We start from the raw sequence: 56,558 nt of genomic DNA, 5'->3' as shown, positions 1-56,558 counted from the left end.
CGGCGGCGTTTTTTACTGTCGTGGCCGATATCACCCGCAGTGCCGAGTACGCCAGCCAAGTGGCCCGCCCTGTATTGGCCGAGCGGGTGTGGGACATGCTGGAGGCCGCGAGCGAAAGCCAGGACATCCGTGAGGCGTTGTTTACCGCCGCCGATGATCGGGTGACCTGTGGGGACGGCACGTCGGTCGAGTTCATGAACCTTGAGAGTGAGTTGATGGGGGCGAAGGCTCTTGCGCTGGCGGGCACGGAAAATGCCGAGGGGGCATTGATTGGCACGGCCAGAAAGCTGTTTCGTTTAATGCTGGTAGACGCCATTGCGCTCGAGGATGTTGCGGCGAGAGGGCCAGGGTTCACCGAGCAGGTTGAAGTTGTCCTGGCTTATCGGACACGGCTTGCAGACCGACTGGCGTTGCCGGTCAAATCCCGCGAGATGTTGTTTCCCCAACAGGCTGATGTGTCCGAGACAGCGCTCAATGCGGCGTACGATCAGGTGCTCAGGGACGAACGCAAGCCTGCTGATGAGGAAGCCTTTTTTGTCGGGCGCCCATTCTGGGAGAAACACCTTCGTGCACGCTACCTTCAGGCGCTCAACGCGCTGATGGCACCAGAGCTTGAGCCGATCAATGAGAAAGTTGATGCATTGTTCGAACTCTCAGAGCTGGAACGCCACCAGGACGCAAGCCCTGAGTGGCAGACCACCCACGACGAGGCGGCCGACCGTCTGGCGGGCTTATTGGGCAAGCGCAGGGATGAAATCCTGGTGAATGGCTCGATGCAAAGTGCGTTTTACCAGCGAGAGCTCGATCAGTTGGGGGCCGAACGGCATGCACTGGAGCAGAGATCCCTGAAAGTGCTGACGCGCAGGGTGCTGAACAATTTCGCAGCAACAGACGGAACATCGCTCTAAAACGGTGAGTGCAGACAGCACAAAGGGGACCCGAGGGTCCCCTTTAATTTGTCGTTGCGTGCTCTTTTTTTATTATTGAGGGGCGGTCTATTGTTGTTTTTGGCAACCGTTACCCTTTACCGCTGTTTTTGGCGACTCCCATCCGGGGTCAAGAGCAAACGTATTTTTTTGAGCGCTGATCTGCTTCTTCGTTAACGATCCAACCAGTGGGTAGCTACCTGAGGTAGTTTTATTTTTCTCTAACCGGTTGCGGGTTTCGGCACGCCGTACCCTGCGAAGCACATCTTCTCCAAAAAAATCTGTTAGCTGCGTCTCTGCCGTGTTGTTTTTGTTATGTCAGAGTCGTTTCGTCTTATTTTTATTAGGTTTGGCGCTTTTTATTCTTGTTATGCCATAGAGATAGCAGAAGCCGTGCCAACTTTTAAAAGTCCTTTAAAATCAATGGTTTGATTTTTATGTAGGATTCGGCCTGCAGAAAATACGACAAAATATGTTCCCGTGTTACTCGATGTGTAGACGTGCGGTAACACATTGTCACGGCTAAGCGACTCAACCGGCGTTACGCGCCTTGGCTACGCGTGACCCTGTCGGCCGGCCCAGCACCTTGCTGATTTGCTGGCCCGCGCCAATCAATGCCTCCAGGTCGATACCCGTCTCGATACCCAGGCCGTTGAGCAGGTACAGCACATCTTCAGTCGCGACGTTACCGCTGGCGCCCTTGGCGTAAGGGCAGCCGCCGAGGCCCGCGATAGAGCTGTCGAACGCCGTGATTCCTTCCAGCAGGCTGGCGTAGATGTTTGCGATGGCCTGGCCATAGGTGTCATGGAAGTGCCCGGCCAATTTCTCCCGAGGCACCTGCGCGCCGACCACCTCGAACAGCCGCCGCGTGGCGCCCGCCGTGCCGGTGCCGATGGTGTCACCGAGGGATACCTCGTAGCAGCCCATGGCGTACAACTCCCGCGCGACTGTTGCCACTTGTTCCGGCGCGATCTGACCTTCGTACGGGCAACCCAACACGCACGACACATACCCCCGCACGCTGATACCGTGCTGCTTGGCCGCCGCCATGATCGGTGCGAATCGCTCCAGGCTTTCGCTGATGGAGCAGTTGATGTTGCGCTGGGAAAACGCCTCGGACGCGGCCGCAAACACCGCCACTTCCTTCACGCCAGCCGCCAGCGCGTCCTCAAAACCACGCAGGTTCGGCGCCAGCGCGCCATAGGTCACGCCGGGTTTGCGCTGGATCTGCGCAAACACCTCGGCGGAGCCGGCCATCTGTGGCACCCACTTGGGTGACACAAAACTGCCGACTTCGATATAGCTCAAGCCCGCCGCGCTGAGGGCGTCCACCAACCGGACCTTGTCCGCCACGCTGATGGGCTGGGCTTCGTTCTGCAAACCGTCGCGCGGGCCGACTTCCACCAGGCGCACGTGTGTGGGGAGGGACATGGCAGTTACCTTCTGATCAATGGCCAACCTGGCGCAGGGTGTGGGCCAGGGCCTGGGTGCAGCGCTCTTCGGCGGTGTCCAGTTCCAGCTTCATCTGTTCGATATCCAGCAGTTGCTGTTCCAGCTGCTCACGGCGCTCGGCGATTTTTGCCAGCATGCTGTTGAGTTGCACGTGGTTGCCGCTGGTGGGGTCGTAGAGTTCGATGAGTTCGCGGCATTCGGCCAGGGAGAAACCGATACGCTTGCCCCGCAAGATCAGCTTGAGGCTGACCTTGTCCCGCGCCGAGTAGATGCGCTCCTGGCCCCGACGTTCCGGGGCCAGCAGGCCTTGTTCTTCGTAGAAGCGAATGGCACGGGTGGTGATGTCGAGCTCGCGGGCGAGGTCGGAGATGCTGTAGGTGGTGCTCATGGATGTGCCCGAGAAAATGTCTTGGGCGCTAAGCTAATGGCTGGTTGACGTTAACGTCAAGGTTCGGTTTTTTTTGTGGTGAGCGGGCTTGCCCCGCGCTGGGTGGCGAAGCCGCCCTAAACCCAGGCACCTCGGTCTTCCTGAAACACTGCGGCGTCCTTGTTGGGGCGGCTTCGCCACCCAGCGCGGGGCAAGCCCGCTCACCACACAACAAGCCCCTTCACCAAAATAAGTTCATTCACCACGGATCAAGCCTGTTTACCGTCCAGTTTCTTCTCGTGGGCCGTCACTTGCTGGCACAACTCGATCATCTGCTCGCGCATCCAGCGGTTCGCCGGGTCCTGGTCGGTGCTTTCGTGCCAGTACAGGTGGGTTTCCACCGGTGGCACGTCGTTGACCGGCAGGTTGAACCAATGCAATTCGTGGCGGCGGGCGAAGCGCTCGGGCACGGTCATGACCATGTCGGTCTGCTGCAAAACCTGCGACGCCATCAAATAATGCTGGGAACGCAGGGCGATCTTGCGCTGCAGGCCCATTTTGCCCAGCGCCAGGTCCACATGGCCCAGGCCGTTACGGCGGCTGGAGATATGGATGTGGGTCAGCCCCAGGTAATCCTCCAGGCTCAGCTTGTCCTTGCCTGCCAGCGGATGGCCTTTGCGCATGGCGCACACGTAGCGGTCTTCCATCAGTTTAACGTGGCGTACCTGCGGGTCGGTGTTGAGCGGCGCGTCCACGGCAAAGTCCAGGCGCCCGGCAGCCAGTTCCTTGGTGGTTTCGCGGCGTTTGGACAGGAAACTTTCGATCACCACCGTGGGCGCCAGGCGGCGCAGGCGCTGGAACAGCAGCGGCAGGATCACCGCTTCGGTGAGGTCGGTCATGCTGATGCGGTAAGTCTTGGCCGCCTGCTGCGGATTGAAGATGCGGCTTTCCTGTACCGACACCCGCAGCAACGACAACGCATTGCGCACCGGCCCGATAATGTTCTGCGCCATGGGCGTGGGCACCATGCCTTGGGCGGTGCGCACGAACAGTGGGTCGTTGAAGGTTTCCCGAAGACGTGCCAGAGCGTTGGACACCGCCGGCTGGGTGATGCCGACAATCTGCCCGGCGCGGGTCAGGTTGGCTTCGGTGTAGATCGCGTCAAAGACGATAAACAGGTTGAGGTCGACCTTGCTCAGATTCATTTCGTAGCGCTCTTATTGTTAGGTGGCCATACGTCGATCATATATCGGTGATGAATGTTAATACACGCCGAGAATAGGCTAGGTAAATTATCAACGCTGTTCTAGCATCGATTGCATGACCTAAACAACCTCTCAGAGAAGGGAGCTGCTCATGGATTTCGCCTATTCGCCCAAGGTTCAGGAACTGCGTGAACGCGTCACTGCGTTCATGGACGCTTACGTTTACCCGGCCGAGCCGGTGTTCGAACGCCAGGTCAGCGAAGGCGACCGCTGGCAGCCCACCGCAATCATGGAAGAGCTGAAGGCCAAGGCTAAAGCCGAAGGCCTGTGGAACTTGTTCCTGCCGGAATCCGAGCTGGGCGCCGGCCTGACCAACCTTGAATACGCGCCGCTGGCTGAAATCATGGGCCGTTCGCTGTTGGGCCCGGAGCCGTTCAACTGCTCCGCCCCCGATACCGGCAACATGGAAGTGCTGGTGCGCTACGCCAACGAAGAACAGAAACAACGCTGGTTGCAGCCACTGCTGCGCGGCGAGATCCGCTCCGCGTTCGCCATGACCGAGCCGGATGTGGCGTCCTCGGATGCCACCAACATGGCCGCCCGCGCCGAGCGCCAGGGCGACGAGTGGGTGATCAATGGCAAGAAATGGTGGACCTCCGGCGCCTGCGACCCGCGCTGCAAGATCCTGATCTTCATGGGCCTGAGCAACCCGGACGCACCGCGCCACCAGCAGCACTCGATGATCCTGGTGCCGGTGGATACCCCCGGTGTGAAAATCGTGCGCCCACTGCCGGTGTTCGGCTATGACGATGCGCCCCACGGCCATGCCGAAGTGCTGTTCGACAATGTGCGCGTACCCTACGAAAACGTGTTGCTGGGTGAGGGCCGTGGCTTTGAAATCGCCCAGGGCCGCCTTGGCCCAGGCCGTATCCACCACTGCATGCGTTCCATCGGCATGGCCGAGCGCGCGCTGGAATTGATGTGCAAGCGTTCCATCAGCCGGACTGCGTTCGGTAAGCCATTGGCGCGCCTGGGCGGCAATATCGACAAGATCGCTGACTCACGCATGGAAATCGACATGGCGCGCCTGCTGACCTTGAAGGCGGCGTACATGATGGACACCGTGGGTAACAAAGTCGCGAAAAGCGAAATCGCCCAGATCAAGGTGGTCGCGCCGAATGTGGCCTTGAAGGTGATCGACCGTGCGATCCAGATCCATGGCGGTGCCGGTGTCTCCAATGACTTCCCGCTGGCCTATATGTACGCCATGCAACGTACCTTGCGCCTGGCCGATGGTCCGGATGAAGTGCACCGGGCGGCGATCGGCAAGTTCGAGATTGGCAAATATGTGCCTAAAGAGCTGATGCGCAGCGGGCAATAAACAGCAATAGGCGGGGAGGTTGGGTATTCAATACACCCAAACCTCCACCCGCCGATTCTTGATCCGCCCTTCATCCGCCGTATTCGCCGCCACCGGCATCTGCGCGCCAAACCCGCGGATATCGCGCAATACCACACCGTTCTTGACCAATTCCCGGCGCACCGCCATTGCCCGCAACTTTGACAGCAACGCTGCCCGCTGCGGATCGTTCTTGGCATCGCCAAAGCCCACCAGCGTCACCTGCTTGTCCAGCTTGTTGTGGCTTTTGAGGTACGCCACCACCCGCTGCAAATCCTGGCGGGCCTTGTTGTCCAGGCTGGCGCTGCCTTCCTCGAAACGAAAATTCACCGTCAGGCGTTGGGCATCTCGCGCAATCGCTTGATAGTCATCAGGCATCGACGTACGTGGCTCCACGGCCATCGCCTGCACCTGCTGGGCGATAAAGCCATTGGCGGCCACGATTGCCTGGCCTTTGCTGCTCTGGCTGAAGTCCACCAACGCCTTGGCCCAGGGATTGCGACTCGATGGCGGCCAGTAAAAGAACAGCCGACGTGACAGTGGATAATCCTCGGTCGCAATCAGGCTGTTCAACGGCAACATGGGTTGCGAGTCGCCATCCACAATGGCCACCGCCTTGGCCTGGCGGACGTAGGGCAGGCCGATAAAGCCAATGCCTTGGGGATCCTGGCTGACCGCGTCGGACAATTGCTCGCTGGACTCGAAACGCTTGGCGCCCGGCGCGAGCGGTTTGCCACGCAGGCGCAGTACCAGTTCCTTGAAGGTGTCGTAGGTGCCGGATTGGTCATCTCGCGCATACAGATGAATCGGCCCGCCGACGCCTCCGAGCGCCTCCCAGGTTGCGACCTCGCCATTGAAGATCTGCGCCAGTTGCTCGGTATTCAGGGTGTTCAGCGGGTTTAGCGGGTGGAGGATGATGGCCAGGCCATCGATGGCGATCACCTGTTCGGCTTCAGGGCTTTTCAGGTCGCCCAAGGGCTCGAGGTCAACCAGTTCGCTGTCTTTGATCGGGCGCGATGAAGCCGCCAAGTCCGCGGTGGATTTTTTTAGCGCCGTGAAGCCGGTACTTGATCCGTGAGCGGCGACTTCGATGATCACCGTCTTGCCTTGGCGCGTCTTGCCGATCACGCGCTGTTCATTGGCACCCTCGGCCGGTTCGCTGTGCACCGCCTGCAACCCCTGATGCTCCATCAAGCCCTTGACCAATGCCGGGCCAAGCGCTGCGCCAATGGTATTGGAGCCTTGGATGCGCAAGGCAGGACCTTGATCAGGAACGGGGAGGGGAGCGGCCACAGCGACGAGGGGAAACAGCACCAGCAGGAACAGAACGCGCAGCCTCATGCCGGCACCTTCTCAAGCCAAAGGGAGTGCTGCGAGAATAAGTCAGGCAGGTTGCATAAATATGACGGGGCCGAGGGTTCGGCCCCATCAGGGGATCAGCTCAGTTCCAGCCAGATCGGCGCATGGTCCGACGGCTTTTCCAGGCCGCGCAATTCGTAGTCCACCCCGGCATCCTTGACCCGCGACAGCAGGCCATTGGAGGCCAGGATCACGTCGATGCGCAGGCCGCGCTTGGGTTCATCCTCAAAGCCACGGCTGCGGTAGTCGAACCAGCTGAAGCGGTCTGCAACCTCTGGGTTGAGGTGACGGAAGCTGTCCACCAGGCCCCAGTTCTTCAGGCGCGCCATCCACTCGCGCTCTTCCGGCAGGAAGCTGCACTTGCCGGTCTTGAGCCAGCGCTTGGCGTTGTCGGCACCGATGCCGATGTCGATGTCTTCCGGGGAAATGTTGATGTCGCCCATCACCACCAGCGCCTGGTCATTGCTGAACTGGCTTTCCAACAACTGTTGCAGATCTTCGTAGAAGCGCTGCTTGGCCGGGAACTTGGTGGGGTGGTCGCGGCTTTCGCCCTGGGGGAAGTAACCGTTCATGATGGTGACCGGTTGGCCGTTCTCATCGGCGAAGGTGCCCCAGATAAACCGGCGCTGGGCGTCTTCTTCGTCGCTGGCGAAGCCTTTGTGCAGGCTCAACGCCGGCTGGCGCGAGAGCAGGGCCACACCGTAGTGACCTTTTTGACCGTGGTAGTACACGTGATAGCCAAGGGCCTGTACTTCGGCCAGTGGAAACTGGTCATCGTGGACCTTGGTTTCCTGCAGGCCGATCACGTCGGGCTGGTGCTTTTCAATCAGCGCCGCCAGCTGATGAGGGCGGGCGCGCAGCCCGTTGATATTGAAGGAGACGATTTTCATGGTCGGCAGTCCAGTCCTGGCAAAAGGGCGATGCTAGCGGACAAGTCGGACGGGGGCCAGCGTGGCGGTAGGGCAGTTGCACTGCTAATGTCTGGGAACGACTGGTGCTGTGTAGGTTCGTACCCATAAGAACGTGGCCTTTTGAGCCGCGCCCAGGGAGATTGACGGTATGCCGGACACTTCAACTGCAACTGCTGAAATTCGCCTGCTCAACAGCGGCTATTCCCGCGAAGCCCGTTCCTTGCTGTACCAGGCTTATCGGCATGAGCCGACGTTCGCCTACATCTTCGAAGCCGAGCGTCCTGGCTATGAACAGCGGGTACGCGCCACCGTGCGTGAGCTGGTCAAGCAGCACTTCTTTCAGAAACTGCCGGCCATTGGTCTGTTCGTCAACGACCGGCTGATCGGCATCGCTTTGATCGCACCACCGCAGCGGCGCCTGGGGATTACCGAAAGCTGGGCCTGGCAACTGCGCATGTGGTTGAGCACGGGCGTGCGCGGGACGCGACGTTACCTCGACTATCACCACGCTGTGCTGGCGTGCCTGCCCAGTGAGTCCGTGCATGTGCTGCCGTTGCTGGGCATTCACCCGCAATTCCAGGGCAAACACTACGGCGAGCAGTTGCTGGAGGCCGTGCACAACTGGTGCGCCGAAGACCCGCATTCGTCTGGCGTGGTGCTGGACACTGGCAACTCACGTTACCTTGAGTTCTACAAGCGTCAGGGCTACCAGGAGATCGGTGAAGTCGCTGTAGGCCCCATCCTGGAGCACGTGTTTTTCCACCCCAATCCCCAGTCGTTACATGCTGCAACGGCTTAGTACAGAATTATTCAGACATTTCCGAGTTCAAAGAGGCTCCCCAGGTCGTGTAGCATCCGCGCCTATGAAGTTTCCAGGAAGATTTACCAGCGGCTTGATTCTGCTGTTCACAAGCTGCGGCGCCTTGGCGCAAAGCGAACTGGACGTGCGGATCAAACCCTCAAACGACGCGTTGAAAGCCAACATCGAAGGCTATATCGGCGGGGTGGGCGATCGTGATGAAGAAGCCTTGCTGCGGTTCAGCCGTGGCGCCGAGGAGCAGGCGCGCAAAGCCGCCCAGGCCCTAGGCTTCTATCAGCCACAGATCGAAAGTGACGTGAAGGGCGGCAAGAACCCGCGCCTGATCCTCACCATCAACCCCGGCGAACCGGTGCATTTGCGTAACGTGACCATTCGGGTCGACGGCCAGGCCGCCGACCTCAAGGCCTTTCGCGTGCCCGTCAGCAACGACCTCAAATCCGGCGCCGTGCTCAATCACGGCCATTACGAAGACGCCAAGCGTCTGATCCAGAACCAGGCCTCACGCTACGGTTTTTTCAGTGGGCGCTTCACCAGCCAGAAACTCGCGGTCGACCCGCAAGCTGGCGTCGCCGATATCGAACTCATCTACGACAGCGGCCCGCGCTACACCCTTGGCAAAGTCAGCTTTGCTGGCGATACGCCATTTGACGAAGACCTGCTGCAACGCATGGTGCCGTTCAAAAGCGGCACGCCTTATGACTCCGAACTGATCGCCGAACTCAACCAGAACCTGCAAGCCAGTGGTTTCTTCGAAGGTGTGCGCGTGGACGCAGCTCCCGCCGCCTCAACCAATGACATCATCCCGGTGGCCGTGCGCCTGGAGACCCGCAAGCCGCGCACCATGGGGTTGGGCCTGGGGTTTTCAACCGACGTCGGCCCGCGCGGCAAAGCCAACTGGACCCGTCACTGGGTCAACCCCCAGGGCCACAGTTATGGCTGGGAAGCCGAGCTGTCGGCGCCCCGGCAGAACGTCGGCCTGTGGTACGACATCCCGCTCGACCCACCGCTCACCGATAAGCTGCGTTTTGCGGGTGGCTACCAGAACGAAGAAATCGCCAACACTGATACGGTCAGTAAGTTGCTGACCCTCGGCCCTGAATGGCACAGCAAGTTGCCCAGCGGCTGGACCCGGGTGATTTCGCTCAAGTACCAGCGCGAAGAATACCGTCTGGGCAATGACTCCGGCCTGAGTAACCTGGTGATGCCGGGCGTCAGCTATTCCTACCTGCGCAGCGACAACCGCATCGACCCGCACAACGGCTACCGCCTGCAATTCGACACCAAGGTCGCCAAAGAAGGCCTGGGTTCCGATACCAACCTGCTTTATGGCACGGCCATGGTCAAAGGCCTGACCACCCTGTGGGACAACCACCGCTTTCTCGCCCGTGCGCAGGTGGGCGGCAGTGCCACCAACGGTTACAAGTCGGTGCCGCCGTCGCTGCGCTTCTTTGCCGGTGGTGACCAGAGTGTGCGGGGCTACGAGTACCAGACGCTGTCGCCCGAGAACGACCGCGGTGATCGCATTGGTGGCCGTTACATGGTGGCCCTGAGCGCTGAGTATCAATACTCCATCGCCGAGAAATGGCGGATCGCAACTTTTATCGACCAGGGCAACTCATTCAATACCCTGGAAATGCCCAGCCTCAAAACCGGCGTCGGTGTGGGTCTCCGCTGGGTTTCGCCGGTCGGCCCGATCCGCCTCGACCTGGCCCATGCCCTCGAAGATCCGGGCGGCATTCGATTGCACTTTTCCATGGGGCCTGAGCTGTGATGCGTGGTGTGAAAATAGCGGGGCTGGCTGTGGTGGCCATCCTTGCCGTGCTGTTGTTGGCAGTGTGGACGGTGCTCGGCACCCAGGCGGGCAGCCGCTGGGCGTTGGGCCGTGTACCGGGGTTGACGGTCGAAAATTTCCAGGGGCATCTGGGTGGCCGATGGAGCGCCGACCATTTGCTGTGGCAGCAGGACAGCAGCCGCGTCGAACTCAAGGCCCCCACTTTTGATTGGTCGCCGGCGTGCCTGTTGCGCATGACGCTGTGCATCAATCACCTGGACGTGGAACAGGTCAGCCTGCAATTTCCACCGAGCACCGAAGAAAGCAGCGGTCCGATCCAACTGCCGGATTTGAAACTGCCGGTAGCCATCCAGTTGGGCGACGTTCGCGTTGGCAGCCTTCTGTTTAATGGCAGCGAAGAACTCAAGGGGCTGCAACTCGCGGCGCATTGGACGGCGGCCGGCATGCAGATCGACTCGGTACACCTGCAACGGGATGACCTGGTGCTGGACCTCGCCGGCCTGCTGCAACCCATCGGCGACTGGCCATTGAGTGCCACCGGTAACCTGAGCCTGCCCTACGCACCGGGCGGCGCAGCGTGGAAGGTGGCGCTCAAGGTTGAAGGCGACCTGCTCAAGACCCTCAAGCTCGACGCCGACAGCAGCGGTTACCTGCCAGCCAAGCTCACGGGCGAACTGCAACCGCTGGCGGAAAACCTTCCGGCCCAGGTGCACATCACCGCCGACGGTTTCAAACCGAGCGCCGATCTGCCCGACACCCTGCAACTCAATCAACTTGACCTCACCGCCAAAGGCGACTTGAGCCGCGGCTACCAACTGCTGGGCAAGGCCGTGCTGCCTGCGGAAAAAGGCCCGGTGGACTTGCTGCTGCAAGGCCGGGTCGACGCCAAGGGCGCGCAGATCGCCGGTCTGGACCTGAATGCCGGTGACAAACAGAGCCTCAAGCTGACGGCCCAATTGGATTGGCAACAGGGCTTCAGCGCCGACGCCAAGATCGACTGGCTGGACTTCCCCTGGCACCGCCTCTACCCGGTGATCGACGAGCCACAAGTCGCGCTGCGTACTTTCAATGGTGAGATTTCCTACAAGGACGGCAACTACCTGGGCAACCTCAAGGCCGACCTCGACGGCCCGGCGGGCAAGTTCAATGTGGTCACGCCGTTCAGTGGCGACCTCAAGCAAATTTTCCTGCCTGAGCTGAAACTGACTGCTGGCCAGGGCAAGGCCGAAGGCCACCTGAACCTGCAATTCGCCGAGGGCATTGCCTGGGACACCGCGCTGGACCTGTCGGCACTGAACCCGGCGTACTGGGTCGCAGAACTGCCGGGCACCCTGGCCGGGCCGCTACGCAGCAAGGGCGAGTTCAAGAACGCGCAACTCAAGCTGAACGCCGACCTCGACCTCAAGGGTCGCCTGCGCGGGCAAACCGCTGTGTTGGCGGCCAAGGCGGAAGGCGCGGGCGAGCAGTGGACCCTGGCCAACCTGGATATCCGCCTGGGTGACAACCGCATCAACGGCAGCGGCAGCCTGCAACAGCGCCTGGCCGGGCAGATCGATATCAAGTTGGCGCGCCTGGCCCAGCTCTGGCCGCAATTGCGCGGGCAGGTCAACGGTCGACTCGACGTGGCCGGCAGCCTCAACGCCCCCCAGGGCAAGCTCGCTCTCAAGGGCCAGCAACTGGCATTTGCCGATAACCGCCTGCAAAACCTCACCCTCGACGCCAACCTCGACAGTGCCCAGCTTGCCAGGATCGACCTGAAAGGCGGCGGCATCCAATCCGGCGACACTCAGGTGGGCACCCTGACCGCCAGCGCCCAGGGCGATATCAAGAACCAGAAAGTCCAACTGGACCTGGTCGGGCCGCTGGTCAAGCTCGCCCTCGCGTTGGATGGCAACCTCGACAAAGGCAACTGGCGTGGGCGCCTGGCCAGCGGCGATGTCCAAGCCGGCGGCCAGGACTGGAAGCTGCAAGCCCCGGCGAAAATCGAACGCATGGCCGATGGCAAGCTGACATTTGCTGCGCACTGCTGGGTGTCCGGCCCGGCCAGCCTGTGCGGCGAAGACCAGCGCCTAATGCCCGAACCGAAGCTGCGTTACCACCTCAAGCAATTTCCCATCGACAGCCTGGCGGCGTTCCTGCCCAAGGATTTCGCCTGGCAGGGCAAGCTCAACGCCGACCTGCAACTGGACCTGCCCGACAGCGGCCCTAAAGGCGTGGTCGCGGTGGATGCCAGCGGCGGCACCTTGCGCGTCAAGGACAAGGACCAGTGGCTGGACTTCCCCTACGACACGCTCAAGCTGGAAACCACCCTCAATCCCAAGCGCATCGACACCCAGCTGAATTTCCGTGGCGGCAAGCTTGGCGAATTGATGGTGCAGGCGCAGATCAACCCGTTGCCGAAGAACAAGCCGATCACTGGCAACTTCAGCCTGGTCGGTCTCGATCTCGCGGTGGCGCGGCCGTTTGTGCCGATGGTGGAAACCCTCAGCGGCAAGCTCAATGGCAATGGGCGTATCTCCGGTGGCCTGTTGGCGCCCCAGGTCAACGGCAACGTGAACCTGGTGGGCGGCGAGATTTCCGGTCCGGAGCTGCCCATCAGCCTGGAAGGTTTAAACGTGCAGGCGCTGATTGCCGGTGAAAGCGTGCAGCTCAACGGTGGCTGGCGCAGTGGCAAGGCGGGGCAGGGCAGCCTCAAGGGCCAGATCGACTGGGGCCAGGCGCTGGTGGTGGACCTCAGCCTGCAAGGCTCGCAACTGCCGGTCACGGTGGAACCCTACGCCGTGCTGGAAGTGGCGCCCGACCTGAAAATCAGCCTGAAGAACGACAAGCTTGCCATCGCTGGCAAAGTGCACATCCCACGCGGCGATATCACCGTACGCGAACTGCCGCCGTCCACCGTCAAGGTCTCGGATGACACGGTGATCATCGGCAGCCAGACCGAAGAGGGCAAGCCGCCGATGGCGATGGCGATGGACATCGACGTGGTGGTGGGTGAAGACAAGCTCAACTTCTCAGGCTTCGGCCTCACCGCCAAGGTGCAGGGCCAGGTGCATATTGGTGACAACATGGACACCCGTGGCGAGCTGTGGCTCAACGATGGGCGTTACCGCGCCTACGGCCAGAAGCTGGACGTTCGTCGTGCGCGGTTGCTGTTTGCCGGGCCGTTGGACCAGCCGTACCTGGACATTGAAGCGATCCGCAAGACCGACGATGTGATCGCCGGTATCCGCCTGAGCGGCAGCGCCGAACAGCCCACTACGCAGATCTTCTCCGAACCGGCGATGAGCCAGGAACAGGCACTGTCCTACCTGGTGCTGGGGCGTCCGCTGAGCACCACCGGTGAAGACAACAACATGCTGGCCCAGGCGGCGTTGGGCCTGGGGTTGATGGGCAGTGCTGGGGTAACGTCGGACCTGGCGAAGAACCTGGGCATCCAGGACTTCGAACTCGACACCCAGGGCAGCGGCAACAACACCGCCGTGGTGGCCAGCGGCAAGATCACCGAGAAACTCAGCCTGCGGTATGGGGTGGGGGTATTCGAACCGGCCAGTACGATCGCCTTGCGCTATTTGTTGAGCAAGAAGGTGTATCTGGAAGTGGCCAGTGGTGTGGCCAGTTCCCTGGATATCTTCTACAAACGCGATTTCTAAACCTTACTCGGTAAAAAATGTGGGAGCGGGCTTGCTCCCACATTTATTTGGATTTCAGCCCGCCTGTCGCGCAATTACCAAGCAAGCTAATAATTCCATTTGACATTCGCTGCCTAAGCAGTAACATCTTGTCATACATTCGCTGCCTAGGCAGTAATAAGGTGACTTCCGATGCCCCACTTCACCCCTGACAGTTTTCGCAACTGCCATCTTGGCCTGCTTCTAGGCCGGGCGGCGCTGCTCAAGGACCGCATTATCGACACCCATATGGAGCCGCACGGTGTAACCGCCGCGCAGTTCAAGGTGTTGATCATCATTGCCCAGTTCGACGTCGATACCCCGGCGGAGCTGTGCCGCAACCTGTCCCTGGACAGCGGTTCCATGACCCGCATGCTCGACCGACTTGAACAGAAGGGCCTGCTGGCACGCCAGCGTTCCGAGCAGGACCGGCGCCAGGTGCGGCTGGTGCTCACCGAAGACGGCCAGCGCCTGGCGGACATGCTGCCGCACATCGGCGCGCAGTCGATGAACGAACTGGCCGGCGCCCTGGAGCCCGGCGAGTTGCAAACCCTGGAACGGATCCTCAAGAAAATTCTGGTAGCTGCCGGTGACGCGATCGTCATCCAGCGGGTAGGTAATGAATGAACAGACGCGCACTTAGCCTGGTGCTGGTGGCCATGAGCATGGCCGGTTGCGCCAACTACAGCGGCCTCGACACCCAAGGCCAACGCCTCGACGCCGCTAGCCTGCAAACCGGCAAGACGTTGAGCGGCGTGACCCTGTCGAGCGCGGCCTGGCCCAGCGCCGATTGGTGGAAAAGCCTGGGCGACCCACAGCTCGACGGCCTGATCCAGGAAGCCCTGCAAAACAGCCCTGACATGCAAGTCGCCAGCGCGCGTGCCCATCAGGCTGAAGCCGCTGCCTATGCCGCCAACGCCGAGCGCATGCCGACCCTGGATGCCAGCGCCGGTGTGACACGCTCGCGCCTGGCCAAAGACCAGGACCCACGGGGCGAAGGCGATGCCTATTCCACCGTGCGCAACATCGGCGCCAGCTTCAACTACAACTTCGACCTCTGGGGCGGCCAGCGGGCCGCCTGGGAAGCGGCGTTGGGCGAGGCGCGTGCCGCCCAGGTCGATCAACAGGCCGCGCGCCTGACCCTGGCCGCCAACGTGGCCAAGGCCTACAGCGACCTGGGCCAGGCCCATATCGTGCGGGACTTGGCCAACGACGACCTCAAGCGCACCCGGCAGATGCTCGACCTGGGCCAGCGCCGCCTGAACTCGGGCATCGACAGCCACTACCAGTACCAGCAGACCGAAAGCCTGGAAGCCAGCTCCCAGTCGCAACTGATCGACGCGGAAAAACAGCTGCAAAGTGCCAAGATCGCCCTGGCGGTGTTGCTCGGCAAAGGCCCGGACCGTGGCAGTGAACTGGCTCGGCCCAACGTGCTGAAACCCAGCGCTGTCGCCGTGCCCTCGGTGTTGCCCGCCGAGTTGCTGGGCCGTCGCCCAGACCTGATCGCCGCGCGCTGGCGCGTCGAAGCGGCCGGCAAGAATATCGACGCGAGCAAGACCCGCTTCTACCCCAACCTCAACCTGAGCGCGAGCGCCGGGGCCGAGTCGTTGCTGGGGGATGCGATGTTCGGTTCGGCCAGCCGCTTCTTCAACATTGCGCCGACGATCTCGCTGCCGATCTTTGACGGCGGCCGCCTGCGCGCCGACCTCGATGCCCGCGACGCCGACTACGACCTGGCCGTGGCGCAGTACAACAAGACCCTGGTGCAAGCCCTGGGCGATATCGGCAACACCCTTTCACAACTGCGCGACACCGGCCGGCAGATCCAGGCCCAGCAACATGCCGCGGACATTGCCCAGCAGTCCTACGACACCGGTGTGCAGCGCTACAGCTCCGGCATCGGCAACTACCTGGATGTGCTCAGCATCGAGCAGCAATTGCTGCAGGCCCAGCGTCAGCTGGCGACGCTGAATGCCGCGCAGATCGATCTGTCGATTCAATTGATGCAGGCCCTGGGTGGCGGATACGACGCCAGGAACATGGCCGCGACCACCCCCGCCCGCTCGGAATAATTTGAGGTATTTGTCATGGCCACTGCCGAAAACACCCACGCAACTGAACAACCCCAGGACAACAACCCCCGCAAACGCAAAGTGATGCTGATCGGCCTGGCGCTGATCGTCGTCCTGGCGGTGGTGGGCGTGTGGGGCTGGTATGAACTCTACGGCCGCTTCAACGAGAGCACCGACGACGCCTACGTGAATGGCAACGTGGTGGAGATCACCCCGTTGGTCACCGGCACTGTGGTCAGCATCGGCGCCGATGATGGCGACCTGGTCCACGAAGGCCAGGTGCTGGTCAACTTCGATCCGAACGACGCCGCCGTCGGCCTGCAAAGTGCCCAGGCCAACCTGGCCCGTACCGTGCGCCAGGTGCGCGGCCTGTACAGCAACGTCGACGGCATGAAGGCCCAGGTCAACGCACAGAAAGCCGACGTGCAAACCGCCCTGGACAACTTCAACCGCCGTAAAACCCTGGCCCAGGGCGGGGCGATTTCCCAGGAAGAACTGTCCCACGCCCGTGACAGCCTGACCGCCGCTAAAAACGCGCTGACCAACCTTGAGCAGCAACTGAAAACCACCAACGCATTAGTGGATGACACCGTGATCTCGTCCCATCCGGACGTGCAGGCCGCCGCCGCGCAATTGCGCCAGGCCTACCTGACCAATGCGCGCAGCACCTTGATTGCACCGGTCACCGGCTACGTGGCCAAGCGCACCGTGCAACTGGGCCAGCGTGTGCAACCGGGCACCGCGTTGATGGCGGTGATCCCGCTGAACCAGCTGTGGATCGACGCCAACTTCAAGGAAACCCAGCTGCGCGACATGCGTATCGGCCAGCCAGTAGACATCGAGTCGGACATCTACGGCAGCGACGTGAAATTCAGCGGCACCATCGACAGCCTCGGTGCGGGCACGGGCAGTGCGTTCGCGCTGCTGCCGGCGCAGAACGCCACCGGTAACTGGATCAAGATCGTGCAACGGGTGCCGGTGCGCATCCATATCAACGCCGATGAGCTGGCCAAGCACCCGCTGCGCGTGGGCTTGAGCACCCTGGTCAACGTCGATTTGCACGACCAGAGCGGCCCGGTCCTGGCGCAACAGGCACCGCAGAAAGCCTCGTTTACCACCAATGTGTATGACCGCCAACTCGCTGAAGCCGACGCCATGATCACCCAATTGATCCATGACAACAGCCTCGCCGCGCCCAAGGCTGTGCAACGCTGATGAGCAATAACGCCTCCTTCACGCCACCCAGCCTGTTGATGGCCACTATTGGCCTGTCGCTGGCGACCTTTATGCAGGTGCTCGACACCACCATCGCCAACGTGGCGTTGCCGACCATTTCCGGCAACCTCGGCGTGAGTTCTGAGCAGGGCACCTGGGTCATCACCTCGTTCGCGGTGAGCAATGCGATTGCCTTGCCGCTGACTGGCTGGCTGAGCCGCCGCTTTGGCGAGGTGAAGCTGTTCCTGTGGGCGACCATCCTGTTTGTGCTGGCGTCGTTCCTCTGCGGTATTTCCACCTCGATGCCCGAGCTGATCGGCTTTCGGGTGCTGCAAGGCTTAGTCGCCGGGCCGTTGTACCCGATGACCCAGACCCTGCTGATCGCGGTCTATCCCCCAGCGAGGCGTGGCATGGCCCTGGCGTTGCTCGCGATGGTCACGGTGGTGGCACCGATTGCCGGACCGATCCTCGGCGGCTGGATTACGGACAGCTACAGCTGGCCGTGGATCTTCTTCATCAACGTACCGATCGGCATTTTTGCGGTGATGGTGGTGCGTTCCCAACTGAAGAAACGCCCCGTGGTCACCAGCCATCAACCGATGGACTACGTGGGGCTGTTGAGCCTCATCGTCGGCGTCGGCGCCTTGCAGATCATCCTCGACAAAGGCAATGACCTGGACTGGTTCGAATCCAACTTCATCATCATTGGTGCAGCGATTTCGGTGATTGCCCTGGCGGTGTTCATCATCTGGGAACTCACCGACAAACACCCGGTGGTCAACCTGAAGCTGTTCGCCTACCGTAACTTCCGCATCGGCACCATTGTGCTGATCTTGGGTTACGCAGGCTTCTTCGGTATCAACCTGATCCTGCCGCAATGGCTGCAGACCCAGATGGGCTACACCGCCACTTGGGCTGGCTTGGCGGTAGCGCCGATCGGGATTCTGCCGGTGTTGATGTCGCCGTTCGTGGGCAAGTACGCGCACAAGTTCGACCTGCGCCTGCTGGCGGGCCTGGCGTTCCTGGCGATTGGCCTGAGCTGCTTCATGCGCGCCGGCTTCACCAATGAAGTGGACTTCCAGCACATCGCCCTGGTGCAGCTGTTCATGGGCATCGGCGTGGCGCTGTTCTTCATGCCGACCCTGAGCATCCTGATGTCCGACCTGCCGCCGCACCAGATTGCCGATGGCGCTGGCCTGGCCACCTTCCTGCGGACGTTGGGCGGTAGTTTTGCGGCGTCGCTGACCACTTGGATCTGGATCCGTCGGGCGGACCAGCACCATGCGTACATGAGCGAAAACATGACCACCTACGACTCCGCCACCCGCGATGCCTTGCAGGCACTGGGCGGGGCAGGGCACAAGGCGTATGCGCAGCTGGATCAGATTCTCACCAGCCAGGCGTACATGATGTCCACCGTGGACTACTTCACGTTGCTGGGGTGGATGTTCATGGGGTTGATGTTGCTGGTGTGGTTGGCGAAGCCGCCGTTTACCGCGAAGGCGGGGCCGGCAGCTTCTGGCCACTAAGGGATGTACTCGATCCATGTGGGAGCTGGCTTGCCTGCGATGCAGGCACCTCGGTGCTTTTGTTACACCGAGGTGCCTGCATCGCGGGCAAGCCCGGCTCCCACAGGCAGCGCCAACTGCGGGTTTACAAAATCAAACGCCGCCAACTGAAACCCTTGCTCATCCACCTGCAATGCCCACCCTTGCTTGTCCCAATCCCCCAGCACAATGCGCTTGGCCGCCTGGTCACCAATCTGCAACTTATGAATGGCGGGGCGGTGGGTGTGGCCGTGGACCAGGGTGCGCACGCCGAACTGCTGCATCACCCGTGGCACTTCCTCGGGGGTGACATCAACAATGTCGTTAGCCTTCATGCGCGTTTGCGCCCGGCTTTCGCTGCGCAGCTTGCGCGCCAACTTGTGGCGGGTGCTCAAAGGAAGATGACGCAGGATAAACAGCACAATGGGGTTGCGCAGGATGCGTCGCAGCTTCATATAGCCGACGTCGCGGGTACAGAGGCTGTCGCCGTGCATCAACAGCACGGGCTCGCCATGGAGCTGCACGACACTCGGGTCCTTGAGCAAGGTGGCACCTGCTGCTTTGCAGAACGCCTTGCCGATCAGGAAATCGCGGTTGCCGTGCATGATGAAAATCGGGGTGCCGCTGTCGCTCAGCTCACGCAGAGCCTCGCAGATGGAGCGCTGGAAGGGCGTCATCCCATCGTCGCCAATCCAGGCTTCAAAGAAGTCCCCCAGAATGTACAACGCCTGGGTGCCTCGGGCGCGGGTGTGGAGCAGATCCAGAAACGCCCGGGTGATATCCGGGCGCTCCTCTTCCAGATGCAAATCTGAAATCAGCAATATCACCCAACGATCTCGGCTTTCTCGACGATAACGTCTTCTACCGGAACGTCCTGGTGACCGGCTTTACCGGTGGTCTGCACGCCTTTGATCTTGTCAACGACGTCCTGGCCTTCGGTCACTTTACCGAATACCGCGTAACCCCAACCCTGCACGTTCTTGCCGCTGTGGTTCAGGAAAGCGTTGTCGGCGACGTTGATGAAGAATTGCGCGGAGGCCGAATGCGGCTCCATGGTACGGGCCATGGCGACAGTGTACTTGTCGTTGGAAAGGCCGTTGTCTGCTTCGTTCTGGATGCTTGGGCGCTTGTCTTTCTTTTCTTTCATGCCAGGCTCGAAACCGCCGCCCTGGACCATGAAGTTGCCGATGACACGGTGGAAAACAGTGTTTTCGTAGTGGCCGGCGTTCACGTACTCGATGAAGTTGGCGACGGTGATCGGCGCTTTCTCGGCGTTCAGCTCGATGACGATGTCACCGTGGTTGGTGGTCAGTTTGACTTGAGTCATGTTCACTACTCTTTTCAGGGAATTCGTGGGTTTGGGTGCCTGGGCACCACGACCGGTATGGCGAAACTGCGGCCAAGGCGCGCAGTTTAGCGTGCCCTGCAGGAATTTCGAGGTGGTTTTTTACCGCCGGTGCAATAAATGCAGCAGTTTTTGGCCTCGCTCTGTCAGGTACTTGACAGCATCGGCTATGATATCGCCTTTGTTTTGTCGGCCTAGCCCGGCCACGTACTTGTCTGTTCAAGGATCCTATGAGCAAGCCCACTGTCGACCCTACCTCGAATTCCAAGGCCGGACCTGCTGTCCCGGTCAATTTCCTGCGCCCGATCATCCAGGCGGACCTGGATTCGGGCAAGCACACGCAGATCGTCACCCGCTTCCCGCCAGAGCCCAACGGCTACCTGCACATCGGTCACGCCAAGTCGATCTGTGTGAACTTCGGCCTGGCCCAGGAGTTCGGTGGCGTCACGCACCTGCGTTTCGACGACACCAACCCGGCCAAGGAAGACCAGGAATACATCGACGCCATCGAAAGCGACATCAAGTGGCTGGGCTTCGAATGGTCCGGTGAAGTGCGCTATGCCTCCAAATACTTCGACCAGCTGTTCGACTGGGCCGTCGAACTGATCAAGGCCGGCAAGGCCTATGTCGACGACCTGAGCCCGGAACAGGCCAAGGAATACCGTGGCACCCTGACCGAGCCGGGCAAGAACAGCCCGTTCCGCGACCGTTCGGTGGAAGAGAACCTGGACTGGTTCGCCCGCATGCGCGCCGGTGAGTTCCCGGACGGCGCCCGCGTGCTGCGCGCCAAGATCGACATGGCCTCGCCGAACATGAACCTGCGCGACCCGATCATGTACCGCATCCGCCATGCCCATCACCACCAGACCGGTGACAAGTGGTGCATCTACCCGAACTACGACTTCACCCACGGTCAGTCGGACGCCATCGAAGGCATCACGCACTCCATCTGCACCCTGGAGTTCGAAAGCCATCGTCCGCTGTACGAATGGTTCCTGGACAGCCTGCCGGTACCGGCGCACCCGCGCCAGTACGAGTTCAGCCGCCTGAACCTGAACTACACCATCACCAGCAAGCGCAAGCTCAAGCAACTGGTTGACGAGAAGCACGTCCACGGTTGGGATGACCCGCGCATGTCCACGCTGTCGGGCTTCCGTCGCCGTGGCTACACGCCTGCGTCGATCCGCAACTTCTGCGACATGGTCGGCACCAACCGTTCCGACGGCGTGGTCGATTTCGGCATGCTCGAATTCAGCATCCGCCAGGACCTCGACGCCAACGCCCCGCGCGCCATGTGCGTGCTGCGTCCGTTGAAAGTCGTGATCACCAACTACCCGGAAGATCAGGTCGACAACCTTGAGTTGCCGCGTCATCCGCAAAAAGAAGAACTCGGCGTGCGCAAGCTGCCGTTCGCCCGTGAAATCTACATCGACCGCGATGACTTCATGGAAGAGCCGCCAAAAGGCTACAAGCGCCTGGAGCCGAATGGCGAAGTGCGCCTGCGCGGCAGCTACGTGATCCGTGCCGATGAAGCGATCAAGGACGCCGATGGCAACATCGTCGAACTGCGTTGCTCCTACGATCCGGACACCCTGGGCAAGAACCCTGAAGGCCGTAAGGTCAAGGGCGTGATCCACTGGGTGCCAGCGGCTGCCAGCATCGAGTGCGAAGTGCGCCTGTACGATCGCCTGTTCCGCTCGCCGAACCCGGAAAAGGCCGAAGACAGCGCCAGCTTCCTGGACAACATCAACCCTGACTCCCTGCAAGTACTCACTGGTTGTCGTGCCGAGCCATCGCTTGGCGACGCACAGCCGGAAGACCGTTTCCAGTTCGAGCGCGAAGGTTACTTCTGCGCGGATATCAAGGACTCGAAACCAGGTCGCCCGGTATTCAACCGTACCGTGACCTTGCGTGATTCGTGGGGCCAGTGATTCTCTAAGGAAGCCGTTGTGCTAACGATCTACAACACACTCAGCAAGACCAAAGAAGTCTTCAAGCCGCTGGATGGCAACAAGGTGCGCATGTACGTGTGCGGCATGACCGTGTACGACTATTGCCACATCGGCCACGGCCGCAGCATGGTTGCCTTCGACCTGGTGACCCGCTGGTTGCGTTTCAGCGGCTATGACTTGACGTACGTGCGCAACATCACCGACATCGACGACAAGATCATCAACCGCGCCAACGAAAACGGCGAGTCGTTCGACGCGCTGACCGAGCGCATGATCGCCGCGATGCACGAGGACGAGGCGCGCCTCAACATCCTCAAGCCGGACATGGAACCGCGTGCCACGGACCACATCCCTGGCATGCACGCGATGATCCAGACCCTGATCGACAAGGGTTACGCCTACGCCCCAGGCAATGGCGACGTGTACTACCGCGTCGCCAAGTTCATGGGTTACGGCAAACTGTCGCGCAAGAAAATCGAAGACCTGCGTATCGGCGCACGCATCGAAGTCGACGAAGCCAAGCAGGATCCGCTCGACTTCGTGCTGTGGAAAGCCACCAAGCCGGGCGAGCCGAGCTGGGAGTCGCCATGGGGCGCCGGTCGTCCGGGCTGGCACATCGAATGCTCGGTGATGTCCACCTGCTGCCTGGGCGAGACCTTCGACATTCATGGCGGCGGCAGCGACCTGGAGTTCCCGCACCACGAAAACGAAATCGCCCAGAGCGAAGCCGCCACCGGCAAGACCTACGCCAACGCCTGGATGCACTGCGGCATGATCCGCATCAATGGCGAGAAGATGTCCAAGTCCTTGAACAACTTCTTCACCATTCGCGACGTGCTGGAAAAGTACCATCCTGAAGTTGTGCGTTACCTGCTGGTGTCGAGCCACTACCGCAGCGCCATCAACTACTCGGAAGACAACCTCAAGGACGCCAAGGGCGCCCTGGAGCGGTTCTACCATGCGTTGAAAGGCCTGCCTTCGGTTGCCCCAGCGGGTGGCGACGCGTTCGTGGCAAGGTTTACCGAAGTCATGAACGACGACTTCGGCACCCCCGAAGCCTGCGCGGTACTGTTCGAGATGGTGCGCGAGATCAACCGTTTGCGTGAGAGCGATCTCGACGCAGCGGCGGGTCTGGCGGCGCGCTTGAAAGAACTGGCCAGAGTGCTTGGGGTTCTGCAAATGAAGCCTGAGGACTTCCTGCAAGCCGGCGCCGAAGGGCGTGTGGATGCGGCTGAGGTTGATGCGTTGATTCAGGCGCGTCTGGCTGCACGTGCCAACAAGGACTGGGCGGAATCCGACCGTATCCGTGACCAACTGACCGCGATGGGCGTGGTGTTGGAAGACGGGAAGGGTGGGACGACGTGGCGGTTGGCTGATCAGGTTTGATCGGTAAACGCTGAATGAAAAACGCCCCGACTGGTTCGGGGCGTTTTTTTGTTTTGGAATCAGCATGCGTAAAATTATCGGGATTTATAGATTCTCCATCAAAACCACCATCTGATTTCCCATCTAACTGGCAGAGCCCCCGCGTGAACGGGTATACAGAAAAAAGCAATCCATCCAATGAAAGGGTAATTTGATATAAGGTCTGGGTTGTATCCGAGTAAGGGGAGTTTGTTTTCTTCGATCATGCTTATGTAGGTGGTTACAAAAAAACCATTAAATATTAAACAGAATAGAAACTTGGTAAAAAAATACCCGCTTCCAGAAAAGCGTATTTTTAGTGTGTATGCGCAAAGAATTCCCCATGTAGCGAATATCGGAAAGGTCCAGGCGAGCCAGAGTGTCAATGTTTTTCCTCTCCGTGCATCTGCTTTATGGTTTGAAAGTCTGTATAGGCTTCGATTCCCATCGTAGTAGGGGGCATTGTTTTGTATGCTCGAATGTAATCGGTTGGGATGTATCTAAATAGGCGCCAAGCATCAGGTTTAAGTACATATCTAGCTGCACTGTAGACGGATAGCCCAATATCAATTGAACCATAGGCAATATTGGCTCCTCGCTCGTCATAACCCATAGCGGATGCTGCCGATTGATACGCGCCACGTACCGGCCCCACCGTATCCGAGTGCCCTGTTATCAGGTTACGCCCACTCTCATATACGTTATTTGCGCCATGCGCCATCAGCGGCACCCCCGCAATAAGGCAGAGCGTGCCAACGGAGGCGTAGCAAATTCCAGCGCCTGTGGCCATTTGCAGCGCGCCTGCTACAACTCCAATGCCTTTGCGGCCAATTTCCATTGACTGGTTCAGCAGGCTTTGTTGTTCGGCTTTTATCTCTACCAGGCCCTGATTGACCGTCTTTTTCCCCCGCTCCACATCCCTAACGATGCTACGAGCGTAATACGCAACCTCGCGATTGAATATTGACCGTGTAATACCATCCTGCAGATGGCGCGCGCTGATCGTGCACGCTTGGCTGGTTAATCTTGCTGCAGCGTGGCTGACTTCCCATAAGTCATGAAACGTTGGGGGCGGGCTTTTGTTTTTCGATTTCATCGCCCGGCTTCCCATGAACCGTAACCACTGGTGCCCGCGAGATGATGGGTCCAGATGATCTCCCGATAACGAATGGCCAGATGTTCCTGCGCTTCTACATCGGTTAACAGAACAGCGTGTGGCACCTCCACCGTCAGGCTGGCAATGATGCAGCCCCTGATATCGACGGTGTAGTATTTCTCGCGCTGACGAAACTGCGAGGTACGATAAAAGTTAATTACGCAGTTCAGTTCTTCTCGGTTTGATAATGCCACGGCCAACAAAGGCGATGATTTATCAATGTTCTTTGTAATCACCACCGGCCCATGGGTAGATGCCCTGACATTGCCTGTATTAAGCATGTTGTGGTTAAAGGACATCACCATGATTTCGTCTCGGTGTCCCTCCTGGCACTTATTACCGATAGAGTCCTGGGTCGAGCAGCCAGCCGAAATCAGGCCTTGGGATTGTCCTTTGATGGACATGTAGCCGTGGTATGCCATGGGGTAAACACTCTGAGTCGTTTACCCTGAACATACGCAAAAAAGTAAATAGGAAATATCAGACGCTTCGCTTTTTATGGTGCGAGCGGGATGTAGGAATATTCGACAGTTTTAGTCTGGAGATCTAGGGTGGACATATCTAACCCTTACAGAAGGCCACTGCCTCCCCAACCCTGTAGCAGCTTTGGACAAACCCATTGTCCGACGCATGCGTGCCGAGATGGTGAAGTTCACGCTCGCTGCCTTCCTGGCTGAATAACGGGATCCCTTTCCCAAGCAATACCGGAATACGCGTGATGATCAACTCGTCGATCAGACCCACTTCAAGAAACGCCTGGATCGTCTGCCCGCCGTCGATATACAGATGCTTCATGCCGCGTTCGGCTAACGTCGTCACCAGTGTGGTCACGTCTCCCGCCATGACCTCGACCTTGCCTTCCAGATGTGCCGGGATTTCCAGCTGCTGGCGAGACAGGACAATGACCGGCGTACCCTCATAGGGCCACTCGGGAAAGGACAAAACCTTCTCCAGGGTTTTTCGGCCCATCACCAGCGCATCCACGGTGGCGATGAAGCTTTCATAGGTCACGCCCTTCAGCTCAGCGGTTTCATACTGCGGTCGGTGTAACCATTCGATATCACCGTCCGGGCGGGCAATGAAGCCGTCGAGGCTGGCTGCGATAAAGACTGAGCATTTGATATCCATGGCGAAAACTCCTTTTTATGCGCTTGGACGCTAATGATAATTTAATCCTGACCTGCAACAACCGAGCTTCTAAGAAATTGCCCTGATGCCCCTGTCTGTCGTGCGAGGATGTATGCGAAGTTGGTTGATCCGTTACCGTTACGCAATCATGTTCTGGGTGTGCTTCGGCGTTTTCCGTACCTCCCTGGCCGATTGGAACCCGATCCCCTCCGGCTCCATGCGCCCGACCTTGCTGGAGGGGGATGTGGTGCTGGTCAACCGTGTGGCCTATGACCTCAAGGTGCCGCTCACCGATATTTCCCTGGCCAAAATCGATAGCCCCCAGCGCGGCGATGTGGTGACATTCTCGTCGCCCAAGGACGGTATGCGCCTGATCAAGCGCATCGTCGGTATTCCCGGTGACACCCTGGAAATGAAAGACGAGGTGCTGTGGGTCAACGGCGTGCCGGCCACCTACAGTGATGCCCAGGACATCAGCGAGCCCATCGTGCCCGGCCACACGGTGCCGGGGATCAAGCTGAACGAGCTGGCGGCCAACCGTCAGCGCACGGTGCAGTTCATGCCGATGGTACGGGCGTTGCGCAATTTTGGCCCGGTCACTGTGCCGGCTGACAGTTACTTCATGCTGGGGGACAACCGCGATAACAGCGACGACTCCCGGTATATCGGTTTTGTGCCGCGCCGGCTGTTGATCGGGCGGGCGCATCATGTGCTGGCTTCAGCGCAGATTCTGGATGATTGGATGCCGCGGTTCCGCAGGTTTGGCGCGGCGATTTTGTAATAGAATTTCTGCCAGTTGAAGGACACCCGGATCCACTGACGGAGATTCAAATGGATTGCATTTTCTGCCGCATCGTTCAAAAGACTTCCCCAGCGCACCTCCTGTGGGAAGACGAGTGATCACGGGCGAGTGGATGTTGCTGAGTTGGCAGAGCTGGCGGTTAGAATCCGATCTTTCGCCTAGCGCAAAACCAATGTGGGAGCTGGCTTGCCTGCGATGAGGGAGCGTCAGTCACCGAAGATGTTGACTGAACCACCGCAATCGCAGGCAAGCCAGCTCCCACATTTTTACGCTGCCCACTTGAAAAATCAGCGGCGGCTGCTGACCTCCGCCGGCACATCATCTCCCGCCATACGCTTACGGAACAACGCCGTACGCGCCAGCAACAACGTGGTCACCGGCACCGTGATCGACAACAAGATCGGAATCAACCACCCGTGCAACACCGGGCCGGACTTGAGTACCGAAAAGTAGATGATCGACGCCAACGCCACACACCACGCCCCCAACGTCGAAGCCAATGCCGGCGGGTGCATGCGCTGGAAGAAGTCCTTCATCCTTAGCAAGCCGATCGCGCCAATCAACGCAAACACACTGCTCAACACCAGCAGCACGGCCACGATGATTTCCATCCATAACGGCATCATTCAATCACCTCCCCACGCAGCAGGAATTTCGCCAGGGCAAACGAACCCACGAAGCCAAACAGCGCGATCAGCAGCGCCGCTTCAAAGTAGGTGTCACTGGCGTAGCGAATGCCCAACACCAGCATCATCAGCATCGCCAGGATGTACAGGTAGTCCAGCGCCAATACCCGGTCCTGGGCCGATGGGCCTTTGAACAGACGGATCAGCGTCAGCACCATGGCCAGCGAGAACAGGAACAGGCTGAACAGGATCGCATTGGAGAGCAGGGCGCTCATTCGAAGATCTCCATCAGGGGCCGTTCGTAGGTGGTCTTGAAGTGCTCGATGAAGGATGCTTCATCCTCCAGGTCAAACACGTGCAAGAGCAGGATGCTGCGGTCCAGCGCCAGTTCCGACCAGATGGTGCCGGGCACCACCGTGGTAATCATCGACAACGCCGCCAGGCCGTTGGCATCGCGCAGGTCCAGGGGGATTTTGATGAAGCGCGAACGCGGCGGGCGGGAGCCGCACATCAGCACGCCCCAGGCCACTTGCAGGTTGGAGATGATCACATCGCGGCCCACCAGGAAAAACAGGCGAATGATCACCCCAGGGCGACGAATGCGGATCGGCAACGGCCGCAGCGGCGCCATCATCAGCGGCGCCAGAAAACCCAGCAGCGCGCCCAGCAGCAGGTTGCCGGGGCTCACGGACAGGTTGAGCACCAGCCACAACAACCACAACGCCAGCGACAACCACGGAGCAGGGAACAGACGCTTCATGGCTGCACCTCCAGCGCGGCGGCCTTGGCTTCAGGGCTCGGCACCGGGCGCGTGGCCATCACCGCCATCACGTAGTGTTCCGGGTTGTTCAGGCTGACGGCCGTGTCCTGGGTGTAGCGCATCAGCGGCTCGGCCTTGAAGGTCAGCAGGATGCTCAAGCCCAGCAGGAAGAAGATCGGCAGGCACTCGTAGCGACGCAGCAGCGGCGAAGGGCGCTCTTCTGGGGTCCAGAAACGCTGGATGCCGAGGCGGGCGAAGGCGATCAACGAGGCTAGGCCCGATAAGATCAACAGCGCCACCAAGCCCCAGGCCGCCGGACGGATCGGCGCGTCAACGCTGACGCCCAGGCCCAACGGATTGACCAGTGCACTCAACAGGCTGAGCTTGCCGATAAACCCGGACAGCGGCGGCATGCCGATGATCAGCAGGGCGCAGGCGATAAAACTCAAGCCCAGGAACGCCATGGTCCAGGGAATCACCTGGCCGACCACGGCTTGCTGTTCATCATCCAGGTTCACGCCAGGGCGCGGGTGCAGCGATTCCATGGCTTTGGGCAGCGCATCGATCTCTTCATCCAGCGGCAGGTCGTTGGCCGAGCGCGAACGCTCGATCAGTTCGGCCAGCAGGAACAGCGCGCTCAATGCCAGTGTCGAGCTGACCAGATAAAACAGCGCCCCCGCCGTCAGGCTTGGCTGAGCGAAACCAACGGCTGACAGCAAGATCCCCGCCGACACCAGAATACTCAAGCTGGCCATGCGCTCCAGCCGCTGCGCCGCCACCATCGCCAACCCGGCGCAGATGATGGTCGCCATGCCGCCATACACCAGCCAGTCCCCACCAAACAGCGCCGACGCACCGGCCTGGCCGGAGAACAGCAGGGTCCACAGGCGCAGCACGGTGTACACGCCGACCTTGGTCATGATCGCGAACATCGCCGCCACCGGCGCACTCGCCGAAGAATAGGCGGGCGCCAGCCAGAAGTTCAGTGGCCACATGCCGGCCTTGGCCAGGAATGCCGTCGCCAGGATCGCCGCACCGGCGTGCAACAGGCCACGATCCGCCTCCGGCACCAGCGGGATTTTCAACGCCAGGTCAGCGAAGTTCAGCGTGCCAGTCACCCCGTAGATCATCGCCGCGCCAATCAAAAACAGCGACGACGCGAGCAGGTTGATCGCAATGTAATGCAGCCCCGCCGACACCCGCGCCCGGCCCGAGCCGTGCAGCATCAAGCCATAGGACGCCGCCAGCAGCACCTCGAAGAACACGAACAGGTTGAACAGGTCGGCGGTGAGGAAGGCGCCATACAGACCCATCATCTGCACCTGGAACAGCGCGTGGAAACTGGTGCCCGCACGGTCCCAGCGGGCCATGGCGAACAGCAGCGCACTCACGCCGATGATGCCGGTGAGCACCAGCATCAGTGCCGATAACTGATCCACCACCAACACGATGCCAAACGGCACTTGCCAGTTTCCCGGCAGGTACACGCCAATCGAGCCGGGGCCGCCTTTTTGCGTCCAGTACAGCAGCAAAACGGCGATGCCCAGGCCGATCATGCTGGAGAACAGGTTGATGCGCGCCTTGAGCGGACGGTGCTTCTCGCCGAGCATCAGCATCAACGCGGCGGTGAGCAACGGCAGCAGGATCGGCGCGACGATCATTTGATTCATCCACGTCATTCCTTGGGCTCCCGGCCGTCCACATGGTCCGTGCCGGTCAAGCCACGGGAGGCGAGCAGCACCACCAGGAACAAGGCGGTCATGGCGAAGCTGATCACGATAGCCGTCAGCACCAGCGCCTGGGGCAGGGGATCGGTGTAGTTGAGCAAGTCTTGCGGCACGCCGTCCTTGATGATCGGCTCCTTGCCGATAAACAGGCTGCCCATGCTGAAAATGAACAGGTTGACCCCATACGACAACAGGCACAGGCCCATCACCACCTGGAAGGTCCGTGGCCGCAGGATCAGCCAGACGCCGGAGGCCGCCAGGACCCCAATGGCAATTGCGATGACTTCTTCCATCAGGCGGCTCCTTCCGTTGCGGCAACCACTTTGGCCTGGTTGCTCGGTTTATGGGCCCGCACGGACTGGTGGCCGAGGGCGGTGAGCATCAGCAGCGTCGAGCCGACGACCATGGCGTACACGCCGACGTCGAAGAACAAGGCGCTGGCGATATGGATGTCGCCGAGCAGCGGCAGGCTGAAATGCCAGGTGTGGGTGGTGAGGAATGGATACCCGGCAAACAGTGCACCGAGGCCGGTCAGCGTCGCCGAGAACAGCCCGAAGCCCATCCAGCGCATCGGCCGCAGGCTCATCTGCGCCTCGACCCACTGCGTGCCGGCGACCATGTATTGCAGGATAAACGCCACCGACATCACCAGGCCGGCGACAAACCCGCCGCCCGGTTGGTTGTGGCCGCGCATGAACAGGTAGAACGACACCACCAGCGCAATCGGCAGCAGCAGGCGCACCAGCACCGCCGGCACCATCATGAAGCCCAGGGCGGTGTCGCTGGCCTGGCGCGGGTTGACCAGGTCGGTGGCCACGTCCGGCGCCAGCTGACGCTGTTGCGCGGGCAGTTGCATGCTTTCTTTCGATGGGCGGAAGCGTCGCAGCAGGGCGTACACGGTCAGCGCCACGGCGCCGAGCACGGTGATTTCACCCAGGGTATCGAAGCCCCGGAAGTCCACCAGCATCACGTTCACCACATTGCTGCCGCCGCCTTCGGGCAGGGCACGGCTTAAGTAGAACGAGGAAATGTCGTTGGGCGTCTGGCGCGTCAACATCGCGTAGGACAGCAGCGCCATGCCGCCGCCTACCACGGTCGACAGCAAGAAGTCGCGCAGGCGGCGAATGCGTGCCTTGCGCAGCGAACTCGGCAGTGGCGACACTTCTTCGATCCGCCGTGGCAGCCAGCGCAGGCCGAGCAGGATCAGCACCGTGGTCACTACCTCGACGACCAACTGGGTCAGCGCCAGGTCCGGCGCCGAGAACCACACAAAGGTCACGCAGGTCATCAGGCCGCACACGCTGACCATGGTCAGGGCCGCCAGCCGGTGGTACTTGGCTTGCCAGGCGGCACCGAGGGCACAGGCAATCGCCAGCAGCCACAGGGTCACGAACACGATGGAGCCCGGGATCTTCGGCCGGTCGCCCCAACTGAGGCCACTGTTGAGCATCGGGATCATGCCACCGATCACCGCCACCAACACCAGCAGGAACAACTGGGTCTGCAGGCGCTTGGTGCTGATGCGTTTCTCGATCTTGCGCACCCCGCGCATCATCACCACCAGGCTGCGCTCGAAGCCGCGCTTACCGTTGAAGTAACTGATGATGGGCGGGTATTTGAAGCGGCCACGCTTGAGTTGCTTGCGCAGCAATAGATACAGAACGACGCCAGCGGACATGGCCACCAGGCTCATGATCATCGGCGCATTCCAGCCGTGCCAAATGGCCAGGCTGTACTCCGGCAGCACGCCGCCGACGACAGGCAAGGCGGCAGCGGCGAGGATCGAACCGACCACCTGGGCCGGGAAAATCCCCACCAGCAGGCAGGTGAACACCAGCAGCTCCACCGGCGCACGCATCCAGCGGGGGGGCTCGTGTGGCGTGTGTGGCAGGTTGGTGGCGGTGGGGCCAAAGAACACATCAATGGTAAAGCGCAGCGCGTAGACCACGCTGAACGTACCCGCGACCGTCGCGATCACCGGCAGGGCAAATTCCACCCAGGCGGTGGAGGAGATGAACACGGTTTCGGCAAAGAACATCTCTTTGGACAGGAAACCGTTGAGCAACGGCACCCCGGCCATGGACGCACTGGCAACCATCGCCAGGGTCGCGGTAAAGGGAATCAAGCGGACCAGGCCACTGAGCTTGCGAATGTCGCGGGTGCCGCTTTCGTGGTCGATGATGCCTGCGGCCATGAACAACGAGGCCTTGAACGTGGCGTGGTTGAGGATGTGGAACACCGCAGCGACGGCGGCCAGTGGGCTGTTGAGGCCCAGCAATAAGGTGATCAAGCCGAGGTGGCTGATGGTGGAATAGGCCAGCAGGCCCTTGAGGTCGTTTTGAAAGATCGCGCAGTAAGCGCCGAGAAGCAGGGTAATCGCGCCGGCACCGCCGACGATATAGAACCATTCTTCGCTGCCGGACAGCGACGGCCACAGGCGGGCCAACAGGAACACGCCGGCCTTCACCATCGTTGCCGAATGCAGGTACGCCGACACCGGCGTGGGCGCCGCCATTGCGTGAGGCAGCCAGAAGTGGAAGGGGAACTGCGCGCTTTTGCTCAAGGCACCGATCAGCACCAGAGCCAGCATGACCGGGTACAGCGAGTGCGCGCGAATCTGATCGCCCGCTGCCAGCACCTGGTCCAAGTCGTAGCTGCCGACGATATGCCCCAGCAACATCACGCCCGCCAGCAGGCACAAGCCGCCCGCGCCGGTGACCATCAACGCCATGTACGCGCCGCGTCGTGCATCGGCGCGGTGGTGCCAATAGCCGATCAGCAGGAACGAGAACAGGCTGGTCAGTTCCCAGAAGAACACGATCTGGACCAGGTTGCCGGAAATCACCAGCCCGAGCATGGCGCCCATGAACGCCAGGAAAAACGCAAAGAAGCGCGGCACCGGGTCGTCCGGCGACATGTAATAGCGCGCATACAACGACACCAGCGTGCCGATGCCCAGCACCAGCATCGAGAACAGCCAGGCAAACCCATCCATGCGCAGCACGAAGTTCAGCCCGAGGCTGGGCAACCACATGAATTCTTCGCGGATCACGCCACCATGGGCGATCTGGGGGTAGAGCAGGGCGACTTGAATGGTGCCGACCAGGGCCACAAGGCCGGCCAACAGGGATTCGGTGTTACGTGCATTGTGCGGCAGCAAGGCCGCCAGACAGCTGCCAGCGAACGGCAGAAGCAGTAGAACTATCAGGGACATAGGCTTCTAATCTGCGGGAGTTTGGGATGCATCATACGTGCCGCTTTCTCGATCACCAAACGGCAAGATGTGGCAGGATCCTACAAGGTAGGCCGAAAACTCCCATTTGGCATTGTTTCAATGCCCCGCTTTGCCCTGATGTTCCTGTTCCAGCTCATTGTCCACTGCAAGCGCCTTTTGTGCCTTGGTCTTCATTTCACTGACAATCACCGCCGCCACAATCAACGCTGCGCCCAGCATCGCAATCGGCGGGAAGCGCTCCCCGGCGATCCGTCCGACCACGCCTGCCCACACCGGCTCACCGGCATAAATCAACGTGGCTCGGGTGGGCGAAACGCTTTGCTGGGCCCAGTTCATGGCGACCTGGATCACCGCGCTGGTCAAACCCAGGCCCACCGCACTGAACAGCAGCAGCCACGAGAACCCCGGCAAGGCCTCGCCCATCGGCACCACCATCAGGAACGACAGCAATGACGCCGTGGCCAGTTGCACCACGGTCACCCGGCGCACATCCACCTGGCCGGCAAAGGCGCTGATCAGGATGATTTCAGCGGCAATCGCGACCGCGCCGATCAACGTGGCGATCTCACCGGGGCTGAAATTCAGCGAAGCGCCCGCCGGCCCGGTCAGCAGCATCAAGCCGGTAAACGCCAGCATGATGCCAATGCTCGGCATCAAGCCTGGACGGCGTCCCAACACCAGCCATTGCAGCAACGGCACGAACGGTACATACAACGCCGTGATAAACGCCGATTGGCTGCTCAGGATCGTCTGCAAACCAATGGTTTGCAGCCCGTAGCCAAACATGATTGCCACGCCGATAAATACCCCGGCCTTCAACTCGAACAGCGTCAGGTCACGCAACGTGCGCAAGGAAAAGAAGCCGACCACAATCGCCGCCGCCGCAAACCGTAGCCCGACGAAAAACATCGGCCCGCTGACGGTCATCGCGTGTTGCACTAGCAAAAAGGTGCCGCCCCAGATCATGGTGATCACCACCAGGATGCATTCGGCTTTGCTGAAACGGTTGAAACGAGGGGAGGCGTTCGCGGTGGTCATGGCGGCTCGGTCTTGCAAGGGAAAGGCACGGACCGCACAATGCGCCGCACGCTGGGCAGTATACTGCGCACACCCACCCATTGAGCAATATAGTGCACAAAGAAAATCCACACCGGGCCTCGGTCCTGCAGCACGTCAGCCAGAACGTTCGTCGCCTGCGCCATGCCGCCGACCTGAGCCAGACCGCGCTTTCGGAAAAATCCGGGGTCAGCCGGCGCATGCTGGTGGCCATCGAGGCGGGGGAGAAGAATGTCAGCCTGTCCACCCTCGACCGCGTGGCCGAAGCGTTGGACGTGGCGTTCAGTGACTTGATCCAGGCGCCGGATGCCCCTGACCACAGCCGTATCAACGAGTTGGCCTGGGCCGGTGAAATCCCCGGCAGCAAGGCGGTGTTGCTGGCCAAGGCTACGGCACGGCGTGAAGTCGAGTTGTGGGAGATGCAACTGGAACCGGGCGATCGCTACAGCCCAGATCCCGATCCGGAAGGCTGGAGCGTGCAACTGTTCGTGTTCGAAGGCTGCCTTACCCTGCTGGTGGGCGAGGAAGAAAAACACGTCGCCGCCGGTGAGTTTTATATGTTCGCCAGCCGCCACGTGCATGGCTATCGCAATGACGGCGATGTGTCTGTGCGGTTTGTGCGCAACGTGGTGATCTAACTGTTCGCCCGGCAACAGTGGATGGACACTTTGCTGCTTTGAAACGCGCTCTGTTGCGCTGAATGACCAGCAAATCGCTGATTTTATTGGCGATTACATTCAGGCACGACTCCTGCAATCACTCCAGTATCCCCTCGGAGCCTGGAGTCGGCCCATGTCAGCCCACCCTCAACACCCTGCCCATATCATCCGCTCGGACGCGGAAGCCATCGAGGTCGCCACGCGCCTGGCTGCACGGTTCGCGGTCGACGCCAGCGCGCGCGACCGTGAGCGTCGCCTGCCGGTGGCCGAACTCGACGAATTCTCGGCCAGCGGCTTGTGGGGCATCACCATTCCCAAGGCTTATGGCGGCGCCGAGGTGTCGTATGTGACAGTGGCCGAGGTGATCAAACTGATCTCCGCCGCCGACCCCTCCCTGGGGCAGATTCCGCAGAACCACCTCGGTGTCGTCGACATTCTGCTGCAGACGGCCACCGAGGAACAAAAACACTACTACTTCGGCAAAGTCCTGCAAGGCTATCGTTTCGGCAATGCGTTCTCCGAAGCCAAGAGCAAGAACGCCGGCACCTTCGACACGCAGATCCGTTTCCACGGCGACACCGCGCAAATCAACGGCGAGAAGTTCTACTGCACTGGCGCGTTGTTCGCCCACATCGTGCCCACCGTCGGTAATAACGAAAAAAACCAGGCATTCATCGCCTTCATCGAGCGTGATGCCCAGGGCTTGAGCGTGATCGACAGTTGGGATGGTTTCGGCCAGCGCACCACCGCCAGCGGCGGCGTGACCCTTGACGGCGTAACCGTGCCTCTCAGCGCGGTGATCCCCGCCCACCAGGCCTTCGATCAACCCACCGCCAACGGCCCGATTTCACAGATCATCCAGGCAGCCGTCGACACCGGCATCGCCCTGGGCGCCCTTGAACAGGCCAAGATCTACGCACGCCAGGCGCGGCCGTGGATCGACAGCCAACAGGATCACGGCTGGCAGGACCCGTTCACCATCGCCGCCATCGGCGACCTGGAGTGGCGCGTGCACGGCACCGAAGCCATCCTCGCCAAGGCCGGTCTGGCGGTGGATCGTGCCCTCGCCGAACCGAGTGAAGACAGCGTGGCCCACGCCTCGTTGGTGGTTGCCCAAGCCAAAGTGCTGTCAGCCGAAACCGCCTTGCTCGCCAGCAGCAAACTCTTCGAACTGGCTGGCACCCGCTCGGTCACCGGCAAACACAACCTTGACCGCTTCTGGCGCAACGCGCGCACCCACACCCTGCACGACCCGGCGCGCTGGAAGTACCACCTGATCGGCAATTTCGTGCTCAACGGCGTGAAGCCCGCGCGCCACGCCTGGAACTGAGGATTGACGATGACCGCACTGAGCCTTGCACGCCAACTATTGGACAGCACCCGCCGCCATGTCCAGAAAAGCGATGACCCCTATGTGATCAGCCGCTTCGGCGATCTGCAGATCCGCGTCGACGTGGCCGCCGCCCTGCTGGAACGCGCTGAAACCCACCCAAGCCCGGTGGCCGCCACCGAAGCGCAGATCGCCGCCGCCGAAGCCTTGATTGCCGCGAGCAACGCTGAATTCGAACTGACCGGCCAACGCACCGCACTGCCGTCAAGCCTCGATGACCCGCTGCGCTGGAAATACCAGGTTGTCGGCAACTACCACCTCAACGGAGTGCTTTGATGTCCCGTGAAATCCGCTTGAATGCCTTCGACATGAACTGTGTCGGTCACCAATCGCCCGGCCTGTGGGCGCACCCGCGTGACCGTTCGTGGCAGTACAAGGACTTGGAGTATTGGACCGACCTCGCCAAGATCCTTGAACGCGGTAAGTTCGACGGCCTGTTCATCGCCGACGTGCTGGGCATCTACGACGTTTACAACGGCAACGGCGATGCGGCGATTCGCCAGGCGGCGCAGGTGCCAGTTAACGATCCGCTGTCGTTGATCGCGCCGATGGCGTTGGTTACCGAACACCTTGGTTTCGGTCTGACCGCATCGTTGTCATTCGAACATCCGTATCCGTTCGCCCGGCGCCTCTCGACCCTGGACCACCTGACCAAGGGCCGCATTGGCTGGAATATCGTCACCTCCTACTTGGAAAGCGGCGCCAAGAACCTGGGCCAAAAAGCCCAGACCGAACACGATGCGCGCTACGACTACGCCGAGGAATATCTGGAGGTTTGCTACAAACTCTGGGAAGGCAGCTGGGAGGAGGGCGCCGTGTTGCGTGACCGCGAGCGCCGGATTTTCAGTGACCCGAGCAAGATCCACGAGATCCGCCATGTCGGCAAACACTTCCAGGTGCCCGGTATTCACCTGTGTGAACCCTCGCCGCAACGTACGCCGGTGCTGTACCAGGCCGGCGCGTCCAGCCGAGGCAAACAGTTCGCCGCCGAGCAGGCCGAGTGTGTGTTCGTCGCCGCACCGTCCAAGGTGCTGCTGAAAAAAACGGTTGCTGACATCCGCCGGCGTGCCGCCGAGGCAGGGCGCGACCCGAAGAAAATCCTGATCTTCAACCTGCAGACCGTGATCGTCGGTGAGACCGATGCCAAGGCCAAGGCTAAGTTCGACGAGTACAAATCCTACGTCAGCTATGAAGGCGCGATGGCGTTGATCTCTGGCTGGACCGGCATCGACTTCAGCCAGTTCAAACCCGACGAACCCCTCAAGCATGTGCACACCAACGCCATCCAATCGGCGGTGGAAGCCTTCTCCACGGCCGACCCGAACAAGGTCTGGACGCCCAACGAGCTGGCTGATTGGGTCGGCATCGGCGGCTTTGGCCCGCTGTTTGTAGGCGGCCCGGAAACCGTGGCGGACCTGTTGCAAGAGTGGGTCGAGGAAACCGACGTAGACGGCTTCAACCTGGCCTATGCGCTGACCCACGAAACCTTCATCGACGCTGTGGACCTGCTGGTGCCGGAGTTGCAGAAGCGTGGGGTGTACAAGACCGAATATGCCCAGGGCACGCTGCGCGAGAAGTTGTTTGGTGACGGTGCACGGCTGGGCGCCAATCACCCCGGCGCCGGTTACCGCGACCTCAAGGCCAGCGCAATCTAACTGATCACCCCGCCAGCGGACCACCGCACGCACACAACCTGAATAGGAGAACCTCCCTATGAGCGTGCACGAACTCAAACGTCCGCTGGCCCCGGAATGGCCCGCCGAACTGCTCGGCAACCTGCCCAAGGCATTGGAACAACTGCACCACTGGGCACAGATCACACCGCTGCACACCGCCTTGCGCCACAAACGCCAGGGCCAGTGGCATGCGTGGCGCTGGATCGACGCTTTGCGGGATGTGGAACGTCTGGCCGATGGCTTGCGCCAGCAGGGCTTTGACGCGCAATCGCGCTTGGCCCTCAGCGGGGCGTTCGAGCCGAACCTGTTGCTGTTGGCGCTGGCGGCTCATTCCATCGGCGGGCAGGTCCTGACCCTGGCCGATGATTTGGAACCCGAAGCGCTGCAACAACATTTATGGCGCATCCATCCCACCCACTCTTACACCCAGGACCGCCAGCAAGTGCGGCATTGGCAATCGGCCAACCTGCTGGACTTTGCCCAATTGCTGGGTCCGGTTGACCCGGCACAGCACCTCGCCCGCTGGTGGCAACCCAGCGGCGAAACCGCATTGTGGAGCGAAGAGGGCACTCACTGGCAAGGCGGCCTGGCGGTAGTGCTGGAGCAATGGCTGAACAGCGGCCATGGCCTGGCCTTCCCGGAAAGCCCGGCCTCCGCCCGGCGTGATCGCAGTGAAGTGGCGCCCACCGGCCTGCTGTTGTCACCTGCACGTTTGCAGCACCTGGCCGACGAGATTGAAAGCCGCCTGGCACCCCATGGCACCTGGCGCCGGAGCCTGTGCGACTGGGCCATCGCCCACCCACAAAGTGGCCTGCGCCGCCTGTTGAAAAACCGTGTGCGCAAGCTGCTCGGCTTCCAGCGCCTGGCTTATATCTGGCAACCCCTCAAATCCACCCCTTCGCCGTCGTGGTTGGCGGAATTCAAACGGGACATCGCATGAGCCAAGCCATTCTCCAGGTGCGGGATATTTCGCTGTCGTTCAAGGGCGTCAAGGCGATCAATGCCTTGTCCTTCGAGGTGGCGCGCGGCGAGATCTGCGCGCTGATCGGTCCTAACGGTGCCGGCAAAAGCTCGTTGCTCAACGTACTCAATGGCGTGTATCGCTTCGATGCCGGCGAGATCGTGTTCGAAGACCAGCACTTCCACCGCATTGACCCGTTGGGCGCCGCGCGCCGGGGCATGGGTCGCACCTTCCAGAACAACGCGCTGTTCAAGAAGATGAGCGTGCTCGACAACATCCTCACCGGCCTGTCGCGGCATCTGCGCAGCAGCTTTATCGAACAGGCCCTGGGCTTACCCCGCGCACGCCGGGAAGCCGAAGCGTTCCGCCTGCGTGCCCAGGGCATTCTCGAATTTCTTGAGTTGCAAGCTCAACGTGATGTGCTGGTGGGCAACCTCTCTTACGGCCTGCAAAAGCGCGTCGAGCTGGGTAGGGCATTGATCGCTGGCCCCAGCCTGTTACTGCTCGACGAACCCATGGCGGGCATGAATGCCGAGGAAAAACAGGAAATGGCGCGCTTCGTCGCCGACGTGAACCGCGACCTCGGTACCACCGTGGTGTTGATCGAGCACGACATGGGCGTGGTCATGGGGCTTTCCGACCACGTGGTGGTGCTCGATTACGGGCGCAAGGTCGGCGACGGCACGCCCGCTGACGTGCAGGCCAATCCCGAGGTGATCGCGGCCTACCTGGGAGTGGTGCACTGATGACGTTTTTCTTTGAAACCCTGCTCGGCGGTCTGCTCGCCGGCACTATGTATTCGCTGGTCGCCATCGGTTTCGTGCTGATCTACAAAGCCAGCGGCGTGTTCAATTTTGCCCAGGGCTCGATGCTGCTGTTTGCCGCGCTGACCTTTGTCAGCCTGCATGATCAAGGCGTGCCGTTTGCCTTGGCGCTGCTCTTGACTGTCATCGTGATGATCATCGGCGCCTTACTCATCGAGCGCCTGGTGTTGCGGCCGCTGGTAAACCGTTCACAGATCACCTTGTTCATGGCCACCTTGGGCCTGTCGTTCATTATCGAAGGCCTGGCCCAGGGTCTGATGGGCTCGCAAGTGCGCGCCCTCGATCTGGGCATCGACGACGTGCCGCTGTTCATCGGCCCGCTGATGCTCAGCCAATTCGACCTGATCGCTGCGGCCGCTGCGGTGGTGCTGGTGACCGTGCTGGCGTTGCTGTTCAACAAGACCCGCATCGGCGTGTCGCTGCGCGCGGTGGCGGATGACACCACGGCGGCGCTGTCCATCGGCATCAACCTCAACCGTATCTGGCAGATCGTCTGGGCGGTGGCCGGGATCGTCGGGCTGGTGGCCGGGCTGCTGTGGGGCGCGCGCCAAGGGGTGCAGTTTTCGTTGTCGCTGGTGGTGCTCAAGGCCTTGCCGGTGTTGATTATTGGCGGCTTCACCTCGATTGGCGGGGCGATTGTCGGCGGGCTGATTGTCGGCGCGGCGGAGAATCTGGCCGAGGTGTATATCGGCCCCTTGATCGGCGGCGGCATCACGCCGTGGTTCGCCTACGTACTGGCCTTGGCCTTCCTGTATATCCGTCCCGCCGGCCTGTTCGGCGAGCGCGCCATCGAGCGAGTCTGAAACCATGTCGATTCCCGTTGCTCAAGACACCGCGCCATTGCTGCTGATCCAGCGGCGCATTCCCTGGGGGCTGATTGGCCTGTTGGCGCTGGCCTTTGTCGTGGTGCCGCTGTGGGGCAATGACTATTGGCTCAATGCGATCCTGATTCCTTTTTTAGTGCTGTCATTGGCTGGGGTGGGCTTGAACCTGCTCACCGGCTACACCGGGCAAACCTCGGTGGGGGCCGCCGGTTTCATGGCCGTCGGCGCGTTTGCGACCTACGGGTTTTTGCTGCGCCTGCCGGAGCTGGGCTTGCCGGTGGCGCTGCTGGGCGGCGGGATTATCAGCGCGTTGGTTGGCCTGTTGTTCGGCCTGCCCAGCTCGCGGATCAAGGGCTTCTACCTGATGGTCACCACCTTGGCCGCGCAGTTTTTCCTGGAGTGGCTGTTCGTCAAATTCCCCTGGTTCTACAACTACGGCTCGTCCGGGACCATCTCCGCACCGAAGCTTGCGCTGTTCGGCCACGACCTCAACACGCCGCTGGGCCGTTACCTGCTGACGTTGGTCACGGTGCTGCTGCTGACCTGGACTGCGATCAACCTGGTGCGCAGCCAGGTCGGGCGCAACTGGATGGCGATCCGCGACATGGACACCGCCGCCGCCGTGGTCGGCATTCCGGTGGTGCGCTACAAGCGCCTGGCGTTTGCGGTGAGTTCGTTCTACCTCGGCATCGCCGGCGCGCTGTGGGCCTTTGCCTACCTGGGCACGGCCAGCGCCAGCAGCTTCGATATCAATCGTTCATTCCAGATCCTGTTCATCATCATTATCGGTGGCATGGGCAGCATCGCCGGCAACTTTGTCGGCGCGGCTTTCATCAGTTTGTTGCCGATTTTCCTCAGCCACGCCGGGCAGGCGCTGTTTGGCGGTTCGGTGGATGCGGGGCAGTTGCAGAACCTGCAGAAAATCATCTTTGGCGTGTTGATCATCGTGTTCCTGATCAAGGAACCCGAGGGCTTGATTCGCCTGTTGCACAACCTGCGTGATCGTGTGCGGCAGTGGCCGCTGCGTTTCTAATATTCCCTCAAGAGAATTCCCATGCGTGCATCCTTGAAACGTTCCCTGGTCGGCGCTGCGTTTGCGCTGGCCGCCCTGGCTGGTGCTGTTCCCCAGGCGATGGCCTCGCCGGACCAGCAATTCATTCCCCTGGCCACCTACCGTGTCGGCGCCTATGCCTCCAGCGGCGTGCAGGTGTGGGCCGGGATGATCGACTACCTGCGCTACATCAACGAAGTCGAAGGCGGCATTAACGGCGTCAAGCTGGTGTGGCAGGAATGTGAGACCGAATGGACGGCGGAGAAGGGCATCGAGTGCTACGAGCGCTTCAAGAATGGCCTGGATGGCGCGCCGGTCGCGGTGTACCAGCCCAACGGCGCACCGGCGGCCTATGCCCTGAGCGAACGCGCCGAGGTGGACAAGATCCCGCTGATTACCCTCGGCTACGGCCGCACCGAAGCCACCGACGGCACCGTGTTCCCCTATAACTTCCCGGTGATGCTGACCTTCTACAGCGAGGCGTCGACCTTGGTGAACTACATCGCCCAGCGCGAAGGTGGTTTCGATAAGCTCAAGGGCAAGAAGATCGCCACGGTCTATCACGACTCGGCCTATGGTCGCGAAACCCTCGGTCCGCTGAAGTTGCTGGCGGAAAAATACGGCTTTGAAAATATCCAGATTCCGGTCGCCGATCCCGGCAACGAACAATCCGCACAATGGCGCCAGGTGCGCCAGGCCAACCCGGACTGGGTGTTCCTGCGCACCTGGGGCGTATCGACCCCGGTCGCGGTGAAGACCGCCGCGCGCTTCGGCTTCCCGGTGGACCACATCATCGGCGACATCTGGGCCAGTTCCAGCGAAGACGTGTTACCCGCAGGTGCCGCCGCCAAGGGCTACCTGGCGCTCACGCCGTACCCGGCAGGTGCCGACTTCGAGATCCACAAGCGCCTCAAGCAATCCATCCTCGACAAGGGCCACAGCGACCTCAAGGACCTGAAGAACTTCGGCAGCGTCTACTACAACTCCGGCCTGGTGAACGCCGCCGTGGCGGTGGAAGCGATCCGCACCGGCCAGGCCAAGTTCGGCAAGCGTCCGCTGAATGGCGAAGAGGGCCGCTGGGGCCTGGAACACCTGAACATTGACGACGCTCGCTTGAAGGACATGGGCTACCTGGGCCTGATGCAGAACCTCAAGCTGTCGTGCCGTGACCACGAAGGCGGCGGCTCGGCGCGGGTGCAGCAGTGGGACGGCGCCAACTGGACGCTGATCAGCGAGTGGATCGCCGCCGACCGCGCGCTGCTGCGTCCTTTGATCGATGAAAAATCCGCCGCCTTCGCCAAGGAAAAAGGCCTGACACCGCGCACCTGCACCGGGGATGAATAAAGTATGAGCCAGCCCGCCGCTGAATCCGCCAGCCCGTCACTGTTGACGGTCAACGATATCGAAGTGATCTACGACGGCGCGATCCTCGCGGTGGCCGGGGTGTCGCTGAGCGTGCCCAAGGGCGCCATCGTCGCCTTGCTCGGTGCCAATGGCGCCGGCAAGAGCACCACCCTCAAGGCGATCTCGGGGTTGGTGCGTGCCGAGCGGGCCGAGGTCAGCCGGGGCGTGATCGAATACGCGGGCCTGGACCTGGCCGGTGTTGATCCCAGCCAGCGCGTGCGCCAGGGTATGGTCCATGTGCTGGAAGGTCGCCATGTGTTCGGCCAACTCACGGTGGAAGACAACCTGCGCAGCGGCGGCTTCGTGCGGCGTTTGAGCCGCAAGGACATGGAACAGGACCTGGAGCGCCTGTACGCCTGGTTCCCAAGGCTCAAGACCAAGCGCCACACCCGCGCCGGGCTCACCTCGGGCGGTGAGCAACAGATGGTCGCCATCGGCCGGGCGTTGATGACCCGTCCTACTTTGGTACTGCTCGACGAGCCGTCCATGGGTTTGGCGCCTATGATCGTGCAGGAGATTTTCGAGATCATCGCGCAGCTCAACCGTGAGCAGCAGGTGAGCTTCCTGATCGCCGAGCAGAACATCACTGTCGCACTGACCTATGCGTCCCACGGCTACGTATTGGATACTGGCCGCGTGGCCTTGAGTGGCAGCGCCGCTGAGCTGTTGGCGCGGGGCGACTTGCATGATATTTACCTGGGCAAACAGTAAGGGCGACTCTGCATGACTGAATCCATCCGCAACGCTGATGTACTGATCATCGGCGGCGGCCTGAGCGGCACGATGCTGGCCGTGCAACTGCTGCGCCTGCCGGGTCGGCGCCGGATCCTGGTGATCGAGCCGCGTGCCGAGCTCGGCCGGGGCGAGGCCTACAGCGCTGTCGAACTGGGCCACACCCTGAACGGCAATGCGGCGCGCATGAGTGTCGACCCGGACAATGCCGACGATCTGACTCAATGGCTCACCGAGTACATTGGCGCCGGCGGCTGGCCGGAGTCGAGCCAGCAGCACGTGCCGATCAGCGAATTGTTCCCGCCGCGCGGGATTTTCGGTTTGTATGCCCAGCAACGCTTGGCCGAGGCGAAGGCGCGGTCTGCCTCCAGCGTCGAGCATGTGCGTGCCGAAGGGGTCGACCTGCAGGTGGACCAAGGTTCAGCGCTGCTCACCCTGGATGACGGCCAGCAATTGCGCGGCGGTGTTGCGGTGCTGGCCACCGGCATGTTCCCGGCGGCGCGCACACCGCAGACTGAGTCCAGCGGGTTGAACGCGGCGGCGGTGGATCCCTGGGATGTGCAAGCCATGACCGCGATTGACCCGCAAGCGCCGGTGCTGATCATCGGTTCCGGGCTGACCATGGTTGATGCGGTGGTGTCCCTGGAACAGGCCGGGCATCGCGGGCCCATCGAGATTTTCTCGCGCCATGGCCTGTTGCCCCATGTGCGCCGGCAGCCGCCGAGCTGGGTGGATTTCCTTGGCGAAGATCACCGTCTGCGCAGCCCTCGGCAATTGCTGCGCGAGGTGCGTCGCCAATGCGCTCTGGCGCAAGCACAGGGCATCGATTGGCAGGCGCCGCTGGACACGGTGCGTGCGCATATCGGCCGGCTGTGGAGCCAGGCCAGTGAGCGCGAAAAACGCCAGTTCGTACGCCATGTGCGGCCGTGGTGGGAAAGCCATCACCACCGTTCTCCGCCGTTGAGTGCGCAGTTGGTGGCACGCTTGCAGGATGAGGGACGGTTGCGGATTCGGGCGGCGTCGTTCAAAGGCCTGGAACCTTCGGTCGAGGGCGTGACCATTGGTGTGCGCTACCGGGGCGAGCAGGCGGTGCAGCGGGTTAGCGGCGCGGCGCTGATCAACTCCAGCGGTATCGAATACGACTGGCGCCGCGTGGCCCGGCCGTTGCCCCGGCAATTGCTCAAGCGTGGGCTGATCCAGCCTGGGCCGTTGGCATTGGGGATTGCGGCGGATGTTTCGGGGGCGGTGGTGGATGCCCTGGGGCAGGTCAGTACGCGGTTGTTCGCCATGGGGCCGCCGTTGCGGGGGATGTGGTGGGAAAGCACGGCGGTGACCGATGTGGCGATTCAAGCTAAAGCCTTGGCAGCCAAGCTGACACAACTCTGAATGTGGGAGCTGGCTTGCCTGCGATGGCGGTGTGTCAGTTTCCACTGTACCAACTGACCCAGCGCCATCGCAGGCAAGCCAGCTCCCACAGTTTGGACCGTGTTCAGCTTCCGACTTTTACAAAACCCGGTTTCAGCCCAAACACCTCAACCCCCTGCGCCGTCGATTGCCCGGTCGTCACCTTCACCCGTTCCACCGGCTTATCCATCGTCTCACGGTATTCGACCGTCATATCCGGCCCAATCGCCTGGCTTGGAATCACTATTGCCTGCGCGTTGTTGTAGGTCACGATGGTCAACCGCGCACTCATGCCCAATCGCACCCGTTGCAACTGCTGCGGCGTGAGCTTGGGGATCGACAAGGTCACTGGAAACTGCGCACTGCCCTGGCTGTCATTGGCAATCGCCAAGCCGCTCACCACGCTCACTGAGCCGCTCAGCCGCTCGCCGTCAAACCCATCGCCCAGCACTTCCACGGCCTGGCCTTGATGCAACTGGTTGATGTCCAGCTCCGAGACCTTGGCGACGATTTTTAGCCGTTCGATGTTCGCCAGGCCAAACAGCACCTGGCCCTGGCTGACCTTGCTGCCGGCCTGCACTGTTGCCGTGTTGTTGCTGCCGCCCGGAGTTGAATTATTACCGGGCGCAGGCACCACGATGCCGGAGAACGGCGCCTTGACTTCCTGGCCGTTGAGCAGCTTGTGCAAGGCGTCGTATTTCACCGTGGCATTGGTCAGCTCCATATCGGCGATCTGGCGGTATTCGCCCTTGCCCTGGTCGAGGGCTTGCTGCAATTCACTGCGTGCAGAGGCGAGGTCCAGCTGTTGCTGCTGGGTCTGCTGCTTGAGGTCGTCCAGTTCGTTGCGCGGGATGATGCCGCGCTGAAACAGGTTTTCGCTCTCGGTGAGTTTGCGCTGGGTATTGCCGGCGGTCATTTCGGCGGTGCGCAAGCTGCGGCGCGCACGGCTGACGGTGGGGCCGTTGTCCCAGTCCTGCATTTCCTGCACGGTACGCCGGGCCTTGAGTTGGGCGGAGAGGGCGTCGCGCAGTTGCACTTCCAGGGTGGCCGGGTCCATGCGCAGCAGCACCTGGCCGGCCTCGACCCGCTGGCCTTGCTCCACCAGGTTGGCTTGCACGTTGCCGTCGAACGGTGCGGTGAGGGTGATGGTGGTGTCGGGCTCGATCTTGCCCACCAGGCCGATCTGGTGCACCAGCGCGTCGGGCTGGACGGCTTGCCACTGCTCGGGAGTGCTGGCCGGATCGGAGGCTGGGCTGCGCAAGGCCAGGCCCGCGCCGCCCAGCAACAGGATAAGTACAGCACCCAGCAGGCGTTTCTGATTAGTAGTCATTGAGGGCGATTTCCCAACTTTCCAGCGTCATGCCCAGGGTCAAGTCGAGCTGGGTCTGGGCGTTCAAATAAGCGATCAGTGCATTGAGCCTTGCGTTTTCGGCGTTGCGCAGGTCGGTTTCGAAACTCAGCACCTGGAAGTTGGTGGAGCGTCCGGCGCTGAGTTTTTCCCGTTCGATGTCGATCTTGCGCCGCGACAGCTCGACGGCGCGCTGGGAGATTTCATATTGTCGCCAGCGGGTGCCGAGGTCGCGCACCACATTGTTGACGCTGCGCTCCAGCTCCTGGCGCGCATCGGTGATACGGATCTCCTGATCCTCCACATTCACCCGCGCACGTACTTCAGCCTGGCGTGTGCTGATATCGCCGATGGGGATTTGCACCTGCACCCCAGCGTAGCTATCCCAGGTTCGGTTGTTGGAACGACCGGCGTCGTTGTCGGTGTTGGCCCGTATCTGGTTGGCACCGGCCACCAGGTCCACCTGCCAGCGCCCGGAGTCCTTGGCGATCACCAGGTTGAGGTCGGCCTGTTGGCTGCCGAGTAACGCGGCAAGGTATTCCGGCTGCTGGGTTTGCGCGAGGTTGAAGGCCTGGCGCTTGTCGACCTGCACGGGCTGGGCCTCCAGGGCCTCGGTGGCGCGAATCGGCGTGGACAGGTCCAGCGCCAGCAGGCGCAGCAGGGCCAGGCGACTGGTGTCCAGTTGGTTCTGCGCTTCTTCCACGCCCAGTTGCTGGGTGGCGATATCGGCTTCGGTCTGCACGATTTCGAACTCCGCCATGCGCCCGGCATTGATCAGCGCCTTGTTCACTTCCAGCAAGGTGCCGGAGCGCTTGAGGGCGTCCTGCACGATGCTCAGTTGCTCCTGGGCGCGCAGCAGTTCGCGGTAGGTGGCGATGATCTGGCTGATGGTCTGCGCCACGGTGGCCTTGAGGTTCAGGCGGTTGGCCTGTTCCGACAGGCGCGACAGACGCAGCGGCGCGGTGGTGGCGTCCCAGCCGGCGCCGCGCATCAGCGGCTGGATGATCGCCAGGTCCAGGCCGTCGCTGCGGTAACGGCCGGCGCGGTCGGCGGTGTTCAGTTGTTGAGTCCAGGCCATGCTCAGGCGCGTGCCGTATTCGCTGAGCAGGCTGGTGGCCGGCGCGAGGTTGGCATTGCGTGTGTTGTCGGCGGAGCCACGGTTGGTGCGGTAGTAACTGTTGAGGGTGAGCTTGGGGTTGAACACATCTTCGGCCACGCGCAGGTCGAACTTCTGCGCCACCCGTTGCAGGTAGGCGCTGCGGATCGCCGGGTTGTTGCGCAGGCCCAGGTACACCGCATCGCCCAGGGTCAGGGTGGTGACCTGGGCATTCAACGAGACGCTGCGGTCATAGCCGCTGTGGGTGGTACTGGGTGCCGACGGCTTGATCACCACGTCGGCGGCCATGCCGGGCAGGCTGGCGAATGCGAGCAGCCAGAGCCATTTATTCATCGCGCAGGGCCTCCACCGGCTGCAAGCGTGAGGCCGAGACCGCCGGGTAGATACCGAAGAACAATCCCACCAGCAAGGTACTGCCCACTCCCAGCGGCAAGGCGGCGACCGCCAAGGCAAACTCCCAGCCCGACAGCCAGGCATACAGCCAGGCGGCAGTCATGCCCAGTACCGCGCCGCAAAGCGCGCCGACGGCGGTGAGGGTCACGGCTTCGAGCAGGAACAGGTTGCGGATATCCCGCTGCCGCGCACCGAGGGCCATACGGATGCCGATCTCGCGGCGGCGCTCCGAGACATTCATCAGCATCACGTTCATCACCCCCACGCCACCGCCCACGAGGGAGATCGCGCCCAAAGCCAGCAACAGGTAGGCGAAGGTGCGGCTTTGCCGGGTCATGCCGTCGATCATTTGCTGGGGCACCTGGATGTCCACATCGTGGTCGGGAAGTCGGGGTCTCAACGCGGCGGCCGCGTCCTGGGCGATACGTTCCATGTCCTGGCCGGGCGCGGCGCGGATGATCACGTTGCCAATCTGCGGGGTTGCATAGATGCGGCGCATGCCTTCGGCGGGAATGAACAGCGAATCGTTGGCTTGCACCGGCATCAGCATCGCTCGTGGCTGGTTGCGCAGGATGCCGACGATCAGGAACAGGTAATCGTTGATGCGCACGCGATCGCCCAATTGCAGGGGATCGCCCGGCGCACTCAATGACTGGGCCACTTGGTCACCGATCACGCCGTAGGTTTCATTGGCATCAAAGCCCGAGAGGAAGCGCCCCTGCTGCACCGCCAGGCGCATCGCGTCCTTGATGTCCGGCGTGCTGCCGACGAAGTTGGCGTTGACGGTACGACCATGAAACACCACGGGCCCGCTGAACAACGTGAGGGCGCCGATATGGTCGATGCCTGGCACTGTCTGGCGTACGGCGTCGAGGTCAAGGCGCGCGGGCATCGGCACCGTGCTGGCGCCCTTGGGGGGGAACTGCGCGATCAGGGTGTCGGTGCCCATGTCCTTGAAAATCATCGCGGCATCTACCGCTGCGTTATTGCCGATATTGATCAATGCCACCACCGACGAGCTGCCGATCACGATACCCAGCAGGGCCAGGATCGAGCGCTTGCCCAAGGTGCGCAGGCTGACGAAGGCTTCATGCAGCAGTTGGCTGAGGCTTTGTTCGATCCGCAGGCTGCTCCTTACCCGCTCCTTCATGGGCGCCCGGCCTCTTGCACCACGCCATTGCGCACCAAGATCTTGCGGTCCAGGCGCTCGGCGATGTGGGGGTCGTGGGTGACGATGATCAGGGTGACCTGTTGCTCGCGGTTCAGCGCCAGCAGCAGGTCCATGATGTCCTGGGCGGTGGTGCTGTCGAGGTTGCCGGTGGGCTCGTCGGCCAGGATCACCGAGGGCTTGCCCACTAGCGCCCGGGCAATGGCCACGCGTTGGCGCTGGCCACCGGACAGGTCGGCGGGGCGATGGTGAGCGCGGTCGGCCAGGCCGACCTGTTCGAGCATGCGCAGGGCTTGTTCAACCGATTCATGGCGCGACACGCCGCGATAACTCAGGGGCAGGGCGACATTGTCCAGGGCGCTGAGGCGTGGCAACAGGTTGAAGCTCTGGAACACAAAACCGATCTGCTGGTTGCGGATCGCCGCCAGTTCATCGGGCGTGGCGTTGAAGATATCGTGGCCGGCAAAGTGGTACTGGCCGCAGTTGGGCAGGTCCAGCAGGCCGAGGATATTGAGCAGGGTACTTTTGCCGGAGCCGGAGGCCCCGAGGATGCCGCAGCTGTCACCACGGGCGATGGACAGGCAGACATCCTTGAGAATGGACAGGTGCTGCCCGGCCAGCTGATAGCGTTTGCCGATGCCTTGCAGGGAGATCAAGCCTGGGTGCGCGGGAGTATCTGTCATGAATACGCCTTCAGTCTCGACGCCGTCGTCATCGTCCCCGGTAAAGCCTTGTAACAAGTTAGGGGTCGCCTCAGGGTGCGCCATGGACCGGTTTTTGTTTCTTGTTTTTAAAATATTGTTTGAATACTAACCGCCTTCCAGCCGCTTCGCCAGCCGTCGATGTAGAGCGGTTTCAGCTTGGGAAAAGGCTTACTTAAAGGGGGCGGGAGGTTGGGGAAAACCCGCTTGCCTGCCGCCGACGGCCCCGTCGGCCAAGGCTTTCGATCATATGGCGGTGTGTCACTACTTGCTTTCGAACGAGGGCCCCGGTATAAAAAATCAAATTATTTTTTTAAACAATATTTCCTACGTGGAACTTCTATGGTCGCGAAGAAAGTCAGCGCTCCAAACATCACCAAGACTCGATTGCTGGATGCGACAGAGGCTCTCTTCATCAAGTATGGCTATGACGCCGTTCTGCTTCGGCAGATTACCGAGCGTGCCCAGGTGAACCTGGCGGCGGTGAACTACCACTTCGGGGACAAGGATTCCCTGATGCAAACCCTGCTCAAGCAGCGCCTGGAGCCGCTCAACGAACAGCGCCTGGAATTGCTCGCGCGCTGCGAGGCGCAGGCCGACGGCCCGCTGGACTGCGACACCCTGCTCGGCGTGCTGTTCGCCCCGGCCATGGGCCTGGAGCGCAGCGATCCGGCCAGCGCCAGCGGGGAAGGGCGTTCGTTCATCCGTTTCCTGGGGAGGGTGTACAGCGACACGTCGCCGTTTATCCAGGAATACCTCAAGGTGCATTACCAGCCAGTGTTCCAGCGGTTCTTCGAAGCCTTTGCCCTGGCCCTGCCGGACCTGCCGCGCAATGAACTGGGGGTGCGCCTGCAATTTGCGCTCAAGGCGATTTCCGGGGTAATGGCCGGTACCGAGTTGCGCCTGCTGATGAACTCCATGAGCCTGGGCCGTCCGGCGACGGATGCCGAGGTGATGGCCAAGTTGATCACGTTGGTGTCGGCAGCGATTCGCGTGCCACAGCAAAGCCCGGAGGCGGAACATGCCTTGGCCAAGGTGCTGGATACCCAGCGTGCCATTCGTGAGCAGGCCACGGCGCCTGCCAGTAAAGCAGCGCGTTGACTCAAGTCCCAGGCAAAAAAAAGCCCGCTGGGGCGGCGGGCTTGATATGCAACATTTGTAACGGATGAGGCTTCACACTACGTTCCGGGATGTGAATAAAACGTGAAAACTTTGTAAGGCAAAGTGTGAAATGTTTGAAAACTGTAAACGCGTGGGAATCTCCTTTTTGCCCAGCGGATTCAGATTTTCCAGCGCCCCGCACTCTTGGCCAACCGCTGGCGCATCGCATCCACGTTCTGCGCCAGTTGCAGCGTCAGCAGCCGATAACCATCCAGCGCGCTGTACACCGGCGCATCCAGTGCCGGCTCGACACCCGTATGGCTCTGCCGCTCCAAGCGCTCCGTCACCCCCGACTTCAACGCCCGCGCCATCCCCACCAGTTGCACGCGGATCTGCCGATGCTCGGCCTTCAACATTACCTGCATGCGCGCCATCGCTTGTTCATCGCGGGGGTCGGGCCGGGTGTTGCCGAGAATTTCCAGGGTGCTGATGCACATGCGCAGATGCCGCTGGATCGCGTCCAGTTCGGTCATGGAGATGCGCACTTCCTTGGACACCGACGGCATCAGCGAGCGCAACTGCAACATCGCCGCATTCAGGCGGTTGAGCAGCTTGAGGTGTTCGTCACTGGTGACGGACTCGCCGTTGATGATCCGGCTATAGATCTCGGCACAATCGCGCAACGCGCTGGCCAGGTTGTAGCGCCAGGAGTACACGGCGTACAGCGGCAGGGCAAAGGAAAAGGCCAGGGCCAGGGCGATACCGATGAGGATGTCGACCGTGCGCCACAACCCATCCGACAGCGGGTTGTCACCGTGGCCGGCGACGATAAACACGGTGATCGCCGACAACAGCGCGGTGTACCCACCCTTGCCGATGGCGTGATAGGAAAAGAACCCGCACACCACCGACATCAAAAGATAGGTCAGCAATGGCTGGCCGACGTAGGCTTCCTGAACCACCAGCAGCAAGCCGACACTGGCGCCGATCAAGGTGCCGTAGGCGCGCTCCACGGCTTTCTTGCCGATATTGCCGTGGTGCTGCAACCCGCCGATCACCACCAGCATGGTCACCGACGCCCACTCACCGTGGGGCAGGTTGATGCCGGTGGTCAGCAGGATCGTCGCCAGCAAGCCGATGGACACGCGCACGGCGTGGATCAGCTTGGCATGGCGATAGCGGCGGTACGGGTCGAGCAGGGGGCGCAACAGGCGCCGGGCAAACACAGGCAGATGCAGGTTAATCAACGACGAATCGTCCTCTAGAAAATGTAATCGGTGGTCAGGAAACTCGAATCGCGGTTACGCAGGATGTCGCTGACCAGTGCCTTGTTGCTCTCCTGGAACTTGGTCGCCACCAAGGTGCGGATCGAGAACACGCGCAAGGCGTCATGCACCGACAGCGTGCCCTCGGCCGAGTTCTTGCGCCCGTTGAACGGGAACGTGTCTGGGCCACGTTGGCACTGGGCGTTGATGTTGATGCGGCCGACCTGGTTGGCAAAAGTGTCCACCAGGCGCCCGACTTGCACGGCGTTGGTGCCGAAAATGCTCAACTGCTGGCCGAAATCCGAGTCCAGCACGTAGTCGATCACGGTCTCCAGGTCGCGGTAGGGCACGATGGGCACCACCGGGCCGAACTGCTCTTCGTGGTACACGCGCATCTGCGGGCTCACCGGGTACAGCACCGCCGGGTAGAAGAACGATCCGCGGCTCTCGGCACCGTGCGCATTCACCACCTTGGCACCGTGTTGCGCGGCGTCAGCCACCAGGCCGTTGAGGTAATCCACCTTGCCCACTTCGGGCAATGGCGTCAGCGCCACGCCGTCTTCCCACGGCATGCCGGGTTTGAGCGTGGCCAGCTTCTGGTTGAATTTCTCGATGAAACGGTCGACGACGTCTTCATGCACAAAGAGGATTTTCAACGCGGTGCAGCGCTGGCCATTGAACGACAGGGAACCGGTGACGGCTTCGCTGACGGCATTGTCCAGGTCCACTTCTGGCAAAACGATGCCTGGGTTTTTCGCGTCCAGGCCCAGCGCGGCGCGCAGGCGATGCGGCTTGGGGTGCAGTTTCTTCAAATCACTGGCGGCCTTGTTGGTACCGATAAACGCAAAGATATCGATCTTGCCGCTGGCCATCAGCGCGCTGACGGTTTCGCGACCGCTGCCGTAGATCACGTTGATCACCCCGGCCGGGAAGCTGTCACGGAAGGCTTCCAGCAAAGGGCGGATCAGCAGCACGCCCAGCTTGGCCGGCTTGAACACCACGGTGTTACCCATGATCAACGCCGGAATCAGCGTGGTGAAGGTCTCGTTCAGCGGATAGTTATAGGGCCCCATGCACAGGGCCACGCCCAGCGGCACGCGGCGGATCTGGCCGAGGGTGTCCTGTTCCAACTCGAAGCGGCTGGAGCGACGGTCGAGTTCCTTGAGGGCATTGATGGTGTCGGTGATGTAGTCGCAGGTGCGGTCGAACTCTTTCTGCGAGTCCTTGAGGTTCTTGCCGATCTCCCACATCAACAGCTTGACCACGGCATCGCGCTGTTCACGCATGCGGCGCAGGAAGGCTTCGACGTGCTGGATACGTTCGGCCACGCGCATCGTCGGCCATTCACCCTGGCCTCGGTCATAGGCGCGAACGGCGGCATCCAGGGCGGTGAGGGCGGTGTCGGCGTCCAGCAGCGGCGTGCTGCCGATGTGTACGCGTTCGTCGCCAAACTGCACCGGGCTCTGCACCTTGGCCAAGGGGCCGTTCCACACCTGCAACTGGCCATCGACCAGGTAATCACGCTGTTCAATGGGCGCCCCCAACTGGAATGGCTCGGGAATCTCGGCGGCGGAGGCGGGAAACAGCTGGGCGAGCAGGTTGCTGGTGGTCATGTCGCTACCCCTGGAATAGTTGCAAAACATGACTAGAGAGTCACCCAACAACAGGCTCTATGGCAAGGCTTGCGCGCTTTCTTGTACGCAGCCATGCGCCTGGCGGTTAAACTGCGCGGCTTTTCAGAAGGAGTTCACATGAGTCAGTACCAGCCGGGCATTCTTGCCGCACCGGTGCCGTTGCAGGCACGCCATCTGTTTTTTGCCGTGGACTCACTGGCCGCCGTGCCCGCTGCGTTGGACGCGCTGGTGCAGTTGACCGATTCGGCGGCGGTGGTCGGTTTTGGCGAACCACTGGTGAATGCCTTGGGCGCCCGGATTGAAGGCCTGCGCACATTCCCCACGGTCAGCGGGCCGGGCGCGCATAACCCGTCAACCCAACAGGCGTTGTGGGTATGGCTGCACGGCGTGGATCGCGGTGAATTGCTGTTGCGCAGCCGCGCCTTCGAAAAAGCCCTGGCCCCGGCGTTCCGCCTGGTGCAGATGACCGAAGGCTTCCGCTACAAGACCGGCTTCGACCTCACCGACTACGAAGACGGCACCGAGAACCCCCACGACGACGCAGCCGTTGAAGCGGCCCTGACCGACAGCGGCGCCAGCTTTGCCGCGATCCAGCAGTGGCAGCACGACCTCGACGGCTTCGCCGCCTTGCCTGCGCAAGAGCGCGACCACATCATCGGCCGCCGCCATGGCGACAACGAAGAACTCGACGACGCCCCCGAGTCCGCCCACACCAAACGCACCGCCCAGGAAAGCTTCACCCCGGAAGCCTTCGTAGTGCGCCGCTCGATGCCATGGGCCGAGAACGGCCAGGCCGGGTTGATGTTTCTCGCGTTCGGCCATTCCTTCGACGCGTTCGAAGCGCAATTGCGCCGCATGAGCGGGCTGGAAGATGGGATTGTCGATGGCCTGTACCGCATCAGCACACCGTTGACCGGCGGTTACTACTGGTGCCCGCCGATCAAGGATGGGCACCTGGACCTGAGCGCGGTGGCTTAAATCACGCCGCACACCAGTCGCTCACCGCCACCGCCCAATGGCTTGGGCATGTCGGAATGGTTGTCGCCGCCGGCATGGATCATCAGCGCGTGGCCCTTGATCTGTGCCAGGCTTTTCAAGCGGGGCGCGAGCACCGGGTTGTTCGAGGTGCCGTCCATGTTCACGTACAGCGCCGGCAGGTCACCCAAGTGGCCGTCGGCGTAAGGGCCCAGGTGCTTGCCGGTTTTTTCCGGGTCGAAGTGCCCGCCGGCGGCCAGTGCCGCGACTTTCACGCCGTCTTTCACACCCGCTTCACAGCTGCCGTTTTCATGGATATGAAAGCCGTGTACGCCCATTGGCAAGGATTTGAGATCAGGGGTGAAAATCAAGCCGTAGGCCGATTCACTGATGGTGATGCTACCGACGGGCTGTGGCGCGCCATCGGCACTGACCAGGTTGACCGGGACTTGCAACGACGCCGCCTGGGCGGAGCCGACCGCGAAGACACTGAGCAGGCCGAGCAGGAGAGAGCGATTCATAAAAGCGTTCCTGAAGGTTATGGGTGTTGGGCAGTTTCAGGAATAACAACGATTGGGCTGCGCCAAACATTCCGTTGGAAAAAACATATTTTTCCAACGGAATAACCTCGGGCCATCAACTGTTTTGCATACCCATCTGTGCAAACAGCGGCACCATCCCCGCGCCGCGACAATGGCGGCAGCCATACACACCAAGCACCACCGGCTCCTTCAGCCGCGGTTTTGGTGCCCGCTCGAACCAGGTGGGCGCCACGAAGCGGTAGCCCAGGCCGGGTGCCGTGGCGATGTACAACGCTTCATCGTCACCGAGGGTGCGGCGCAGGGTCTTGATCTGCGTGCGCAGGTTGCATTCCTCCACCACCAGTTTCGGCCAGGCAATGTCGAGCAGTTCGGTTTTCTTCAGCAGTTCGCCGGGGCGTGAGGCGAGGGCGATCAGCAGTGTCAGCGCGCGGCTGCCCAGGTTCACGGGTTGCCCGTGCTTGAGCAGTTGATGGCGCTTGGGGAGCAGTCGATAAGGGCCGAAGTGAATCTCAGCGCAGCCATCGTTTTCGAGGAGCGTTGTGGGTGAATCATTCATGTCGGTCATAGATCACCTGGAAGTTTTATATATAGCCAGCCCGTGAACGAGTCCTTTGGTTATTAGTGCAGTTGCACTAACGGGCGCGGCGAAAAGTTGTTCTCCCAGCAATAAGGCTGCTTGGGAGGGGCTATCAAACGCGATGATTAAGTCGCTGTTGTTACAAATGGAAATATCTGGGAAGTTGGGCAAAAGGCTATTAGCGAGAAATGTGAAGTCGTCGCGAAAATAATTGCCAAGCCTTGCTTCATAGCCCGTTTGCATCGCGCCTTATTGCTCACGTCCGTTGTGCTCACAGTTGTAAGATCCCCGTAAATCGGGGGCTGCAGCGTGTCTTGGGTTTTTTCTGAAAGTTCCGTGCCTGAAAATGGATGAATTTTTCTCAACGCCAGGTTGAGCCAAACCTTTCACAGTGCCTGTGTGGAACGTTTCACAAGCTTTCACAGCGAAGGCGTTTTGATCGTGAGTAGTATGGAACCCATGCAAACCGACGGCAGTTCGAAGGCTCACTGTCTGACGTTTTGGGCATTCACCGGTTTGCATACTTTCAGCTTGCTGTTGCGCAACTGAATAACTTCCCTATCGATGCAAGGAGATGAACATGGCTGATGTCCCACCAGTAAAAGCAGGCGGCGCCGACGACGCTATCGCGAAGATGGAAGCGACCTTCAACATGGCTATCGAGAAGTCGGCCAAGATCACCGAAATCAGCACCGCGAAAAAAGCGGAGCTCGACGCCACCAAACAGCGTCCGCAGAACTGATTCGCCAAACGGGCGGCGCCGGCGCTGCCCGTTTACCCTCTGATGCTTGACCCCGTTGCACATGCTCAAGGGGGCAAACCCAACCATGACAGCCTTGATTTCCTTGGGGCCGGTCGCCGCTACTGGCGCACCGACCTTGACCGTGA

At 61.2% G+C, this 56,558-nt stretch carries 52 protein-coding genes (2 of these 52 cut by a window edge); 27 read left to right on the top strand and 25 right to left on the bottom strand.

Features of this window, described 5'->3' with window-relative positions; all coding sequences use genetic code 11:
• Nucleotides 1-908 carry the final stretch of an NEL-type E3 ubiquitin ligase domain-containing protein gene (locus tag OZ428_RS21310; protein ID WP_269131195.1) on the top strand. The gene continues 4,249 nt to the left of window position 1, outside the view, so the window shows 908 of its 5,157 coding nt (coding positions 4,250-5,157); its start codon lies beyond the left edge, outside the window; it ends in the stop codon at nt 906-908.
• Nucleotides 909-1,457: 549 nt separating this feature from the next.
• On the opposite strand, the gene OZ428_RS21305 is transcribed toward OZ428_RS21310, so the two are convergent.
• From OZ428_RS21305 to OZ428_RS21295, 3 genes are all read right to left on the bottom strand, one after another.
• Nucleotides 1,458-2,357 carry a hydroxymethylglutaryl-CoA lyase gene (locus tag OZ428_RS21305; RefSeq protein WP_269131194.1) on the bottom strand — a complete coding sequence of 300 codons (900 nt, stop codon included), beginning with the start codon at nt 2,355-2,357 and terminating at the stop codon, nt 1,458-1,460.
• 16 nt (nt 2,358-2,373) lie between these two features.
• Entirely contained in the window at nt 2,374-2,766 is a 393-nt protein-coding gene (locus OZ428_RS21300; RefSeq protein WP_016977418.1) for a MerR family transcriptional regulator, read from the bottom strand.
• Between the two features lie 248 nt (nt 2,767-3,014).
• Nucleotides 3,015-3,950: a LysR family transcriptional regulator gene (locus tag OZ428_RS21295; protein WP_269131193.1), complete on the bottom strand. Its 936-nt coding sequence runs from the start codon at nt 3,948-3,950 to the stop codon at nt 3,015-3,017.
• A 151-nt stretch (nt 3,951-4,101) separates the two neighbouring features.
• Here OZ428_RS21295 and OZ428_RS21290 point away from each other — a divergent pair, with 151 nt between their 5' ends.
• A complete protein-coding gene (locus OZ428_RS21290; RefSeq protein WP_269131192.1) occupies nt 4,102-5,331 on the top strand; it encodes an acyl-CoA dehydrogenase in 1,230 nt (409 codons plus the stop codon).
• 27 nt (nt 5,332-5,358) lie between these two features.
• Here the strand turns inward: OZ428_RS21290 and OZ428_RS21285 are convergent, their stop codons facing one another.
• A complete protein-coding gene (locus OZ428_RS21285; protein WP_269131191.1) occupies nt 5,359-6,690 on the bottom strand; it encodes a phosphate ABC transporter substrate-binding/OmpA family protein in 1,332 nt (443 codons plus the stop codon).
• 95 nt (nt 6,691-6,785) lie between these two features.
• Nucleotides 6,786-7,598 (bottom strand): exodeoxyribonuclease III, encoded by an 813-nt coding sequence (xthA, locus tag OZ428_RS21280; RefSeq protein ID WP_016977422.1) that lies wholly within the window; start codon nt 7,596-7,598, stop codon nt 6,786-6,788.
• 169 nt (nt 7,599-7,767) lie between these two features.
• Here xthA and OZ428_RS21275 point away from each other — a divergent pair, with 169 nt between their 5' ends.
• The 7 genes from OZ428_RS21275 to OZ428_RS21245 all read left to right on the top strand — a co-directional run bounded on the left by OZ428_RS21275 (nt 7,768) and on the right by OZ428_RS21245 (nt 18,715).
• The gene (locus OZ428_RS21275) at nt 7,768-8,418 is read left to right on the top strand and encodes a GNAT family N-acetyltransferase (protein WP_177094248.1); all 651 of its coding nucleotides are present in this window, start codon (nt 7,768-7,770) and stop codon (nt 8,416-8,418) included.
• Nucleotides 8,419-8,482: 64 nt separating this feature from the next.
• Nucleotides 8,483-10,210: an autotransporter assembly complex protein TamA gene (locus OZ428_RS21270; protein ID WP_269131190.1), complete on the top strand. Its 1,728-nt coding sequence runs from the start codon at nt 8,483-8,485 to the stop codon at nt 10,208-10,210.
• Nucleotides 10,210-13,881 carry a translocation/assembly module TamB domain-containing protein gene (locus OZ428_RS21265; RefSeq protein WP_269131189.1) on the top strand — a complete coding sequence of 1,224 codons (3,672 nt, stop codon included), beginning with the start codon at nt 10,210-10,212 and terminating at the stop codon, nt 13,879-13,881. The genes OZ428_RS21270 and OZ428_RS21265 overlap by 1 nt, the downstream gene beginning before the upstream one ends.
• Nucleotides 13,882-14,052: 171 nt before the next feature.
• Nucleotides 14,053-14,526 carry a MarR family winged helix-turn-helix transcriptional regulator gene (locus tag OZ428_RS21260; protein ID WP_033903222.1) on the top strand — a complete coding sequence of 158 codons (474 nt, stop codon included), beginning with the start codon at nt 14,053-14,055 and terminating at the stop codon, nt 14,524-14,526.
• Nucleotides 14,523-15,971, top strand: coding sequence for an efflux transporter outer membrane subunit (locus OZ428_RS21255; RefSeq protein ID WP_269131188.1), 1,449 nt, complete (start codon nt 14,523-14,525; stop codon nt 15,969-15,971). The genes OZ428_RS21260 and OZ428_RS21255 overlap by 4 nt, the downstream gene beginning before the upstream one ends.
• 15 nt (nt 15,972-15,986) lie before the next feature.
• The gene (locus tag OZ428_RS21250) at nt 15,987-17,186 is read left to right on the top strand and encodes an HlyD family secretion protein (protein WP_269131187.1); all 1,200 of its coding nucleotides are present in this window, start codon (nt 15,987-15,989) and stop codon (nt 17,184-17,186) included.
• A complete protein-coding gene (locus tag OZ428_RS21245; RefSeq protein WP_033903219.1) occupies nt 17,186-18,715 on the top strand; it encodes a DHA2 family efflux MFS transporter permease subunit in 1,530 nt (509 codons plus the stop codon). Before OZ428_RS21250 ends, OZ428_RS21245 begins: the two co-directional genes overlap by 1 nt.
• A 62-nt stretch (nt 18,716-18,777) precedes the next feature.
• Here the strand turns inward: OZ428_RS21245 and lpxH are convergent, their stop codons facing one another.
• A complete protein-coding gene (gene lpxH / locus OZ428_RS21240) occupies nt 18,778-19,560 on the bottom strand; it encodes a UDP-2,3-diacylglucosamine diphosphatase (RefSeq protein ID WP_269131186.1) in 783 nt (260 codons plus the stop codon).
• A complete protein-coding gene (locus OZ428_RS21235; protein ID WP_016977438.1) occupies nt 19,557-20,060 on the bottom strand; it encodes a peptidylprolyl isomerase in 504 nt (167 codons plus the stop codon). Before OZ428_RS21235 ends, lpxH begins: the two co-directional genes overlap by 4 nt.
• Nucleotides 20,061-20,308: 248 nt before the next feature.
• On the opposite strand from OZ428_RS21235, the gene OZ428_RS21230 reads away from it, so the two are divergent.
• On the top strand, nt 20,309-22,009 hold the full coding sequence (locus tag OZ428_RS21230; protein ID WP_033903217.1) for a glutamine--tRNA ligase/YqeY domain fusion protein: 1,701 nt from the start codon (nt 20,309-20,311) through the stop codon (nt 22,007-22,009).
• Between the two features lie 18 nt (nt 22,010-22,027).
• Nucleotides 22,028-23,416: a cysteine--tRNA ligase gene (gene cysS, locus OZ428_RS21225; protein ID WP_269131185.1), complete on the top strand. Its 1,389-nt coding sequence runs from the start codon at nt 22,028-22,030 to the stop codon at nt 23,414-23,416.
• Between the two features lie 400 nt (nt 23,417-23,816).
• Here cysS and OZ428_RS21220 read toward each other — a convergent pair whose 3' ends face one another.
• The 3 genes from OZ428_RS21220 to OZ428_RS21210 form a co-directional block, all read right to left on the bottom strand.
• Nucleotides 23,817-24,530, bottom strand: coding sequence for a DUF4225 domain-containing protein (locus OZ428_RS21220; RefSeq protein ID WP_269131184.1), 714 nt, complete (start codon nt 24,528-24,530; stop codon nt 23,817-23,819).
• Nucleotides 24,527-25,012, bottom strand: a complete 486-nt coding sequence (locus OZ428_RS21215) for an Hcp family type VI secretion system effector (RefSeq protein ID WP_177075321.1) — start codon at nt 25,010-25,012, stop codon at nt 24,527-24,529. The genes OZ428_RS21220 and OZ428_RS21215 overlap by 4 nt, the downstream gene beginning before the upstream one ends.
• Nucleotides 25,013-25,151: 139 nt before the next feature.
• A complete protein-coding gene (locus OZ428_RS21210; protein ID WP_269131183.1) occupies nt 25,152-25,718 on the bottom strand; it encodes a dihydrofolate reductase family protein in 567 nt (188 codons plus the stop codon).
• A 112-nt stretch (nt 25,719-25,830) separates the two neighbouring features.
• Between OZ428_RS21210 and lepB the strand changes: the two genes are divergently transcribed.
• A complete protein-coding gene (lepB, locus tag OZ428_RS21205) occupies nt 25,831-26,499 on the top strand; it encodes a signal peptidase I (RefSeq protein WP_269131182.1) in 669 nt (222 codons plus the stop codon).
• 308 nt (nt 26,500-26,807) lie between these two features.
• Here the strand turns inward: lepB and OZ428_RS21200 are convergent, their stop codons facing one another.
• From OZ428_RS21200 to OZ428_RS21170, 7 genes are all read right to left on the bottom strand, one after another.
• A complete protein-coding gene (locus tag OZ428_RS21200) occupies nt 26,808-27,146 on the bottom strand; it encodes a Na+/H+ antiporter subunit G (RefSeq protein ID WP_269131181.1) in 339 nt (112 codons plus the stop codon).
• Nucleotides 27,143-27,421 carry a K+/H+ antiporter subunit F gene (locus OZ428_RS21195; RefSeq protein WP_005789171.1) on the bottom strand — a complete coding sequence of 93 codons (279 nt, stop codon included), beginning with the start codon at nt 27,419-27,421 and terminating at the stop codon, nt 27,143-27,145. Before OZ428_RS21195 ends, OZ428_RS21200 begins: the two co-directional genes overlap by 4 nt.
• Nucleotides 27,418-27,906, bottom strand: coding sequence for a Na+/H+ antiporter subunit E (locus tag OZ428_RS21190; protein ID WP_269131180.1), 489 nt, complete (start codon nt 27,904-27,906; stop codon nt 27,418-27,420). Before OZ428_RS21190 ends, OZ428_RS21195 begins: the two co-directional genes overlap by 4 nt.
• Nucleotides 27,903-29,585, bottom strand: a complete 1,683-nt coding sequence (locus OZ428_RS21185; protein ID WP_177095432.1) for a monovalent cation/H+ antiporter subunit D — start codon at nt 29,583-29,585, stop codon at nt 27,903-27,905. The genes OZ428_RS21190 and OZ428_RS21185 overlap by 4 nt, the downstream gene beginning before the upstream one ends.
• On the bottom strand, nt 29,582-29,926 hold the full coding sequence (locus tag OZ428_RS21180) for a Na+/H+ antiporter subunit C (protein ID WP_003192163.1): 345 nt from the start codon (nt 29,924-29,926) through the stop codon (nt 29,582-29,584). The genes OZ428_RS21185 and OZ428_RS21180 overlap by 4 nt, the downstream gene beginning before the upstream one ends.
• Entirely contained in the window at nt 29,926-32,847 is a 2,922-nt protein-coding gene (locus OZ428_RS21175; RefSeq protein WP_038846033.1) for a monovalent cation/H+ antiporter subunit A, read from the bottom strand. The genes OZ428_RS21180 and OZ428_RS21175 overlap by 1 nt, the downstream gene beginning before the upstream one ends.
• Nucleotides 32,848-32,964: 117 nt before the next feature.
• Nucleotides 32,965-33,906, bottom strand: a complete 942-nt coding sequence (locus OZ428_RS21170; protein WP_269131179.1) for a DMT family transporter — start codon at nt 33,904-33,906, stop codon at nt 32,965-32,967.
• Nucleotides 33,907-33,998: 92 nt separating this feature from the next.
• On the opposite strand from OZ428_RS21170, the gene OZ428_RS21165 reads away from it, so the two are divergent.
• The 11 genes from OZ428_RS21165 to OZ428_RS21115 all read left to right on the top strand — a co-directional run bounded on the left by OZ428_RS21165 (nt 33,999) and on the right by OZ428_RS21115 (nt 44,831).
• Complete coding sequence (locus tag OZ428_RS21165; protein WP_269131178.1) at nt 33,999-34,562, top strand: helix-turn-helix domain-containing protein; 564 nt, start codon at nt 33,999-34,001, stop codon at nt 34,560-34,562.
• A gap of 154 nt (nt 34,563-34,716) precedes the next feature.
• Entirely contained in the window at nt 34,717-35,913 is a 1,197-nt protein-coding gene (locus OZ428_RS21160; protein ID WP_269131177.1) for an SfnB family sulfur acquisition oxidoreductase, read from the top strand.
• A gap of 9 nt (nt 35,914-35,922) precedes the next feature.
• Nucleotides 35,923-36,249, top strand: coding sequence for a hypothetical protein (locus tag OZ428_RS21155; RefSeq protein ID WP_061448944.1), 327 nt, complete (start codon nt 35,923-35,925; stop codon nt 36,247-36,249).
• The gene (locus OZ428_RS21150; RefSeq protein WP_269131176.1) at nt 36,249-37,628 is read left to right on the top strand and encodes an LLM class flavin-dependent oxidoreductase; all 1,380 of its coding nucleotides are present in this window, start codon (nt 36,249-36,251) and stop codon (nt 37,626-37,628) included. Before OZ428_RS21155 ends, OZ428_RS21150 begins: the two co-directional genes overlap by 1 nt.
• Nucleotides 37,629-37,686: 58 nt before the next feature.
• Entirely contained in the window at nt 37,687-38,589 is a 903-nt protein-coding gene (locus OZ428_RS21145; protein ID WP_269131175.1) for an AMP-binding protein, read from the top strand.
• Entirely contained in the window at nt 38,586-39,356 is a 771-nt protein-coding gene (locus OZ428_RS21140) for an ABC transporter ATP-binding protein (RefSeq protein ID WP_269131174.1), read from the top strand. Before OZ428_RS21145 ends, OZ428_RS21140 begins: the two co-directional genes overlap by 4 nt.
• On the top strand, nt 39,356-40,237 hold the full coding sequence (locus OZ428_RS21135) for a branched-chain amino acid ABC transporter permease (protein WP_061448941.1): 882 nt from the start codon (nt 39,356-39,358) through the stop codon (nt 40,235-40,237). The genes OZ428_RS21140 and OZ428_RS21135 overlap by 1 nt, the downstream gene beginning before the upstream one ends.
• Nucleotides 40,238-40,241: 4 nt before the next feature.
• Nucleotides 40,242-41,291: a branched-chain amino acid ABC transporter permease gene (locus OZ428_RS21130; protein ID WP_269131173.1), complete on the top strand. Its 1,050-nt coding sequence runs from the start codon at nt 40,242-40,244 to the stop codon at nt 41,289-41,291.
• A 21-nt stretch (nt 41,292-41,312) separates the two neighbouring features.
• Complete coding sequence (locus OZ428_RS21125) at nt 41,313-42,653, top strand: ABC transporter substrate-binding protein (RefSeq protein WP_269131172.1); 1,341 nt, start codon at nt 41,313-41,315, stop codon at nt 42,651-42,653.
• Between the two features lie 3 nt (nt 42,654-42,656).
• Nucleotides 42,657-43,424, top strand: a complete 768-nt coding sequence (locus OZ428_RS21120) for an ABC transporter ATP-binding protein (protein WP_269131171.1) — start codon at nt 42,657-42,659, stop codon at nt 43,422-43,424.
• A gap of 12 nt (nt 43,425-43,436) precedes the next feature.
• On the top strand, nt 43,437-44,831 hold the full coding sequence (locus OZ428_RS21115) for an FAD/NAD(P)-binding protein (RefSeq protein ID WP_269131170.1): 1,395 nt from the start codon (nt 43,437-43,439) through the stop codon (nt 44,829-44,831).
• Between the two features lie 103 nt (nt 44,832-44,934).
• On the opposite strand, the gene OZ428_RS21110 is transcribed toward OZ428_RS21115, so the two are convergent.
• The 4 genes from OZ428_RS21110 to OZ428_RS21095 are packed head-to-tail and all read right to left on the bottom strand — an operon-like array spanning nt 44,935 to nt 49,558.
• Complete coding sequence (locus OZ428_RS21110; RefSeq protein WP_269131169.1) at nt 44,935-46,179, bottom strand: efflux RND transporter periplasmic adaptor subunit; 1,245 nt, start codon at nt 46,177-46,179, stop codon at nt 44,935-44,937.
• The gene (locus OZ428_RS21105) at nt 46,169-47,647 is read right to left on the bottom strand and encodes a TolC family protein (protein WP_269131168.1); all 1,479 of its coding nucleotides are present in this window, start codon (nt 47,645-47,647) and stop codon (nt 46,169-46,171) included. The genes OZ428_RS21110 and OZ428_RS21105 overlap by 11 nt, the downstream gene beginning before the upstream one ends.
• The gene (locus OZ428_RS21100) at nt 47,640-48,857 is read right to left on the bottom strand and encodes an ABC transporter permease (RefSeq protein WP_269131167.1); all 1,218 of its coding nucleotides are present in this window, start codon (nt 48,855-48,857) and stop codon (nt 47,640-47,642) included. Before OZ428_RS21100 ends, OZ428_RS21105 begins: the two co-directional genes overlap by 8 nt.
• Nucleotides 48,854-49,558 carry an ABC transporter ATP-binding protein gene (locus tag OZ428_RS21095; RefSeq protein ID WP_269131166.1) on the bottom strand — a complete coding sequence of 235 codons (705 nt, stop codon included), beginning with the start codon at nt 49,556-49,558 and terminating at the stop codon, nt 48,854-48,856. The genes OZ428_RS21100 and OZ428_RS21095 overlap by 4 nt, the downstream gene beginning before the upstream one ends.
• Nucleotides 49,559-49,918: 360 nt before the next feature.
• On the opposite strand from OZ428_RS21095, the gene OZ428_RS21090 reads away from it, so the two are divergent.
• Nucleotides 49,919-50,677, top strand: coding sequence for a TetR/AcrR family transcriptional regulator (locus tag OZ428_RS21090; protein WP_269131165.1), 759 nt, complete (start codon nt 49,919-49,921; stop codon nt 50,675-50,677).
• Between the two features lie 179 nt (nt 50,678-50,856).
• On the opposite strand, the gene OZ428_RS21085 is transcribed toward OZ428_RS21090, so the two are convergent.
• Nucleotides 50,857-51,915 (bottom strand): FUSC family protein, encoded by a 1,059-nt coding sequence (locus tag OZ428_RS21085; protein WP_269134211.1) that lies wholly within the window; start codon nt 51,913-51,915, stop codon nt 50,857-50,859.
• A 23-nt stretch (nt 51,916-51,938) separates the two neighbouring features.
• A complete protein-coding gene (locus OZ428_RS21080; RefSeq protein WP_038846073.1) occupies nt 51,939-53,555 on the bottom strand; it encodes an NADP-dependent glyceraldehyde-3-phosphate dehydrogenase in 1,617 nt (538 codons plus the stop codon).
• Between the two features lie 138 nt (nt 53,556-53,693).
• Between OZ428_RS21080 and OZ428_RS21075 the strand changes: the two genes are divergently transcribed.
• Entirely contained in the window at nt 53,694-54,554 is an 861-nt protein-coding gene (locus OZ428_RS21075; protein WP_269131164.1) for a Dyp-type peroxidase, read from the top strand.
• Here the strand turns inward: OZ428_RS21075 and sodC are convergent.
• Nucleotides 54,551-55,072, bottom strand: coding sequence for a superoxide dismutase family protein (gene sodC / locus OZ428_RS21070; protein WP_016977469.1), 522 nt, complete (start codon nt 55,070-55,072; stop codon nt 54,551-54,553). The two genes, OZ428_RS21075 and sodC, sit on opposite strands and share 4 nt — an antisense overlap.
• Nucleotides 55,073-55,187: 115 nt before the next feature.
• Nucleotides 55,188-55,649, bottom strand: coding sequence for a winged helix-turn-helix domain-containing protein (locus OZ428_RS21065; RefSeq protein ID WP_442964847.1), 462 nt, complete (start codon nt 55,647-55,649; stop codon nt 55,188-55,190).
• A gap of 601 nt (nt 55,650-56,250) precedes the next feature.
• Here OZ428_RS21065 and OZ428_RS21060 point away from each other — a divergent pair.
• On the top strand, nt 56,251-56,412 hold the full coding sequence (locus OZ428_RS21060; RefSeq protein ID WP_016969018.1) for a hypothetical protein: 162 nt from the start codon (nt 56,251-56,253) through the stop codon (nt 56,410-56,412).
• An 85-nt stretch (nt 56,413-56,497) separates the two neighbouring features.
• On the top strand, nt 56,498-56,558 hold the 5' end (the start) of the coding sequence (locus tag OZ428_RS21055) for a SctD/MshK family protein (protein WP_269131162.1). Its footprint extends 827 nt past the window's final position; only the first 61 of its 888 coding nucleotides appear in the window; it begins with the start codon at nt 56,498-56,500; the stop codon falls past the right edge of the window.

This window comes from Pseudomonas sp. GXZC (assembly GCF_026967615.1).
In the GTDB taxonomy this organism is placed as follows: domain Bacteria; phylum Pseudomonadota; class Gammaproteobacteria; order Pseudomonadales; family Pseudomonadaceae; genus Aquipseudomonas; species Aquipseudomonas azotoformans_A.
This window is presented reverse-complemented; position numbering and strand designations above follow the sequence as displayed.

What these genes read in the sequence shown, in the direction of transcription:
- OZ428_RS21120 (WP_269131171.1), top strand. Translation starts at nt 42,657, where the DNA reads ATGAGCCAGCCCGCCGCTGAATCCGCCAGCCCGTCACTGTTGACGGTC.
- OZ428_RS21110 (WP_269131169.1), bottom strand. Translation starts at nt 46,179, where the DNA reads ATGACTACTAATCAGAAACGCCTGCTGGGTGCTGTACTTATCCTGTTG.
- OZ428_RS21295 (WP_269131193.1), bottom strand. Translation starts at nt 3,950, where the DNA reads ATGAATCTGAGCAAGGTCGACCTCAACCTGTTTATCGTCTTTGACGCG.
- OZ428_RS21260 (WP_033903222.1), top strand. Translation starts at nt 14,053, where the DNA reads ATGCCCCACTTCACCCCTGACAGTTTTCGCAACTGCCATCTTGGCCTG.
- OZ428_RS21275 (WP_177094248.1), top strand. Translation starts at nt 7,768, where the DNA reads ATGCCGGACACTTCAACTGCAACTGCTGAAATTCGCCTGCTCAACAGC.
- OZ428_RS21195 (WP_005789171.1), bottom strand. Translation starts at nt 27,421, where the DNA reads ATGAGCGCCCTGCTCTCCAATGCGATCCTGTTCAGCCTGTTCCTGTTC.
- OZ428_RS21125 (WP_269131172.1), top strand. Translation starts at nt 41,313, where the DNA reads ATGCGTGCATCCTTGAAACGTTCCCTGGTCGGCGCTGCGTTTGCGCTG.
- OZ428_RS21090 (WP_269131165.1), top strand. Translation starts at nt 49,919, where the DNA reads ATGGTCGCGAAGAAAGTCAGCGCTCCAAACATCACCAAGACTCGATTG.
- OZ428_RS21130 (WP_269131173.1), top strand. Translation starts at nt 40,242, where the DNA reads ATGTCGATTCCCGTTGCTCAAGACACCGCGCCATTGCTGCTGATCCAG.
- OZ428_RS21190 (WP_269131180.1), bottom strand. Translation starts at nt 27,906, where the DNA reads ATGAAGCGTCTGTTCCCTGCTCCGTGGTTGTCGCTGGCGTTGTGGTTG.
- OZ428_RS21265 (WP_269131189.1), top strand. Translation starts at nt 10,210, where the DNA reads ATGCGTGGTGTGAAAATAGCGGGGCTGGCTGTGGTGGCCATCCTTGCC.
- OZ428_RS21175 (WP_038846033.1), bottom strand. Translation starts at nt 32,847, where the DNA reads ATGTCCCTGATAGTTCTACTGCTTCTGCCGTTCGCTGGCAGCTGTCTG.
- OZ428_RS21300 (WP_016977418.1), bottom strand. Translation starts at nt 2,766, where the DNA reads ATGAGCACCACCTACAGCATCTCCGACCTCGCCCGCGAGCTCGACATC.
- OZ428_RS21245 (WP_033903219.1), top strand. Translation starts at nt 17,186, where the DNA reads ATGAGCAATAACGCCTCCTTCACGCCACCCAGCCTGTTGATGGCCACT.
- OZ428_RS21305 (WP_269131194.1), bottom strand. Translation starts at nt 2,357, where the DNA reads ATGTCCCTCCCCACACACGTGCGCCTGGTGGAAGTCGGCCCGCGCGAC.
- OZ428_RS21255 (WP_269131188.1), top strand. Translation starts at nt 14,523, where the DNA reads ATGAACAGACGCGCACTTAGCCTGGTGCTGGTGGCCATGAGCATGGCC.
- OZ428_RS21290 (WP_269131192.1), top strand. Translation starts at nt 4,102, where the DNA reads ATGGATTTCGCCTATTCGCCCAAGGTTCAGGAACTGCGTGAACGCGTC.
- OZ428_RS21200 (WP_269131181.1), bottom strand. Translation starts at nt 27,146, where the DNA reads ATGATGCCGTTATGGATGGAAATCATCGTGGCCGTGCTGCTGGTGTTG.
- OZ428_RS21185 (WP_177095432.1), bottom strand. Translation starts at nt 29,585, where the DNA reads ATGACGTGGATGAATCAAATGATCGTCGCGCCGATCCTGCTGCCGTTG.
- OZ428_RS21105 (WP_269131168.1), bottom strand. Translation starts at nt 47,647, where the DNA reads ATGAATAAATGGCTCTGGCTGCTCGCATTCGCCAGCCTGCCCGGCATG.
- OZ428_RS21150 (WP_269131176.1), top strand. Translation starts at nt 36,249, where the DNA reads ATGTCCCGTGAAATCCGCTTGAATGCCTTCGACATGAACTGTGTCGGT.
- OZ428_RS21135 (WP_061448941.1), top strand. Translation starts at nt 39,356, where the DNA reads ATGACGTTTTTCTTTGAAACCCTGCTCGGCGGTCTGCTCGCCGGCACT.
- OZ428_RS21065 (WP_442964847.1), bottom strand. Translation starts at nt 55,649, where the DNA reads ATGAATGATTCACCCACAACGCTCCTCGAAAACGATGGCTGCGCTGAG.
- OZ428_RS21235 (WP_016977438.1), bottom strand. Translation starts at nt 20,060, where the DNA reads ATGACTCAAGTCAAACTGACCACCAACCACGGTGACATCGTCATCGAG.
- OZ428_RS21180 (WP_003192163.1), bottom strand. Translation starts at nt 29,926, where the DNA reads ATGGAAGAAGTCATCGCAATTGCCATTGGGGTCCTGGCGGCCTCCGGC.
- OZ428_RS21270 (WP_269131190.1), top strand. Translation starts at nt 8,483, where the DNA reads ATGAAGTTTCCAGGAAGATTTACCAGCGGCTTGATTCTGCTGTTCACA.
- OZ428_RS21155 (WP_061448944.1), top strand. Translation starts at nt 35,923, where the DNA reads ATGACCGCACTGAGCCTTGCACGCCAACTATTGGACAGCACCCGCCGC.
- OZ428_RS21215 (WP_177075321.1), bottom strand. Translation starts at nt 25,012, where the DNA reads ATGGCATACCACGGCTACATGTCCATCAAAGGACAATCCCAAGGCCTG.
- OZ428_RS21080 (WP_038846073.1), bottom strand. Translation starts at nt 53,555, where the DNA reads ATGACCACCAGCAACCTGCTCGCCCAGCTGTTTCCCGCCTCCGCCGCC.
- OZ428_RS21160 (WP_269131177.1), top strand. Translation starts at nt 34,717, where the DNA reads ATGTCAGCCCACCCTCAACACCCTGCCCATATCATCCGCTCGGACGCG.
- OZ428_RS21115 (WP_269131170.1), top strand. Translation starts at nt 43,437, where the DNA reads ATGACTGAATCCATCCGCAACGCTGATGTACTGATCATCGGCGGCGGC.
- sodC (WP_016977469.1), bottom strand. Translation starts at nt 55,072, where the DNA reads ATGAATCGCTCTCTCCTGCTCGGCCTGCTCAGTGTCTTCGCGGTCGGC.
- OZ428_RS21220 (WP_269131184.1), bottom strand. Translation starts at nt 24,530, where the DNA reads ATGAAATCGAAAAACAAAAGCCCGCCCCCAACGTTTCATGACTTATGG.
- OZ428_RS21075 (WP_269131164.1), top strand. Translation starts at nt 53,694, where the DNA reads ATGAGTCAGTACCAGCCGGGCATTCTTGCCGCACCGGTGCCGTTGCAG.
- OZ428_RS21100 (WP_269131167.1), bottom strand. Translation starts at nt 48,857, where the DNA reads ATGAAGGAGCGGGTAAGGAGCAGCCTGCGGATCGAACAAAGCCTCAGC.
- OZ428_RS21230 (WP_033903217.1), top strand. Translation starts at nt 20,309, where the DNA reads ATGAGCAAGCCCACTGTCGACCCTACCTCGAATTCCAAGGCCGGACCT.
- OZ428_RS21140 (WP_269131174.1), top strand. Translation starts at nt 38,586, where the DNA reads ATGAGCCAAGCCATTCTCCAGGTGCGGGATATTTCGCTGTCGTTCAAG.
- OZ428_RS21145 (WP_269131175.1), top strand. Translation starts at nt 37,687, where the DNA reads ATGAGCGTGCACGAACTCAAACGTCCGCTGGCCCCGGAATGGCCCGCC.
- OZ428_RS21095 (WP_269131166.1), bottom strand. Translation starts at nt 49,558, where the DNA reads ATGACAGATACTCCCGCGCACCCAGGCTTGATCTCCCTGCAAGGCATC.
- OZ428_RS21285 (WP_269131191.1), bottom strand. Translation starts at nt 6,690, where the DNA reads ATGAGGCTGCGCGTTCTGTTCCTGCTGGTGCTGTTTCCCCTCGTCGCT.
- xthA (WP_016977422.1), bottom strand. Translation starts at nt 7,598, where the DNA reads ATGAAAATCGTCTCCTTCAATATCAACGGGCTGCGCGCCCGCCCTCAT.
- OZ428_RS21210 (WP_269131183.1), bottom strand. Translation starts at nt 25,718, where the DNA reads ATGGATATCAAATGCTCAGTCTTTATCGCAGCCAGCCTCGACGGCTTC.
- lepB (WP_269131182.1), top strand. Translation starts at nt 25,831, where the DNA reads ATGCGAAGTTGGTTGATCCGTTACCGTTACGCAATCATGTTCTGGGTG.
- OZ428_RS21170 (WP_269131179.1), bottom strand. Translation starts at nt 33,906, where the DNA reads ATGACCACCGCGAACGCCTCCCCTCGTTTCAACCGTTTCAGCAAAGCC.
- OZ428_RS21060 (WP_016969018.1), top strand. Translation starts at nt 56,251, where the DNA reads ATGGCTGATGTCCCACCAGTAAAAGCAGGCGGCGCCGACGACGCTATC.
- OZ428_RS21250 (WP_269131187.1), top strand. Translation starts at nt 15,987, where the DNA reads ATGGCCACTGCCGAAAACACCCACGCAACTGAACAACCCCAGGACAAC.